Annotated in this window: 47 protein-coding genes and 1 tRNA gene (1 of these 48 running past the window's edge); 30 read left to right on the top strand and 18 right to left on the bottom strand. The window is 68.7% G+C overall.

Going from position 1 to position 57,671, the window contains the following annotated elements; all coding sequences use genetic code 11:
• Both K2R93_12025 and K2R93_12020 read left to right on the top strand, forming a co-directional pair.
• Positions 1-1,697 carry the final stretch of a carboxypeptidase-like regulatory domain-containing protein gene (locus K2R93_12025; GenBank protein MBY0490560.1) on the top strand. It extends 2,047 nt beyond the left edge of the window, so the window shows 1,697 of its 3,744 coding nt (coding positions 2,048-3,744); its start codon lies off the left edge, out of view; it ends in the stop codon at positions 1,695-1,697.
• Between the two features lie 53 nt (positions 1,698-1,750).
• Positions 1,751-3,427, top strand: coding sequence for a hypothetical protein (locus K2R93_12020; GenBank protein MBY0490559.1), 1,677 nt, complete (start codon positions 1,751-1,753; stop codon positions 3,425-3,427).
• A 72-nt stretch (positions 3,428-3,499) separates the two neighbouring features.
• Here the strand turns inward: K2R93_12020 and pckA are convergent, their stop codons facing one another.
• A complete protein-coding gene (pckA, locus tag K2R93_12015) occupies positions 3,500-5,113 on the bottom strand; it encodes a phosphoenolpyruvate carboxykinase (ATP) (GenBank protein ID MBY0490558.1) in 1,614 nt (537 codons plus the stop codon).
• Between the two features lie 268 nt (positions 5,114-5,381).
• Between pckA and K2R93_12010 the strand changes: the two genes are divergently transcribed.
• Together K2R93_12010 and K2R93_12005 are read left to right on the top strand one after the other, a co-directional pair.
• The gene (locus K2R93_12010) at positions 5,382-5,750 is read left to right on the top strand and encodes a hypothetical protein (GenBank protein MBY0490557.1); all 369 of its coding nucleotides are present in this window, start codon (positions 5,382-5,384) and stop codon (positions 5,748-5,750) included.
• Positions 5,751-5,817: 67 nt separating this feature from the next.
• Entirely contained in the window at positions 5,818-8,094 is a 2,277-nt protein-coding gene (locus K2R93_12005) for a TonB-dependent receptor (GenBank protein ID MBY0490556.1), read from the top strand.
• 21 nt (positions 8,095-8,115) lie between these two features.
• Here K2R93_12005 and K2R93_12000 read toward each other — a convergent pair whose 3' ends face one another.
• The 10 genes from K2R93_12000 to K2R93_11955 are packed head-to-tail and all read right to left on the bottom strand — an operon-like array spanning position 8,116 to position 16,795.
• Entirely contained in the window at positions 8,116-9,090 is a 975-nt protein-coding gene (locus tag K2R93_12000; GenBank protein ID MBY0490555.1) for a deoxyribonuclease IV, read from the bottom strand.
• Between the two features lie 49 nt (positions 9,091-9,139).
• Positions 9,140-10,357 (bottom strand): peptidoglycan DD-metalloendopeptidase family protein, encoded by a 1,218-nt coding sequence (locus K2R93_11995; protein MBY0490554.1) that lies wholly within the window; start codon positions 10,355-10,357, stop codon positions 9,140-9,142.
• Complete coding sequence (locus tag K2R93_11990) at positions 10,354-11,214, bottom strand: ABC transporter permease (protein ID MBY0490553.1); 861 nt, start codon at positions 11,212-11,214, stop codon at positions 10,354-10,356. Before K2R93_11990 ends, K2R93_11995 begins: the two co-directional genes overlap by 4 nt.
• A gap of 16 nt (positions 11,215-11,230) precedes the next feature.
• Complete coding sequence (gene ftsE / locus K2R93_11985) at positions 11,231-11,941, bottom strand: cell division ATP-binding protein FtsE (GenBank protein ID MBY0490552.1); 711 nt, start codon at positions 11,939-11,941, stop codon at positions 11,231-11,233.
• Between the two features lie 19 nt (positions 11,942-11,960).
• On the bottom strand, positions 11,961-12,881 hold the full coding sequence (locus K2R93_11980) for a PLP-dependent aspartate aminotransferase family protein (GenBank protein ID MBY0490551.1): 921 nt from the start codon (positions 12,879-12,881) through the stop codon (positions 11,961-11,963).
• Entirely contained in the window at positions 12,874-13,218 is a 345-nt protein-coding gene (locus K2R93_11975; GenBank protein ID MBY0490550.1) for a hypothetical protein, read from the bottom strand. The genes K2R93_11980 and K2R93_11975 overlap by 8 nt, the downstream gene beginning before the upstream one ends.
• Positions 13,215-13,772, bottom strand: coding sequence for a hypothetical protein (locus tag K2R93_11970; protein ID MBY0490549.1), 558 nt, complete (start codon positions 13,770-13,772; stop codon positions 13,215-13,217). Before K2R93_11970 ends, K2R93_11975 begins: the two co-directional genes overlap by 4 nt.
• Positions 13,773-13,782: 10 nt before the next feature.
• Positions 13,783-14,730 (bottom strand): ATP-binding protein, encoded by a 948-nt coding sequence (locus K2R93_11965; GenBank protein MBY0490548.1) that lies wholly within the window; start codon positions 14,728-14,730, stop codon positions 13,783-13,785.
• Entirely contained in the window at positions 14,727-15,776 is a 1,050-nt protein-coding gene (locus K2R93_11960; GenBank protein ID MBY0490547.1) for a hypothetical protein, read from the bottom strand. The genes K2R93_11965 and K2R93_11960 overlap by 4 nt, the downstream gene beginning before the upstream one ends.
• 11 nt (positions 15,777-15,787) lie before the next feature.
• On the bottom strand, positions 15,788-16,795 hold the full coding sequence (locus K2R93_11955; protein MBY0490546.1) for an ROK family protein: 1,008 nt from the start codon (positions 16,793-16,795) through the stop codon (positions 15,788-15,790).
• 61 nt (positions 16,796-16,856) lie between these two features.
• Between K2R93_11955 and K2R93_11950 the strand changes: the two genes are divergently transcribed.
• Positions 16,857-17,984 (top strand): beta-lactamase family protein, encoded by a 1,128-nt coding sequence (locus tag K2R93_11950; GenBank protein ID MBY0490545.1) that lies wholly within the window; start codon positions 16,857-16,859, stop codon positions 17,982-17,984.
• On the opposite strand, the gene K2R93_11945 is transcribed toward K2R93_11950, so the two are convergent.
• On the bottom strand, positions 17,978-18,973 hold the full coding sequence (locus K2R93_11945; GenBank protein MBY0490544.1) for a glycosyltransferase family 9 protein: 996 nt from the start codon (positions 18,971-18,973) through the stop codon (positions 17,978-17,980). The two genes, K2R93_11950 and K2R93_11945, sit on opposite strands and share 7 nt — an antisense overlap.
• 45 nt (positions 18,974-19,018) lie before the next feature.
• Entirely contained in the window at positions 19,019-20,815 is a 1,797-nt protein-coding gene (gene lepA / locus K2R93_11940; protein MBY0490543.1) for a translation elongation factor 4, read from the bottom strand.
• A gap of 288 nt (positions 20,816-21,103) precedes the next feature.
• Between lepA and K2R93_11935 the strand changes: the two genes are divergently transcribed.
• The 6 genes from K2R93_11935 to pdxA all read left to right on the top strand — a co-directional run bounded on the left by K2R93_11935 (position 21,104) and on the right by pdxA (position 31,242).
• On the top strand, positions 21,104-22,012 hold the full coding sequence (locus tag K2R93_11935) for a DUF58 domain-containing protein (protein ID MBY0490542.1): 909 nt from the start codon (positions 21,104-21,106) through the stop codon (positions 22,010-22,012).
• Positions 22,013-22,022: 10 nt separating this feature from the next.
• Positions 22,023-23,924, top strand: a complete 1,902-nt coding sequence (locus tag K2R93_11930) for a BatA and WFA domain-containing protein (protein ID MBY0490541.1) — start codon at positions 22,023-22,025, stop codon at positions 23,922-23,924.
• 7 nt (positions 23,925-23,931) lie between these two features.
• Complete coding sequence (mfd, locus tag K2R93_11925) at positions 23,932-27,246, top strand: transcription-repair coupling factor (GenBank protein ID MBY0490540.1); 3,315 nt, start codon at positions 23,932-23,934, stop codon at positions 27,244-27,246.
• Between the two features lie 66 nt (positions 27,247-27,312).
• Complete coding sequence (locus K2R93_11920) at positions 27,313-28,779, top strand: peptidyl-prolyl cis-trans isomerase (GenBank protein ID MBY0490539.1); 1,467 nt, start codon at positions 27,313-27,315, stop codon at positions 28,777-28,779.
• A 49-nt stretch (positions 28,780-28,828) separates the two neighbouring features.
• A complete protein-coding gene (locus tag K2R93_11915; protein ID MBY0490538.1) occupies positions 28,829-30,319 on the top strand; it encodes a peptidylprolyl isomerase in 1,491 nt (496 codons plus the stop codon).
• 2 nt (positions 30,320-30,321) lie between these two features.
• Positions 30,322-31,242 (top strand): 4-hydroxythreonine-4-phosphate dehydrogenase PdxA, encoded by a 921-nt coding sequence (pdxA, locus tag K2R93_11910; protein MBY0490537.1) that lies wholly within the window; start codon positions 30,322-30,324, stop codon positions 31,240-31,242.
• 121 nt (positions 31,243-31,363) lie between these two features.
• Here the strand turns inward: pdxA and K2R93_11905 are convergent, their stop codons facing one another.
• Entirely contained in the window at positions 31,364-31,567 is a 204-nt protein-coding gene (locus K2R93_11905; GenBank protein MBY0490536.1) for a hypothetical protein, read from the bottom strand.
• A gap of 276 nt (positions 31,568-31,843) precedes the next feature.
• Here K2R93_11905 and typA point away from each other — a divergent pair, with 276 nt between their 5' ends.
• The 5 genes from typA (at position 31,844) to K2R93_11880 (ending at position 36,316) form a co-directional block, all read left to right on the top strand.
• Positions 31,844-33,685 (top strand): translational GTPase TypA, encoded by a 1,842-nt coding sequence (typA, locus tag K2R93_11900; protein MBY0490535.1) that lies wholly within the window; start codon positions 31,844-31,846, stop codon positions 33,683-33,685.
• Between the two features lie 215 nt (positions 33,686-33,900).
• Entirely contained in the window at positions 33,901-34,230 is a 330-nt protein-coding gene (locus tag K2R93_11895) for a hypothetical protein (protein MBY0490534.1), read from the top strand.
• Between the two features lie 143 nt (positions 34,231-34,373).
• Positions 34,374-34,447 (top strand) — tRNA-Ile (locus tag K2R93_11890).
• Positions 34,448-34,595: 148 nt separating this feature from the next.
• A complete protein-coding gene (locus K2R93_11885; protein ID MBY0490533.1) occupies positions 34,596-35,729 on the top strand; it encodes a methyltransferase in 1,134 nt (377 codons plus the stop codon).
• Positions 35,726-36,316, top strand: coding sequence for a TlpA family protein disulfide reductase (locus K2R93_11880; protein ID MBY0490532.1), 591 nt, complete (start codon positions 35,726-35,728; stop codon positions 36,314-36,316). The genes K2R93_11885 and K2R93_11880 overlap by 4 nt, the downstream gene beginning before the upstream one ends.
• Here K2R93_11880 and K2R93_11875 read toward each other — a convergent pair.
• From K2R93_11875 to K2R93_11865, 3 genes are read right to left on the bottom strand one after another with little or no spacing between them, the layout of a single operon-like run.
• Positions 36,252-37,019 carry an rRNA pseudouridine synthase gene (locus K2R93_11875; protein MBY0490531.1) on the bottom strand — a complete coding sequence of 256 codons (768 nt, stop codon included), beginning with the start codon at positions 37,017-37,019 and terminating at the stop codon, positions 36,252-36,254. The two genes, K2R93_11880 and K2R93_11875, sit on opposite strands and share 65 nt — an antisense overlap.
• A 34-nt stretch (positions 37,020-37,053) precedes the next feature.
• Positions 37,054-37,791, bottom strand: coding sequence for an SIMPL domain-containing protein (locus K2R93_11870; protein MBY0490530.1), 738 nt, complete (start codon positions 37,789-37,791; stop codon positions 37,054-37,056).
• Positions 37,792-37,833: 42 nt separating this feature from the next.
• Entirely contained in the window at positions 37,834-38,982 is a 1,149-nt protein-coding gene (locus K2R93_11865) for a histidine kinase (GenBank protein MBY0490529.1), read from the bottom strand.
• Between the two features lie 218 nt (positions 38,983-39,200).
• Between K2R93_11865 and K2R93_11860 the strand changes: the two genes are divergently transcribed.
• The 5 genes from K2R93_11860 to K2R93_11840 all read left to right on the top strand — a co-directional run bounded on the left by K2R93_11860 (position 39,201) and on the right by K2R93_11840 (position 44,753).
• Complete coding sequence (locus K2R93_11860; protein MBY0490528.1) at positions 39,201-40,022, top strand: LytTR family DNA-binding domain-containing protein; 822 nt, start codon at positions 39,201-39,203, stop codon at positions 40,020-40,022.
• 67 nt (positions 40,023-40,089) lie between these two features.
• Positions 40,090-41,058, top strand: a complete 969-nt coding sequence (locus tag K2R93_11855; protein MBY0490527.1) for an alpha/beta hydrolase — start codon at positions 40,090-40,092, stop codon at positions 41,056-41,058.
• Positions 41,059-41,155: 97 nt separating this feature from the next.
• Entirely contained in the window at positions 41,156-41,440 is a 285-nt protein-coding gene (locus K2R93_11850) for a hypothetical protein (protein MBY0490526.1), read from the top strand.
• Positions 41,441-41,471: 31 nt separating this feature from the next.
• Entirely contained in the window at positions 41,472-43,688 is a 2,217-nt protein-coding gene (locus K2R93_11845) for a hypothetical protein (GenBank protein MBY0490525.1), read from the top strand.
• Between the two features lie 78 nt (positions 43,689-43,766).
• Complete coding sequence (locus K2R93_11840) at positions 43,767-44,753, top strand: deoxyhypusine synthase family protein (protein ID MBY0490524.1); 987 nt, start codon at positions 43,767-43,769, stop codon at positions 44,751-44,753.
• 22 nt (positions 44,754-44,775) lie between these two features.
• Here K2R93_11840 and K2R93_11835 read toward each other — a convergent pair whose 3' ends face one another.
• The gene (locus K2R93_11835) at positions 44,776-45,630 is read right to left on the bottom strand and encodes a LysM peptidoglycan-binding domain-containing protein (GenBank protein ID MBY0490523.1); all 855 of its coding nucleotides are present in this window, start codon (positions 45,628-45,630) and stop codon (positions 44,776-44,778) included.
• A gap of 71 nt (positions 45,631-45,701) precedes the next feature.
• Here K2R93_11835 and K2R93_11830 point away from each other — a divergent pair, with 71 nt between their 5' ends.
• The 9 genes from K2R93_11830 to K2R93_11790 all read left to right on the top strand — a co-directional run bounded on the left by K2R93_11830 (position 45,702) and on the right by K2R93_11790 (position 57,508).
• Positions 45,702-46,748: a LacI family transcriptional regulator gene (locus tag K2R93_11830; GenBank protein MBY0490522.1), complete on the top strand. Its 1,047-nt coding sequence runs from the start codon at positions 45,702-45,704 to the stop codon at positions 46,746-46,748.
• Positions 46,745-47,788 carry a ketoacyl-ACP synthase III gene (locus K2R93_11825; protein ID MBY0490521.1) on the top strand — a complete coding sequence of 348 codons (1,044 nt, stop codon included), beginning with the start codon at positions 46,745-46,747 and terminating at the stop codon, positions 47,786-47,788. Before K2R93_11830 ends, K2R93_11825 begins: the two co-directional genes overlap by 4 nt.
• A gap of 2 nt (positions 47,789-47,790) precedes the next feature.
• On the top strand, positions 47,791-49,542 hold the full coding sequence (locus tag K2R93_11820) for an AMP-dependent synthetase/ligase (GenBank protein MBY0490520.1): 1,752 nt from the start codon (positions 47,791-47,793) through the stop codon (positions 49,540-49,542).
• Between the two features lie 91 nt (positions 49,543-49,633).
• On the top strand, positions 49,634-52,138 hold the full coding sequence (locus tag K2R93_11815) for a TonB-dependent receptor (GenBank protein ID MBY0490519.1): 2,505 nt from the start codon (positions 49,634-49,636) through the stop codon (positions 52,136-52,138).
• Positions 52,128-53,036, top strand: coding sequence for a PHB depolymerase family esterase (locus K2R93_11810; GenBank protein MBY0490518.1), 909 nt, complete (start codon positions 52,128-52,130; stop codon positions 53,034-53,036). The genes K2R93_11815 and K2R93_11810 overlap by 11 nt, the downstream gene beginning before the upstream one ends.
• Positions 53,037-53,043: 7 nt before the next feature.
• Positions 53,044-54,585, top strand: coding sequence for an acyl--CoA ligase (locus K2R93_11805; GenBank protein ID MBY0490517.1), 1,542 nt, complete (start codon positions 53,044-53,046; stop codon positions 54,583-54,585).
• Between the two features lies 1 nt (position 54,586).
• Complete coding sequence (locus K2R93_11800; protein MBY0490516.1) at positions 54,587-55,201, top strand: hypothetical protein; 615 nt, start codon at positions 54,587-54,589, stop codon at positions 55,199-55,201.
• A 13-nt stretch (positions 55,202-55,214) separates the two neighbouring features.
• Positions 55,215-55,487 (top strand): hypothetical protein, encoded by a 273-nt coding sequence (locus K2R93_11795; GenBank protein ID MBY0490515.1) that lies wholly within the window; start codon positions 55,215-55,217, stop codon positions 55,485-55,487.
• Entirely contained in the window at positions 55,484-57,508 is a 2,025-nt protein-coding gene (locus K2R93_11790; protein MBY0490514.1) for an acetoacetate--CoA ligase, read from the top strand. The genes K2R93_11795 and K2R93_11790 overlap by 4 nt, the downstream gene beginning before the upstream one ends.
• Positions 57,509-57,671: the final 163 nt, after the last annotated feature.

Here is a 57,671-nt window from a genome sequence, read left to right as displayed (position 1 = left end):
ACTGCATCGGTGCGGCGACGCCGATCCCGAACTGGACGCAGTACGCGGCCAACACGACCAACATCCCGAGCGCCTGCGCCGACGGCACGAACGGCACCATCTTCTCGGCCTCCACGCCGAACGTCACGCTCTTCTCGCAGGACTATCTCGCGCAGCGGGCCCTGCGCTCGAACCTGTCGTGGTCGGGCGCCATTCTGAAGAACCGCCTCACGGCGACGATCGACGCGACCTATTCGCGCAATCAGTTCCAGCAGGGCTTCGTGGACATGAACTTCCCGGGCATCCAGGGGTTCACGCTGGCGAATGAAGGCAACCGCCCGGTCTACGTGACGCCGACCGCCATCGTGCCCACGACGGGCCAGATCGCCTGGCGCCAGGCCCGCAAGGTGGACGCCTACGGCCGCGTGACGCAGCAGACGTCGAATCTCGAGTCGGAGAGTCGGCAGCTGACCTTCAGCCTGCGCCCGCTCCAGTTCAATTCGCAGTGGAGCTGGAACGTGTCCTACGTGCTGGCCGACGTGCGCGAAGAGTACCTCGGCTTCAACAGCACCGTGGGGCTGCCGTTGGGCACCGAGTGGTCGCGAGGGACGAACTTCGCCCGGCATCAGATCCAGTACTCGCTCAGCTACAACTTCTTCGACGCGGTGCGCGTGCAGTGGGGCGGCAACTTCCGCTCGGGGATCAACTACACGCCGACGGTCAATCAGGACATCAACGGCGACAGCTACGGCAACGACCGGGCGTTCGTCTTCGATCCGACCAAGGTCAGCGATCCGACCCTGCAGGCCGGTCTGAACAACCTGCTGGCGACGGGTACCAAGGAAGCGGTGAGCTGCCTCCGCAGCCAGATGGGCGGCTTTGCGGCGCGCAACTCGTGTCAGGGGCCCTGGACGATGTCCGGCAACCTGAACATCAACTTCAACTCGCTCAAGATCGGGCTCCCGCAGCGCGCGAATCTCTCGCTGCAGATCGCGAATCCGCTCAACGGGCTCGATCGCCTGATCAACGGCGACGACAACCTCAAGGGCTGGGGCTCGAACCCGGCGCCGGACGGCCGCCTGCTGTACGTGCGTGGCTTTGACCCGGTCACCAACAGCTTCAAGTACGAAGTGAACGAGCGCTTCGGCTCGACGCGCCCGCAGCAGACGACGATCCGCGCCAACCCCACCGCGATCACGGCGCAGCTGCGGTGGGACGTGGGGCCGACGCGCGAGCAGCAGCAGCTCCTGCAGCAGCTCGATCGTGGGCGCACCCGGTCCGGCAACAAGCCGAGCCTGCAGCAACTGCGTGGGACGGCGAACGTGGGGCTGATCAACCCGATGCAGCAGCTGCTGCAGCAGGCGGATACGCTCAAGCTGACCCGCAAGCAGGCCGACAGCCTGGCGACGCTCAATCGCCTGTACATCCTCAAGAGCGACAGCATCTGGACGCCGGTGGCGAAGTTCCTCTCCGAGCTGCCCGATCGCTACAACCACGACGACGCGTATCACCGCTACAAGAAGGCGCGTGAGCAGTCGATCGATATCCTCATCGCGATCGCGCCGGGGATCCGCCAGATGCTGACGCCGGCCCAGATCCGGATCCTGCCGACGACGGTGGTGAACTTCCTCGACAAGCGCTCGCTGACCGGTCTGCGCTCGGGAACGGCCGGCAACAACCGCTTCGCCGGTGGTGGCTTCGGCGGCGGGATGCGCTGACCATGACGCTTCCTTCTGATTTTTCGACTCTTCGACCGACGAGGTCTTCCCGCATGAACTCGCGAGTCTTCTCCGCTGGCGCGCTGCTTCTGGCTGCGCCGGCGGTACTCGAGGCGCAGAACGCGGCGCCCAAGCCGGCGGCGCCGGCCATTCCCCTGCGCGAGACCACCCCGGTCCTCGCGCGGAGCGACAAGCCACTCGGTGGCGTGAGCATGCTGCGCACGCTCTCTGACGGCTCGGTCTTCGTGAACGACGCCGGCAAGCGCCAGCTGCTCAAGCTCGACGCGAACCTCAAGCGCGTGGCCGTGGTGGCCGATACCGCGCCCGGCGCGCTCATGCCGTACGGGCAGCGGCCGATCGGCCTGATGCCTTTCCTGGGCGACACCACCCTGGTCGTGGATCCGTCCACGATGTCGCTGGTGGTGCTCAACAAGGACGGCAAGACGGTGCGCGTGATGGCCTCGCCGCGAACCAACGACATCAACACGCTCTCCACGATCAACCTCGGCACCAACGCGTTCGACGCGAAGGGGCGCATGTACTATCGCCAAGGCAATTCCGGTGGCGGTGGCGGCATGGGGATGCTCTTCGGCGGCGGCGACAACAATCGTGGCGGCCGCGGTGGCAATCCGGGTGGTCAGGGAGGCCAGCAGGGCGGTCAGAATCGCGGCGGCCAGCAGCAGGGGCGCGGCGGTGACGGCGGTTTTGGCGGCGGTTTCGGCGGCGGTGGCTTTGGCGGTGGCCAGGGCGGGCAGGGCGGCTTTGGTGGTGGCCCGGGTGGTCCCGGCGGCCGCGGCTTCAATCCTGGCAATCAGCCGGATTCGGTCCCGATCGTTCGCGTGGACTTCGATACGCGCAAGGCGGACACGATCACGTTCGTGAAGGTCCCGAAGAACGAAACGCAGATGACGCGTGGTGAAGACGGGCAGATGCGCTTCACGATGAAGATCAATCCGCTGCCGCAGGCCGACGACTGGGCGCTGCTGTCGGATGGCACGGTGGCGGTCATGCGCGTGCTCGACTATCACGTCGACTACTACACGCCCGAGGGCAAGCACATCGCCTCGGAGAAGCTGCCGTACGACTGGAAGCAGATCACCGACGAGGACAAGTCCAAGCTGGTGGACTCGCTCAAGTCGATGGCCAACGCGTTCATGAACCGCGGTAACAACAACAACGGCGCGCCGCGCATGATCGTCGAGCCGATCGCGGCCGAGAAGTTGCCCGACTTCTATCCGCCGGTGCGGCAGGGGTCGAGCATCGCCGACCGCAACGGGAATCTCTGGGTACTGCCGACGACGTCGAGCCTCTCGGCGCAGCTGGCCGCGCAGATGAATCCGATGATGGGCGGGGGCATGGGTCGCGGTGGCTTCGGCGGCCCGCCGGGGGGTGGTCCTCCGGGTGGTGGTCCGCCGGCGGGTGGGCCGCCGGCTGGTGGTGACCGTGGCAACCGCGGCGGCCCGCCGGCCACTGGCGGGGCGCCGGCGGGGGCACCCGCCGCGCCGCGCGACACCACCGGTGGGCGTGGCGGCGTGCCGTTGGCCATGATGGCCGCACTCATGAACCAGCCGCCGCAGGTGTACGACGTGGTGAACCGCGAGGGCAAGCTGATCGAGCGCGTGAAGCTCCCGGGTGGTCGCCAGATTGCGGGCTTCGGCCCCGATGGCCTGATCTATCTCGTGGCGCGCGAAGGGCGCGACATCTACCTCGAGACGGTGCGCCTCAAGTAACGGCGGAACGAAATGCGAAGGCCGCGATGAACAGCGTGTTCATCGCGGCCTTCGTGCGTTTGGGGCTGGCGCTTAGCGCGGACCGGCGCCCAGAATCTCGTTCGAGACGGCGCTGCCGAACTTCTTGATGTTCTCCCGGAACATCTCGGCGAGCTTCGACGCCTGCGTGTCGTACGCCGCCCCGTCGCTCCAGGTGCGGCGCGGGTCGAGCACTTCGCTCGGCACGCCCGCCACGCTCCCTGGGATGTGCAGCCCGAAGATCGGATCGGTGCTGTACTGCGCCCCTGCCAGCGAGCCATTGAGGGCGGCGCGCACCATGGCGCGCGTGTACGACAGCTTCATGCGGTTGCCCACCCCGTACGGGCCGCCACTCCAGCCGGTGTTCACCAGCCAGACCTGCGAGCCATGCTGCTTGAGCAGCTGGCCGAGCATCTCGGCGTACTTGGTCGGGTGCCACACCAGGAACACGGCGCCGAAGCAGGCCGAGAAGGTGGCCTGCGGCTCGGTCACGCCACGCTCGGTGCCGGCGACCTTGGCGGTGTAGCCCGAGAGGAAATAGTACATCGCCTGCTCGGGGGTGAGCTTGGCGATCGGGGGCAGCACGCCGAACGCGTCGGCGGTCAGGAACACCACGTTCTTGGGATGCCCGCCACGGCCGTTCGGCACGTGGTTCTTGATGTAGTGCAGCGGGTACGACGCGCGGGTGTTCTCCGTGATGCTCTGGTTCGCAAAGTCGACCGTGCGGGCCGGCTCATGCAGCACCACGTTCTCGAGGATGGTGCCGAACATCTGCGTCGTCTGGAAGATGTCGGGCTCGTTCTCCGCCGAGAGGTTGATCACCTTGGCGTAGCAGCCGCCTTCAAAGTTGAAGGTGCCGTCGGGGCTCCAGCCATGCTCGTCATCGCCGATCAGGTTGCGCTCCGGATCGGCCGAGAGCGTCGTCTTGCCGGTGCCCGAGAGGCCGAAGAAGAGTGCCGTGTCGCCGCCCTTGCCGATGTTTGCCGAGCAGTGCATCGAGAGGATCCCCTGCTTGGGCAGGAGGTAGTTCATGACGGTGAACATCGCCTTCTTGAGCTCACCGGCGTAACGCGTCCCGCCGATCAGGATGGCGCGCTCGGCGAGGTTGAGCACGATGAACGTGCCGGTGCGCGTGCCGTGCTTCGCCGGTTCGGCCTGGAACTCAGGGGCGTGATACACCGTGAAGTTGGGCGCAAACGACGCGAGCTCTTCCAGCGCCGGCCGGATGAACATGTTCCGCACGAACGCCGCATGCCATGCGTTGGGCAGGATGTAGCGCACCGACAGGCGCGTGCCCGGATCGGCGCCGCAGTACAGGTCCTGCACGAACAGTTCGGGGCGGTTGTTCAGGTACGCCTGCACATCGGCCTTGAGCGCGGCCCAGTGCTCGGGCGCGATCGGCTGGTTGACCTTGCCCCAATCCACATCGGCTTCGCTGTTCGGCTCCTTCACCACGAACTTGTCGTTCGGCGAACGGCCCGTGTGCGGCGAGGTGACGGCCACGAAGGGGCCCATGTCGGCGAGCACCCCCTCCTGACGGCGCGCGGCATTCTCGATCAGTTCGGGCGCGACGAGGTTCCAGTGCACCTGGCCCTGCGGGTGAATGCCCTGCGGGGCGAGTCCGTCGGCGCTCGAGCGCGCGGGCGTCGGGGAGATCTGTGTCGCCATGCGTGCGACCCTCATGGAAAGCGGAGAGCGGCTCCCGACCCCCGATCGGGGCGGGACCGCGTGACTGGCGGGAGCGAAGGAATACGTTTTCCGGCTTCGGCAGCCGTTCGGGCGCCGTTCCACCGAAACCTGAAATGTGTCTGAGCAAGACGTCGCGCTCAAGCGCCGGGCAACACCAAGGCCACTGTGGGGTTACCACCGAAATCGCATCGCCTGCTGCGCAACCGTTGCGTTTCATTCCCGGAATGGAGAGTTTCCCGCCGATCCGATGACCGTTCTCGCACGCACCCTGAGCCGCCACGGGCGGGACTGGGCGCGCCAGCTGCTCTTTGCGCTGGCGTGCCTGCAGGTGTTTGCGCCCGCTGCGGCCGCCGTGGCGGATGCGTGGCGCGCGGATCAGCGCACGCCGTACGCCCATGTGGAAGCGCAGGGGGCCACCGGCTGCGCCATGGTGCACGGCGACGATTGCCTGCTGTGCGCGATTGCCACGAACGTGCAGGCGCGTCCGGCCAGCGTCATGCCGCTGCCGTCGGCGCTGGCGGCGCAGTCCGCGCCGGTCGCGGCCACCTGTGCGCCCGCCGCGGCACCGCGCCTCCCCCACGCCTCCTCGCGCGCCCCGCCGTCGCGCCTCGGCTGATCCTGTGGTCTGCTCCGCCGTCATCGGACGGCGTTGAGCTGTTCGTCAACATCTCCCGAGGAATTCCATGCGTGTTTATCAGCACGCGGTCCTGCTGCTCGGCGTCAGCCTGAGCGCGACCGCTGTTTCGGCACAGACCCGCCCCCTGTCGGCCGTCGCATCAACGCCGCGCCCCGCCGTGCCGTTTGAAGCCACCGTCATCGGTGTCGTGAAGGACACCGCCGGCGCCCCGCTCGCCAACGTGCAGGTCGTCGTGAGCGGCGCCAACCGCAGCGCCCTCACCGACGAGCGCGGCGAGTTCGTTTTCAAGGGGTTGCCGGCCGGGACCTATCACCTCGACCTCATTCGCATCGGCTACTCGAGTGCGCACCAGGTGATCACGGTGCCGTCGAATGGCCCCGACGTGCGCGTGTCGATCGTCATGCGCGTCACCACGGTCCGCTTGTCCAGCGTGAACGTTACGGCCACGCCCACCGGCACCGACCCGCTCGATGTCACGCAGGCCACGGTGCAGCTCTCGGGCAAGGAATTGCAGCGCTCCCTCAGCACCTCCATCGGCACCACGCTCGCCAAGGAGCCGGGCATGGCGACGCGCTTCAACGGTCCGATGGCCGCCACGCCGGTCATTCGCGGCCTCACCGGCGAGCGCGTGCTCGTGCTGCAGGATGGCGACCGCGCCGGTGATCTCTCGAGCGCGGCGGCCGACCACATGAACGCCGTCGATCCGAGCAGCGCCGAGCGTATCGAAGTGATTCGCGGACCGGCGTCGCTGCTCTACGGCAACAACGCGCTGGGTGGTGTGGTGAACGTGATCTCGTCGGATATCCCGACCACCATTCCGTCGCGGTTCAGCGGCTACGTGCTGGGCCAGGGTGAGACGGCCACCCCGGGCGGCGTCGTGAACGCCGGCGTCACGGTGCCGGTGAACGAGCGCTTCGCCTTCACGATGCGTGGCGGTGCGCGTGACTTCTCCAACATGCGGGTCGGTGGTGGCGCGACGCAGGACAACACCAACGGCAACACGCAGAACGGTACCGTGGGGGCGGGCTACGTCGGGCCGCACGCGCAGGTCGGCGTGGTCTATCGCCAGATGGACTTCAACTATGGGCTGCCGTACGCCGCCGGCGACGAAGCGGTGCGCATCGATGGCGTGCGTCGCTCCACGGCGCTGCAGGGCACCTTCCACACCGGCCTCGCCGCACTGCCGAGCGTACGGGTGGATCAGACGGTGCAGTGGTATAACCATGCGGAAATCGAGGAAGACGGCGCCATCGGCACGCGCTTCCGCCTGAATACGCAGACCACGAACATCACGGCGCGCACGCAGGTGGGGCGCGCCACCGGTGCCATCGGCCTGCAGGGGCTCTTCCGGCAGTATCAGCCTACGGGCGATGAGGCGTTCACGCCGGCTGCCAACAACGACAACGTCGCCGCCTTTGTCTACCAGGAGCTCGCGCTCACGAGCGGCCAGCGCAGCCCCAAACTGCAGCTGGGCGCGCGCCTCGATCGCTTCTCCATCGATACCAAGCCGGGCGACGAGGCGGCCCGCTTTGGCGGCCCCGTCTCGCGTTCGTTCAATAACCTGGCCAGCTCCATCGGTCTGAGCCTGCCCGTCGCCGACGGCGTCTCGTTCACCGCCAATGCGTCCCGCGGTTTCCGCGCGCCGGCAGTCGAGGAGCTCTACGCCAATGGCTACCACGCCGCGGTCGGCACCTTCGACGTCGGCAACGACGACCTCAAGGCCGAGAAGGCCACCGGCCTCGAGTCGGCCATTCGCGTGCAGAACGCCAAGTCGTTCGGTAGCCTCGGCGTCTATCTCAATCGGATCGACAACTACATCACGCCGGTCGCGAACGGCACCGAGAATGTGGACGGCAACCAGGTGCCCAAGGTGACCTTCACCGGCCGCAATGCGCAGCTGGCCGGCATCGAGGGGCAGTTCGAAACGAAGCTCGTGGGCAAGCTGGTGGGTGGCGCGATGGGCGACTACACGCGCGCCAGCATCCGGGGCTCCAACGACGTCCTGCCGTTCATTCCGGCCGGCCGTCTCGGCGGCTCGCTCCGCTACGACGACGGCAAGCTGAGCTTCGGTGGTGATGTGCGTCGGGTCTTCAAGCAGGACCGCGTGACCAACGACGAGCTCGATGTCGCTACCGCCGCCTATACGCTGGTGGATCTGAGCGCGTCGTACCTGCTCACCGTGATGGGGCGCCAAGTGCACTCGCTCACGCTGCGCGTGGACAATGCGCTCGATGAGGCGTATCGCGACGCGACCAGCCGCATCAAGCGCTTTGCGTACAACCCGGGGCGCAACATTGCCCTCGTGTACAAGGTGCTGTACTAAGCCGCGTCGCGCCGCGGCGGGTCAGCCCGCCGCGTAGCGTCGCAGGAGCGCCAGCATGCGCCCGTCGGTTTCGGCGGGCGCATCGCCTTTGGGGGTCTCGATGACCTTGGGGATGTGTGCCAGGCGCTCGTCGGTCATGATGCGACGGAACGCCTCGCCACCAATCGTCCCTTCGGCGATCAGCTCATGGCGATCGAGGTGCGAGCCCAGTTTGGCCTTCGAGTCGTTGAGGTGCAGGCAGCCAAGGGTCTCGAAGCCCAGCCTGTCGCCGAACTGCGCCCAGACGCCGTCGTAGTCGGTTACGAGGTCGTAGCCTGCCGCCCAGATGTGCGCGGTGTCGAGGCAGACGCCCACACGCCCGCGGAGATGCGCCGGGATGCGTGCGAGCAGGTCGGCCATCTCCTCGAACGTGGAGCCAAGCACGGTGCCCTGCCCAGCGGTGAGCTCCATGAGGAGCCGCGTTGGCCCCGGCTCGGCTTCGAGTGCCTGCGTGATGCCGTCCGCGTTGCGCGCGAGCCCACTCGCGCGGTCGTCCATGTAGTTGCCGGGGTGCGACACGAGTGCGTCGAGACCCAGCGCATGGCAGCGCCGCAACTCGGCGCGGAAGCTTTCGATGGAGCGCTCACGCAGCGCCGCATCGGGCGAGGCGAGATTGATCAGATATGAATCGTGCGCGCAGGTCCACCGCACGGTGGTCGCTGTCATCGCGGTCGTGTAGCGGTCCGCTTCGTCCGCCTCGATATCGCGCTCGAGCCAGCGGTTGGCCTGCTTGGTGAAGATCTGCGAACCGGTCGCACTGATTTCGCGCGCCCGCGCCGCGGCTTCCCATGTCCCACCGGCGATGGAGACGTGCGCCCCCAGCGGGGCACGGTCCTTCGTATGGTCACCCGCATCCACCACAATCGGCGCATCAATCGGCGGCGCCTTGGGGCTGGGGGCTTTGCGGGTGGACGGCTTCTTGGCGGCGGGCTTGGGTGCGGCTTTCTTGGCAGGCATGCGCGAAAACTACTGAACGACCGGCAAAGGGCCACGAAGGGCCTGAAGGCTACCGCTGCGCCCGCAGCCACTCGAGCGGATCGACGGCGCGCCCCTTGGGGCGGATCTCGAAGTGGAGATGCGGCGGCAAGTCGGGGTCGGTCGCGCCCACGGTGCCCACCACCGCGCCCTTGGCGATCTGCTGCCCCTTCTTCACGTCGATCCGGGCGAGCGAGCCGTACACCGAGTAGTCGCCGCCGCCGTGTTGCACGATCACGGTGGGGCCGTAGGTGCCCACGTTGTCGGCCAGCACCACCTCACCGGCGGCGATGGAGCGCACCGGCGTGCCCGTGTTGGCGCTGATCCCCATGCCGTTCCAGCGCGTCGTGGTGTTGTTCGGGTTGATCACGCGCCCGAAGCGATAGAGCACGCCCCCGTCCACCGGCCAATCGAGCTTGCCCAGGTCACTGGTCCGAATCGTACTGGGCGCGGCCGGGCGCGCATTGGGCGTCATCTCGGCGCGGCGACGGGCCGTTTCGAGATTCGCCAGCACGCTCGCAATGCGGGATTCGTCGCGCGCCAGCTGCTGCAGCCGCTCGCGTGTTTGGGCGGCGCTCCGCTGCACCTGCGTGAGGCTCGCCTGCCGCCGGTTCTCGAGGTTGGCCAGCCGACTCGCTTCGCGCGCCTTCTCCTGGCGGTTGCGCTCGACTTCGTCCTGCAGCTGCACGAGCAGCAGGCGCTGCTTGATGATCTTGTCGCGCAGCCCCTCCACGCGCCGCACCATGCCGCGGTCGTGGAGCGCCAACTCGTGCAGGTACTTGTAGCGCGCCACCAGGTTGGCAAAGCTCTGCGCGGAGAGCATGGCTTCCACATCGTACAGGCTGCCGCGCTTGTAGATCTCCACCATGCGCCGCTGGAGCCCCGAGCGCTTGTCGGTGAGCTCCTGCTCAGCCTGGACCAGCCCCTTGCCGGCGCGCGCCACTTCGTCATTGATCGTTTCGAGCTGCTGATCGAGGGCCTGCACGAGCCGGCGCGTCGTCTGGCGCTGCGCCTCGAGGTTGTTCACCTCATCGGCCAGGGTGCGCGCGCTCCGCTGGAGCTCGTTCATCTTTTCTTCAAGATCGCTGCGCTCGCGGCGAAGACGCGCCAGTTCATCCTGCTGCGCCCGCAGGCGCTGCTCGGCGGTCTGCGCGGGGGGCTGGGCACCACCGGCCTGGGCGCGGGCCGTCACCGGCAGCGCACAGAGCAGGGCACGGCAGCACAACCGCCAGTACCGCCGCCCCATCATGCGTCGCGCCAGACCTGACGCAGGTGGCGTCCGACCGACAGCCAGCTGCCGATGAAGCCCAGCACGCCGCCGGCCAAGATCCCCAGCGCGATCTGGTTCGCGTGGAAGAACTCGGCCTTCATGAGCAGGCGGGTCACGAGCTGGCTGGTCACGTAGGTCAGACCCACCGCCAGTATGCCACCGGCGATCCCCTTGAAGAGCCCGTCGAGCAGATACGGCAGCCGCACGAACCAGTTGGTGGCCCCGACCAGCCGCATGATCTCGATCTCGCGCGTGCGCGCCAGGATCGACATGCGAATGGTGGAGCCAATGATGATCACCGCCACGAACGCGAACACACTCCCCAGCACGGTCGCGGCAATGCCGGCCACGGTGCGGATCTTGTACAGCTTTTCCACCCACTCGCGGCCGTAGCGTACTTCTTCCACGATCGGATACGTCTGCAGCCGGCGCGACACCGCCTGCACGGTGGCCGGGTCACGCTTTCCCTCGCGCAGCCGGATCTCCACCGAGGCCGGGAGCATGGCGCCGTCCATCACGTCGCGGAACTCTTCGAGTTCGGATTTGGCGCGAATCAGCGCCGAGTCGGGGGTGACATAGCCGATGTCGGCGACTTCGGGCACCTTGGCCACGCCGCGCATCAACTCGTCGACCTGGGCATCCTTGGTGCCATCCATCAGGAAGGCGCGAATCTCGACGCGATCTTCCACGCTGCGGAGCGCGCTCTGAATGTTGAGCGCCACCAGCCCGAACAGCCCGAAGGCGAACAGCGAAAAGCCGATGGTGACGACGCCCAGCAGCGACAACAGCGGCGCGCGCTTGAAGGCGAGCAGCAGCTCGCGGAAGGCAAGTCTCATGACCGGGGCTCCCGCTTCATCGCTTGGCCCGCATGTCGGCCTTCAGGCGCGCCACGTCGGTCCCGTCGAAGACCAGCTCGCCCTTGTCGAGTTCGATGAACCGCTGCCCCGAGCGCTCAATCATGCTGATGTCGTGCGACGCCATCAGCACGGCCGTGCCGCGCGCATTGATTTCGCGGAGCAGGAGGTAGATGGCGTGTGTCGCCCGGTCATCGAGATTGCCGGTGGGTTCGTCGGCGAGGAGCAGGAAGGGGTCGTTGGCGAGCGCCCGGGCGATTGCCACCCGCTGCTGCTCACCGCCAGAGAGTTCGTGCGGATACGCGGTGGCCTTGGAGGCCAGCCCCACCTGCGTGAGGAGTCGCGCCACCTTGTTGCCGATCTGTCCGTGCGACGCGCCGGTGACTTCGAGCGCGAACGCAACGTTCTGTTCGGCGGTGCGATCGGGGAGCAGCCGGAAGTCCTGGAATACGATTCCCAGCCGGCGGCGCAGGTGGGGGATCTCGCGCTTCTTGATGGAGGCGCTGGAGTAGCCGGAGACGCGCACTTCGCCGCTCGACGGGCGCTCCTCCATGGAGAGCATGCGGAGCAGCGTCGTCTTCCCCGCGCCGCTGTGGCCCACGAGAAAGACAAACTCCCCCTTGTTCATCTCGAAGGACACGTTGCGCAGGGCATGGCCCGAGCGCGGGTAGTCCTTGGAAACGTTGGAGACGCGAAGAATGCCAGACATGCCGTGATCTGAAAGGCGATCAGGGGAGGCGCGTGGCGAGCCACGCCAGCGCCGCATCGGCCGATTCCACACCGACGACCACGCGGATCTGCGTCGGCGTCTCGCCGGCCACGATGTGCGTTGTGAGTGCGCCATCGCCGTTGCTCTCGGGCGCCCCGACGGCGCGCCGCGCGAGATCGGCATCGGTGAGGGTCAGCACCACCGTGGAGCCGAAGCCGTGCAGTTGCTCGGCGGCGAGCGCGTGATCGGGGTGGGTGGCCGATCCCGGCCACAGGACCGACGACACGGCGGGGGAGTGCGTCGCCCATTCCGCCACCGCCTGCGCATTCGCATTCTGACGACGGATGCGGACATCGAGGGTGCTCACGCCTTGCGCGAGGGTCGCCACGGCCGACGGGTGTGGCACCGCCCCCCACAGCTGCATCTGCGCCCGGACCTCGTCGATGAGCGACTCCGTCCCGCAGGCCACGCCGATCTCGGCACGATCATCACCGGCCAGCAGGTGGCGCGCATCGTGAATCACGACGTCGGCGCCCAGCGCGATCGGCGTGCAGTTGATGGGCGTGGCCGCCGTGGCGTCCACGATGAGCGCGAGCCCGAGCTCCTGCGCCAGCATACGGGGAGCGCGAAGGTCCACCACCCGCGTGGTGGCCAGGACCGGCGTCTCCACAAAGAGCGCCCGGGTGGTTTTCGTGAGCCCCCGGCGCCACGCGCGCCCCTCGAGCGGATCGACAAAGGTGACCTGTACCCCCAGCGCCGGCAGGGCCTGTTCGCAGAAACGCCGCGTGTCGGGGCGCAGCCAGGTTCCGGCCACGAGATGATCCCCCGAACGCAGCAGCGCCAGCATGGTGCACGCGGTGGCAGCCATGCCGCTCGCGAGCACGAGAGCCGACTCGGCGCCCTCCAGGGCGGCGAGTCGGCGTGACAGCGTCTCAGGCACGGGGACGGGTGCGGGAATCGGTATCGACCTTGACGATGCGAACGATCTCGGAGAGCGACGCCCCCACCACATCGCGCAGGACGCAGCCGCCGCGGGGGACCGTGTCGTCGACCTCGAGCACCGCGATCTCGGACCGGCGCTCGGTTACCACACGCACCAAATCGCCGGGAGTCACGAGACGAATGAGGGCGTCATCGGCCCGCATGCGCACGAGCGGCCCCCGTTCCGGGTCACCGGGGCGCGTGCTGATGAAGCCCACCACCTGCATGGCCGGGGAGAGCCCGGTGAAGACGCCGAGTTTGCCCCCCGGGCGCCCCGGCTTGCCGGGCCCGGTCATGTGACACCCCGGACCGAGCCCGGAATGGCGTATCCATCGTCCCGCGCCATCACGAGCCGGCGACGGGTGAGCCGATCGAGACAGGCGTGGCTCTCGGCGACATCCCGGGCCAGCACGCGGGCCACGTCCTCGAGGCGCACCGGGCCATGCTCGCGCACGGCGAGCCAGTGATCGCGTTCGTCGTCGTCCACATAGCCGAACAGCTCGGCCTCCCCTTCATGCCAACTCACCAACGCGAGCCCGTGCCGCTCGAGCACCGTCTCGATCGGGTCGATGTGGCCCTCGTGGATGCCGCGGAAGGTGAGATATCCCGGCGGCGCATCATCGCTGGTGTAGCGGAGCAGGAGCTTCGCCACGATCTCGTCGGCGCAGGAGAAATCGAGCAGGTTCACCTGCGAGAAGTCGATCGTGGTGACGACCGGCGAGCCGATCTCCACCACCTGACGCTCGATGGCGGTGCGCACGGCGGCGCCGGTCGGTCGCGTCACCAGGTTCGAATAGAGATCGCACACCGTGCCCTTGAGGACGGTGCCCACATCGATCAGCACGCTCATGGCTCGTGCCTCATCGCACGCTCCACGACCGCGGCGAGGCCGCGAGCGCGCCCCGCGCCTTCACCGGCGAATCGCCGATGCGTTCGGGGATGATGATCTGCATCTGCGACCCCGGGAAGAACGGCAGGTTCTCCTGGAGTGGCACGTCTTCATCCCACTCGGGTGTGACGGCGATGCGCGCGGTGCCACTGCGCACGCTTAGCTTGCCGCTCCAACGCCCGATGAACCGGCGAATCCCGGCGAGACCCTGGCCGCGCCCCTTGTCGCCGTGTCGGAAACGCGAGACGGCGCGCAGCACCGCATCCTCGAGCGCCATGCCGTCATCCCATCGATCGCTGTGGCGATGGCTCGGTGAGCTTTCGAGCGATTTCCGGAAGCCCATACCGGCATCGCAGACCGCGATCACGACCACCCGGCGGCCCAGGCGGCGCGTGTACTTGTACGTCTGCACGGCGACCCAGCCACCCAAGCCGGCGTGCTCCACGATGTTCTGGCACGACTCACTGAGCGTCATGCCGAACGATCCGGTCACGGCGGTATCGAGATTGAGCTGGCCGTGCAGGATGTCAGCGGCCTTCTGCTGAATGCGCCCCACCACGCCGTGCACGTCGTCGCTCTTCACGATCGGCGTGATCTCGAGGAGCACGTCACTCTCGTGCGCCTCGCGCGCCCGCGGCACATGCCCGTGCATTTCGTACAGCTCGGCGGCGTAGCGGAAAAACCCCGTGCGCGACCAGTACGACACGGTGTCGGGGTTCTCCGGCACCGCAAAGCCCATCAGCTGCTGACGCGATTGCGCGACGCACAGCAGGGCGGTGAGGCCATATGGCGAGGCCCAGCGTGCATGGCGCGCGTCCACGAGGATCTTTTCATCCTCGGGCAACGGGGCCAGCTGCTCGATCACCTGCTCGAACGACTGCTCGTCGAGCGAGGGCGGCACGCTGATGACGGTCGTCACGTGGTGCTGAGCTCTCCGCGGAGGTGATTCGCAAGGCCGGTGGCCCCGCGATGTTCGACATTGCGTGAGGCGGCCCGATTCGCGGCCGCCATGGCATCCGTCAACTTATCACCCGCAAGCAGTCGCGAGAAATGGGTGGCGCCCCACACATCACCACACCCGGTCGGATCGCCGGGCCCATCGATGCGCGGCGCGACACCGGGAATGAGCGCCGTGCGAATCGCCCCGAACGCACTGGTCCCGCCCCGCGGTGATGTGGACAGCGCAGCGTTGTGATGTTTGTGGGGCGCGCGGTCGTGCAGCGTCTCCACACCGGGCGCGGCGAAGTAGGCGGCGCCGCGCTTGCCGAGCGTCACGCACAGGATCGAGACCCCCGCGGCCATGGCCGTGGCGGCCAGTGCCATGGCGTCGGGCGCCATCAGGTGCATCTCGTCTTCGTTGACCTGCAGCACGTCAAAACAGCCGCACCAGGCCGCGACATCCGGCAGCGGGCGCGGCGTCCGGAGCCCGTCGGCCTGTACGGCCATCACCAGCATGTGCAGGTCGCAGTAGATCGGCCCCGTGAAGTGCTGGCGAATGAGCTGCGCCGTTTCGAGGTCCAGCTCCCAGCCGCTCAGCAGGTTGATGTAGAGCGCGTCGAGATGGGCCGCATCGAGCACTGGCTTGAGCCCCAGCCACGTCCAGCCGGGCACTCCACCCGTGAGATGCTCGCTGCGCCGTTCGTCGTCGAGGTAGCGCAGTTCGACGCGATTGTTGGGGTAGGGCACACCGATCAGCGCCGCATCCGGGGCCATGCGGCGCAGGCCCCGGCAATAGAGCTGCGCCTTGTCCACGAGGTCGTTGCCGACCATGGCCAGCGGCACGATCTCCCACGCGTCGGTCAGCGCCGCGTCGAGCGCCGAAAGCGAATAGGTGATACCGCCCCACTCTTCGATGGGCACACTGCGCTTGTCGCGCCCGTGGAGCACATCCCACACGAACGATCCGATGACGCCGAGGCGCTTCTTGCGCGCCGGCGTGGCGGTGGGGCTGACGCCAACGCTCACGGGGACCTCGCTCAGGCCGGCGGTTGGCCGGTGGTCTGGGCGATGAAGCTCGCCACGGCGCCCACCACGCCGGCCGTCCCCGGCAACGTGCCGGGCACGATCCGACAGGCATCGGACACGCTCTTGAACGCGCGGCGCCGCACTTCCGTCCGCAGCGGGCCAAAGAGCGCTTCACCGGCCTGCGTCACGCCACCGGCGAGCACCACGACATCGGGATTGAAGATGTTCAGCAGATTCGCGATGCCGGTGCCCAGGAACTTGGCCGTGTCGCGCACGAGTTCGAGCGCGATCGCGTCGCCCTGCGCCGCGGCCTTGTATACGATGGCGGCGGTGATGAGCGACAGATCGCCGTTCACCATGCCCGGCAGGATCGACGACTCGCCGCGGGCCAACGCCTCGCGCGCGCGCCCGGCGATCGCGCTGCCGCTGGCGTAGGCTTCGAGGCAGCCGTAGTTGCCGCAGCCGCACTGCCGGCCGTTGAGGTCCACGGTGATGTGTCCGATCTCGCCCGCCGCATCGGTGGAACCGTGATACAGGCGGCGATCTACGATCACGCCACCGCCGACGCCGGTGCCGATCGTGATGCCGATCATGTTGCGCCCCCCGCGCCCGGCACCGAGCCACCACTCGCCATAGGTGGCGCAGTTGGCGTCGTTGTCGATCTTGACCGGCAGCCCGGTGAGCGCCGTCATCTTGGACACGAGCGGGAAGTCGTGCCACTGGAGATTGGGCGCCACGAGTACGAGCCCGCGCTCGCGATCCACGGTGCCCGGCGCGCCGAGGCCGATGCCCAGGATGTTCTCGCGCGGCACGCCGCCTTCGCGCACCGTGGTCTCGATGCACGTCTCGACCATGCGCGCCATGCGGGCCACGACGGCGTCGGCGCCTTCGCGGGCGAGCGTGGGTTCGGACGCCTCGCCATACAGGCGCGAGCCGTCGAGGGACATCGCCGAGACGACGATGTTGGTGCCACCGAGATCGATCCCGATGACGAACTGGGAGGAGGGAGAGTTCGGCATGTGGATCACAAAACTAATGGAACGGCGTTAACGGTGCCGCGCCCCGCTCGTCCTCCGGGGTATGACGCCCTCTGCTGAATGGCACCGAATGCCCGGCCGGCTGCTGGCTGGCGCCCTGCTGCTCGCGACGCTGGCGGCGTGCGGCGGTACGGCCGAGACCACCACCGCCCCGGGGTCGTCCACGCCGCCGATCGATGCGCGGACGTTACCGATGTACTTCCCGACCGCCACCGAATCGTGGCCGACGGTCTCCCCCACGGCGTTGGGGTGGGATTCGGTGGCCCTGACTGCCGCCCTCGACTGGGCGGGGACACAGAACTCCACCGCGGTCCTCGTCACGTGGCGCGGCCGCGTCGTGGCGGAGCGCTACTGGAACGGGTGGACGGCCACCACCGACAGCATCATCGCCTCGGCCAGCAAGAGCGTGCTCGCCACGCTGATCGGACAACTGCAGGCCGAAGGGCGCGTGACGCTCGACGCCCCGGTCAGCCAGTACCTCGGGGCGGGCTGGTCGCGCGCACCGTCCACCGAGTCGCGCATCACGGTGCGGCACCTCATGCAGATGGCGTCGGGGCTCAACGACTCCCTGCAAGCGGTCGTCGCTCCGGGCAGTCGCTTCTACTACAACAACCCGGCGTACTACCAGCTGTTCAAGGTCGTGGTTCGCGCCACGGGGCAGGACATCAACACGGCGACCCGCACCCGCCTGCTCGCGCCAATCGGCAGTGCCTGCAGCTGGCGTCCCAACATCGATACCGGCGAGTTGGGGTACATCCTGAGCTGCAATACACGCGACATGGCGCGGTTCGGATTGCTCGCACTCAACCGTGGGCGCTGGAGTGGCACGCGGGTCGTGAGTGACTCGACGTGGATCGACCAGCTCTGGCGCCCGGGCCCCACCGACAACGTGTCGTATGGTATGCTCTGGTGGCTCAACGGGGGGAGCAGCTATCGGCTGCCGGGGCCGTATCTCCTGCCGACATACGCCGGTATGCTAATTCCGTCGGCGCCGCGTGATCTGGTCGCGGCGCTCGGCAAGGGCGACAAGAAGATCTACGTCGTGCCCAGCCTCGAGCTCGTGGTGGTCCGCCACGGAGCGGAAGCTGATGTCTCCGGAGGCAATCCGCTCGCCTCGTCGGCGTTCGACGAACAGCTCTGGCAGCGGTTGAAGGTGGCGCTGCGCTACTGAGTCGGCCGTTCGAGTTCGGTGATGGCGCGCATCATCCGGCCAACCGGCAGATCCCGCATGCACCGCCAGTGCTTTAACGGGCACTGTTGCGGCCCGTGCGCGTTGCACGGGCGGCAGCCCAGCGTGTAGCGCTCGACGACGGTCTGGCGTTCAGCGAGCGGACCAAAGCCGAGCGCCGGCACGGTGGGGCCGAAGACGGCGACCGTGGGGGTATTCATGGCGCTGGCCAGATGGAGCGGCGCGGAATCGTTGGTGACGAGCAGGCGGGCACGCGCGAGCAGCGCGGCGGATCCGAGCAGCGACAGCCGACCCGTGGCATCCACGACGGGCGGGCCTCCGGCCTGCGCCACCGCCGCAGCAATCGCGGCCGCCAGCGGGGTATCGCCACCCGCCCCCAGCACCACGAGACGTGCCCCCGTGGTCGAGCGCGCCAACTCGGCCGCGAGTGCGTCGTAGCTGGGCCAGCGCTTGGTGGCCCACACGCTCCCCGGCGCCAGGGCGATCAGCGGTTCGCCATCGGCGACACCGGCGGCGCGGAGCAGGGCATCGACCGCATCCTGATCCACCGCGCCCGGATACAGCGAGGGGCGGGCGCTCGTCGGCACACTGGTGTCGCCCGCTGGCGACGCCAGCTGCCAGAGTCGCACCGCATGATGCTGGTCCTTCGCGTACGGCACCCGCCGCGTGTACAGCACGCGCCCGCTACTGGTGGCGAAGCCGATGCGTTCCGGAATGCCGGCGAGCCACGCCAGACTCGCCGTGCGCAGCGATCCCTGCGCCATGAAGGCGCGCGTCGCGCCCGTGGCCTTGAGCGCATCGGCCACCCGTCGTACGCCGCGCCACCCACGATCGGCGCCGCGCTTGTCGAAGGCAATGACGCTGGCCACGGCGGGGTGATTCGCGAGCACCGCCGCATTCGCCGGCGTGGCCACCACATGCACAAGGCCCTCACGCGCCAGCCGCTCGAGGAGCGGGGTCGTGAGGACCATGTCACCCAGGAAGCTGGTTTGGAGGACGGCGGAGATCACCCCGCGTCAATCCACCTGAAGCACGGCCAGGAACGCCTCCTGCGGAATTTCCACGCTGCCAACCTGCTTCATGCGCTTCTTGCCTTCCTTCTGCTTCTCCAGAAGCTTGCGCTTGCGCGAGATGTCGCCGCCGTAGCACTTCGCGAGCACGTCCTTGCGGAGCGGCTTCACGGTTTCGCGCGCGATGACCTTCTGGCCGATCGTGGCCTGAATGGCCACTTCGAACAGCTGCCGCGGGATGAGCTCCTTGAGCTTTTCCGCCACCTTGCGGCCCCATTCGTACGCCTTGTCCTTGTGCACGATCACCGAGAACGCGTCGATCGCGTCGCCGTTGATGAGCATGTCGAGGCGCACGAGGTCGCTCGAGCGGTACTCGAGCATTTCGTAGTCGAGCGAGGCGTACCCGCGGCTCACCGTCTTCATCTTGTCGAAGAAGTCCAGGATGATTTCGCCGAGCGGGAACTCCCAGTCGAGCTCCACGCGCACCGTGTCCAGAAAGCGCGTGTTCTTGTAGATGCCGCGACGCTCCATGCCCAGCGTCATGATCGGCCCGATGTAGTCGGACGGACACATGATGCGGGCGCGCACGTACGGCTCCTGCACATCGTCGATCACCACCGCCGGCGGCATCAGCGCCGGGTTCTCGACCAGCATCTCGGTGCCGTCGGTTTTGGTGACGTGGTACTCCACGCTCGGCACCGTGGTGACGAGGTCGAGATCGTACTCGCGCTCCAGGCGCTCCTGCACGATTTCCATGTGCAGCAGCCCCAGGAAGCCGCATCGGAAGCCGAAGCCGAGGGCCGTGGACGTTTCCGGCTCGTACTGCAGCGACGCGTCGTTGAGCTTCATCTTCTCGAGCGCGTCGCGCAGCGTTTCGTACTGCGTCGTGTCGGTGGGGTAGATGCCCGCGAACACGAACGACTTCACTTCCTGATAGCCGGGCAGCGCCTCGGCGGCGCGGTTGTCCTTGTCGAAGATCGTGTCGCCGGCGCGCGTTTCGCGCACCGAACGCACGGCCGCCAGTACGTAACCCACCTCACCGGCGCGCAGCACGTCGGTGGGCACCTGCCGCAGCTGCAGGTACCCGACTTCGGCCACTTCGTAGACGTTGTCGGAGACGCCGAAGGTGATCTTCATCCCCTTCCGGATCTCACCGTCCACGACGCGAATGCTCGGAATGGCGCCCCGGTACTTGTCGTAGTACGAATCGAAGATGAGCGCGCGCAGCGGGCCGTTCAGGTCGCCCTTCGGCGGCGGCACGCGCTTCACGATCTCTTCGAGGAGTTCGGGGACGCCCGTGCCTTCCTTGCCACTCACACAGAGGACGTCTTCCGGCATGCAGCCGATCAGGTCCACCACTTCCTGCCGCCGCCGCTCGGGCTCGGCGCCCGGGAGGTCGATCTTGTTGAGCACCGGGATGATCTCGAGCCCGGCGTCCATGGCGAGGAACAGGTTGGACAGCGTCTGCGCCTGAATGCCCTGCGACGCATCGACCACCAGGATGGCGCCTTCACAGGCAGCCAGCGACCGCGACACCTCGTACGTGAAGTCTACGTGCCCCGGGGTGTCGATCAGGTTGAGCTCATAGCCCTGCCCGTCGCGCGCGGTGTAGCTCATGCGCACGGCGTTCAGCTTGATCGTGATGCCGCGCTCGCGCTCGAGGTCCAGCGTATCGAGCACCTGCGACTTCATTTCGCGCTTCTGCAGCGTGCCCGTGACTTCGATCAGCCGGTCCGCGAGCGTGGACTTGCCGTGATCGATGTGGGCAACGATGCAGAAGTTGCGGATGTGGCTGAGGTTCAAACGGCCTTCCTATAGTGTGGCGGTGCTGTACAGCCTTCAATGATAGTGGGTTAGGGGAGGGTTCCTGTAGTCTGCGGCCGTCGGGCGTCCGATATCCGAGGTGAGTAACCCCCGAGAGCTCAGGGGGAAGGACGTCAGGGGGAAGGAGTCAGGACTGCGCAAACCGCGGTCCTGACCCCCACCCCCTGACGTTCTTCCCCCTGAGTTCTCGGGGGTTCCCCCAACAAAACGCCGCGAAGCGGCGACACCCCCCGAGCAATTCCCTCCCTCCCCGCGTAAACTCCCCAGATGTCCAGCCTCCGCGCCGACGAACTCGACCCCGCCGTCCTCGCCGCCCTGGGCCACCTCGAACTGGTGGCCCGGTGGACCGTCGACGGGTTCATCAATGGGCTCCACCGGTCGCCGCGGAAGGGCTTCAGCGTGGAGTTCGCCGAGCACCGGCAGTACCAGCCCGGGGACGACCTGCGCTACCTCGACTGGCGCATCGCCGCCCGCGCCGACCGGTGGGTGGTGAAGCTCTTCGAGGAGGAGACCAACGCCCGCGCCATGTTGGTGCTGGACGTCAGCGCCTCCATGCAGTGGTCGGGCGATCCGGCGCGTCTCACCAAGCTGGCCTACGCCGAGCGGCTGGCGAGCGCGATGGCGCTGCTGCTGCTCCGGCAGCGCGATGCGGTGGGGCTCATTCGCTTCGACGCCCAGCTCCGCGATGTGGTGCCGCCGCGGTCGGCGCGGACCCAGTGGCGGCGGTTGGTCGCGGCCTTCTCCGAGCCCGGCGGCGGTCGCGCCTCCAACGTGAAGGACGCCCTCATGGCCGCCGGCAAGCTGGTGCGCCGGCCGGGGTTCGTGGTGCTGTTGTCCGATCTGCTGACCGATCCCACGCCCGTGGCCGACGCCGCCAAGACGCTGCGTGCGCGCGGGCATGAGGTGCTGGTCCTCCACATCATGGACCCCGCCGAGCGGGATTTCCCGGAGGCCGGGGAAGCACGCTACCGCGACCCCGAGTCGCAGGCGGAAGTGCCGGCCACGCCCGGCGAAGTGCGGCAGAGCTATCGTCAGACCGTGCAGGAGGCGCTCGCCGACTGGAAGGGCGCCATGACCCGCTCCGGCGCGCGCTATGCGCTGGCGTATACCGATGAACCGTTTGGCCGTCCGCTCCGCTATCTGGTGGGTGTGAATGGCCGCGGCGCGATGATCTGAGCGCGCACTGATGGCGTTTCTTGCCCCCGCGTTTCTGGCGCTCGGCCTGCTGGCCGGCGTCCCCGTCCTCGTCCACTTCCTGCGGCGCCGCATCGGCCGCACGGTGGCCTTTCCGGCCGTGCGCTATCTCGCGCGGATGGAGCAGGAGCACAGCAAGGATCTCAAGCTCAAGAATCGGTTGCTGCTGTTGCTGCGCATCATCGCCTGTCTCGCGCTCGCGCTGGCGGCGGCGCGCCCGATCGCGCGGCTCTTTGGCGTGGGGCACGCGCCGGTCGCGCTCGCGCTGGTCATCGACAACTCCATGAGCAGCGGCGTCGTGGCCGATGGTCGCGCGCGCTTTGACAGCGTGCGCGCCGAGGCGCGTCGCGTGCTGAACGATCTCTCGGGCGATGATCGCGCGTGGCTGGTCACCGCCGATGGACGCGTGATTGGTGGCGCGCCGGCGGCGCTGACCGAGGCGCTCACCGCCATGACGCCGCTCGGCGGGCGCGGCAATCTCACGCTGGCCACGCAGCGGGCCCTCGGGCTCGCGCGGAGCGGCGCCCCGCGGACGCCGGTCGTCGCGCTGGTGAGCGATGGGCAGCGGAGTGAATTCGTGAGCGACAGTGTGGTGGACGCCGGCCCGATCCCCATCGTGGCGCTCACCGTGGGCGGCAGTGCCGTCGCCAATCGCGCGGTGCTCGACGCGCGCCCCGATCCGGTCCGCTGGACGCCCAGTGGCAGTGTGTCGCTGGCCGTCGCCGCGAACACCACCACACCGTGGCGCCTCACGCTCGATGGTCGGACGGTGGCCCGTGGCGATGCGCCGGCCGCCACCATGGCGGCGCCGGCCCGCATCACGCAGAAGCTTGCGAGCACCGGCTCGGGGTGGATGCGCGGCAGTGTGGAACTCGATGCCGATGCGCTCCGCGCCGACGACACCCGCTGGTTCGCCATTCGCGTCGCGCCGCCGCCCATGGTGGTCGTGCGCAATGAAGGGGGGCCGTTCCTGAGCGCGGCCCTGGGCACGCTGGTCGACGAAGGCCGTCTGGCCCGCGGCACGCCGGCCGACGCGCGCGCCGTCATGGTGGGCGGGGCGGACGCCGACGGCACGCGGCTCCCCGTGCTGCTCACCGCGCCGGCCGATCCGCTGCGCGTGGGCGACGCGAACCGTCAGCTCGCGCGCCTCAATATTCCGTGGCGCTTTGGCGCCATCGCGCGCGGGCAGGTGCTCGCCCGCGTGCCCTCCGCCAACGCCGACACCACGTCACCGGCGGTGCGCGCCTTTGAAGGGACCCCGGTGCGCCTGCGCTATCCGCTCGTGTACTCGCCGGGAGGCGGGGCGGCCACCGGTGCCCCCGCGCCCGATACGCTCGCCACGGCAGGCGGGACGCCGTGGGTCGTCGCTGGCGCGGGATATGTGCTGATTGGCTCGCCGCTCGAACCGGAGTCGACCGATCTCCCGCTCCGCGCCTCGTTCGTGCCGTGGGTCCTCGAATCGCTGGCGCGGCGCCTCGGCGACGATGGCCGGCTCATCGAAACCGTGCCCGGGGCGACCATTACCGGCCTGCGCGAGGCCACCGGCCTCGAGCAGCCCGATGGCAAGGTCGTCCCGTTGTCCGGGGACCGGCTCACCGTACCGGCTTCGGCGGGTGTTTACTTTCTCCGTCGCCAGGCAGCTCGCATCGGAGCACTGGTGGTGAATGCGGAGCCTGAGGAGTCGGACGTGGCAGGAATGGCGCAGGACAACGGAAACGCGGCGGCCGGTATGCTGGCCCGCCTGGTGCGCGGCGAGGACGTGGCGGTGATGCGCGCGGCACCCGCCTGGCGGTCGGCGATCTTTGCGCACGCCGCGGGGCAGGCCCTGTTGCTGCCGCTGGTGGCGCTGGCCCTCGCGGCGCTCCTCGCCGAAGCGTACCTCAGCGGTCGCTGAGGCCACCATGGGTCTTCCGCGTCTGCTCGACGCGATCGCCGGCCTCCCGGCGTTCGCCCGTACCCTGCAGGCCCTCCCCGGGCCGGGGAAGTCGCTCCGCCTGGGTGGTCTGGCGGGGTCGTCGGATGCCGTGCTGGTGGGCGCCCTCGCCCGCGCGATGCCGCAGCAGCTGGTGGTCATCGTCACCGACCAGCTGGGCGATGCCGAACGGTGGCTCGCCGATCTGCAGGCGCTCACCGACGACATCCCCATCGCGCTCTATCCTCCGCGCGAAGGTTTTGGCGAAGTCGAGGCCCACGCCGAAGTCGCCGGCGAGCGCGTCGAAACGCTCGAGAAGCTCGCGCGCAGCGGCGTGCGCATTCTGCTCACCACCGCGCGCGCCGTCCTCGAAAAGACGGCGCTCCCCCGCGTGCTCGGCGCCGCCCGCCTCGAGATCCGCAAAGGCGACGAGCGCCGCCCGGAGGAGCTCGCGGCGCATCTCGAGAAGATCGGCTTCGAACGCGTGGACATGGTCGAAGACGTCGCCCAGTTCTCGGTCCGCGGCGGCATCTTCGACATCTACTCGTTCGGCATGGCCGAACCCGTGCGCCTCGAGTTTTGGGGCGACGAGATCATCGAACTCCGACACTTCGATCTCAACACGCAGCGGAGCACGCGCGACGCCGAACTCGCCCTCATCCTGCCCGTGGACATCCAGAGTGATCTGGAAGAGACGACGGATGAGCGCGTGGCGCTCCCCGCGCTGTGGCCAAGCGATACGCTGGTGGTGATGCCGGCGGGGAGCAGTGTGCTCCCCGAGTTCGTGCGCACCTGGGACGAAGCCCAGCACCATATCGAGCTGGCCCGGCGGCGCGGCGAGGAGTTCGTGCATCGCGAGCGGCTCTTCGTGGCGCCACCCGAGATGGCGAGCACGATGGCGCGCTTCGGTACGCTGCGGCTCAACCCGCCACCGCAGCGCGCCACGAGCGCGAACAGCGCCGATGATGCCCCGGTGGGCCCCGAGCCGGACATTGCGTTCCCGACGCGCGCGCCGGAAACCATTTCGCGTGACCTGCGCGTGCTGCGCAAGCTGCAGCGCGATGGGCTCTCCACGCTCATCCTTTGCGACAACAGCGGGCAGGCCGAGCGCCTCGAGGAACTGCTCGGCGAAGATGGCCCGGTGTCGGCGTCGATCGCCATTGGCGTGCTCGGCGGCGGTTTCGTGGTGCCCAATGTGGTGCGTGTCCTCACCGACCACGAGATCTTCCGCCGCGAACGCCGCCTGCGCCGCGCGCGCCGCTACACCACGGGCGCGAGCCTCGATACGCTGGGTGCGCTGAAGCCGGGCGACTATGTCGTGCACCTCGAGCATGGCATCGGCATCTATCGCGGTATCGAGAAGGTCTTCGTTCGCGAAAGCACGATCGAAAGCGCAGTCATCGAGTACGAGGGTGGTGATCGGCTGAACGTGCCGCTGTACCGCATCGATCAGATCGAGCGGTATCGCAGTGCCAGCGATGTCTCCGATGACATGCCGCCGCCGCGGCTGCACAAGCTGGGCGGCAACAAGTGGAAGGCGCAGCGCGAGAAGACGCGCATGGCCATCCTCGAGATGACGCAGGAACTCCTCGATCTGTACGCGCGCCGCAAGGTCACCACACGCGAGCCGCACGGGGCCGACGGCCCGTGGCAGCGGCAGCTCGAGAGCAGCTTCCTGTTCGAGGATACGCCCGACCAGCGCAAGGCCACCGAGGATGTGAAGCGCGACCTCGAGGGCGAGCGCCCAATGGACCGCCTGCTCGTGGGCGACGTGGGCTACGGCAAGACCGAAATTGCCATTCGTGCGGCCTTCAAGGCCGTGCAGAGCGGGCGACAGGTGGCCGTGCTGGTGCCGACCACCATTCTGGCCGAGCAGCACGCGCGGAGCTTTGGCGACCGGTTGGCCGACTTCCCGGTGACCATCGAGGTCATGAGCCGCTTCCAGACCGCCAAGGAGCAGTCGGCGGTCGTGGAGAAGCTCAAGAAGAAGCAGATCGATATCGTGATCGGCACGCATCGCCTGCTGAGCCCCGATGTGGAGTTCGCCGAGCTGGGGCTCATCATCGTGGACGAAGAGCATCGGTTTGGCGTGAAGCACAAGGAGCGCCTCAAGCAGCTCAAGCTCTCCACCGACGTGCTCACGCTCACGGCGACCCCGATTCCGCGCACGCTGCATCAGTCGCTGGCCGGGCTCCGCGACCTGACGCTGATGCAGACCCCGCCGCGCGACCGCTCGCCGGTGCTCACGTTTGTGGAGCCGTTCGACGACGGGCTCATTGAAGAGGCCATCTCCCGCGAGCTCGATCGTGGCGGACAGGTGTTCTTCGTGCACAATCGCATCGAAACGATCGAGGCGATTGCCGATCATCTGCGCCGCCTCGTACCGCGCGCCCGCATCGCGGTGGGGCATGGCCAGATGAAGGAGCGGGAGCTCGAGAAGGTCATGCGGCAGTTCGTCGAGGGCGAGGTCGATATCCTCGTTTCCACGCTCATCGTGGAAAGTGGCCTCGACGTGCCGAATGCGAACACCATGTTCGTGAACCGCGCCGACTACTTCGGCCTCGCCCAGCTGTATCAGCTGCGCGGTCGGGTGGGACGGTCGCACCGCCGCGCCTACTGCTTCCTGCTCGTGCCGGAGCGGGTGGATGAAGACGCCGAGCGCCGCCTGGCGGTGCTGGAGCACCACACCGAACTCGGCGCCGGCTACCGGGTGGCCCTGAAGGACATGGAGCTGCGAGGCGCCGGCAATCTGCTGGGCCCCGAGCAGTCGGGGTTCGTGCATGCCGTGGGCTTCGACCTGTATCTGCGGCTGCTCGACGAGACCGTTCGGCAGTTGGCCGACGGGGGCGGGAAGAAGCCGTGGATCCCCCCCGACGTCAGCATGGACTTCCCGAGCTTCCTCCCCGACGACTACATCGAGTCGCAGGAGGCCAAGCTGGATGTCTACCGGCGGCTCACCGCGCTCCGGGAGCCGGCGGCGATCGAGGCCCTCCAGAACGAGGTGCGCGACCGGTTCGGCGCGCTCCCGGAACCGGCCAAGGCGCTCTTCGGTGGGGCCCTGTTGCGCGTCCTCGGGGCCGCCCTTGGGGTGGACGGGGTGCTTGTGCGCGCCTCTGAAGCCCGTGTTAGTTTCAGGGCTAACGCAGTTCCGCGCCTCAAGGGGCTGTCGGCGGCATTCCACGATGTGCAATTCCAGGTGGATGTCCGCCGCACGCAGCCCTTGGCGCTCAAGCTCACCCGATTGGGTGGCGCGGAGATGCTCGAGGGGCTGGTGCGCGCGCTGCGCGCCCTCGCTCCCACCTAACGGCAACCTTCTGGTTGCCGTCAGGGTCCCACCACCACCAACCACTCCGTGGCCGGAGTCTGCCTGATGAAATTCACCCGTGTGTCCGTCCTCGCCGCCGTGGCGTTTGCCGTTGCTTGCGGCGCGGCGTCCAATCCTGACGTCGCTGCAACCGCTGGCAGCCAGAAGCTCTCGGTCGACCGACTGGCGGGCATCCTGGGCAACTCCCAGGCGCCGCTCGAGAAGGACGTGGCGCGTTCGATCGCCGAGCTCTGGATCAACTACCAGCTCGCCAGCCAGGCCGCGGCCAAGGGCGATTCGCTCAACGATCCCAAGCTGATGCGTGATGCGCTGTGGTCGAACATCGACAACATCCGCGTCAAGAAGTTCTACGAGACCGTCTCCAAGGGCTGGGATACGCTCGCCCCGGGCACGGACGAAGATCGCTACAACAAGGGCGAAGCCTTTGCGGCGCGCCATATCCTCGTGAAGGTCGACGAGAAGGCCACGCCGGAGCAGAAGGCGGCGGCCAAGGCCAAGGCGGAAGGCATCCTCAAGGAAGCCACGCCGGCCAACTTTGCCTCGCTGGCCGCCAAGAGCGACGAGCCGGGTGCCAAGGAGCGCGGCGGTGACCTCGGCCTGTTCGGCAAGGGCATGATGGTGCCGGCGTTCGAGAAGTGCGTGACCGACCTCAAGCCGGGCGAGATCTCGAAGGCTGTCTGCGAGACGAACTTCGGTTACCACATCATCTACCGCTCGCCGTTCGCCGACGTGAAGGACAAGTTCGCGCCGATCGCCAAGCAGCGGAACGTGGCCATCGCCGAGAGCACGTACCTCGCCAAGCTCGAGACGGCGAACAACGTGAAGCTCGAGAGCGGCATCGAGGTGAAGGCCAAGGCGATCGCCAAGAACACGATCGGCTACGCCAAGGACAACTCGACGATTGCCAGTTACAAGGGTGGGGAACTGACGGCCTCGCGCTTCGCCGAGTGGCTGAACGCGTATCCGCCTTCGTCGCAGATCCGTCCGCAGCTGGTGCAGGCGCCGGATTCGATGGTCTCCAAGTTCGTCAAGCAGATCGTCCGCAACGAGCTCGTGCTCAAGCAGGCCGACAGCGCGAAGTTCGTGGCCGACTCGGGCGAGCTCTCGAACCTGTTCCTGAACTACAAGAACGCCCTGACGCAGACGTGGACGTCGCTCGGCGTGGAGCCGGGCAAGCTGGCCGACAGTGCGAAGGCGGGTGGCAGCAAGGACGCGATCGCGTCGGAGCGCGTCGAGAAGTTCTTCGACAAGCTCGTCAAGAACGAAGTGCCGTTCGTGGACGTGCCGTATCCGGTCGTGCGCGCGCTGCACATCAAGTACGACTTCGCGCTCAACGAGGCCGGCCTCGATCGCGTGATCGAGAAGGCCAAGACGGTGCGTGCGTCGGCGGACAGCTCGAAGGCGGGCAAGGCGCCGGCTGGCGCGCCGCCGGCGGGTGCGGCTCCGGGTGGTGCAGCGCCGGCTCCGGCGCCGGCGGCTCCGCCGGCCGCTGACACCGGCAAGAAGAAGTAAGGACGAGGCGGGCCGGAAACCCCGGCCCGTCATACGGGTACCCTGGGGAATGATGCCTCGACTGCTCTCCCTGCTCACCGGCGCCGCGATTGTCGCGGCGCCGGTGTCGCTTTCCCGCGCGCAGGGCGCGGGCTCGCAGCCACCGGCCAAGCCGCCGGTCAAGGCGCCTGCCAAGACGCCGGAAAAGGCCCCCGCGAAGGCGCCCGCGAAGGCACCCGCTGCGGCGCCGACGGCGGTGGCGAAGCCGACGCTGACGGCGGCCGACACGGCCAATCTGCTGCCGCTCGACGGCGTGGCGGCGATCGTCGGCGATCAGGTCATCCTGATCTCCGAGGTCATGGCGGCGGTCAACACCGAGCGCGCCAGCGGGCGCGTGAAGGTGGAGTCGGCCAAGGATCTCGCGAAGGTGGAGACGGACGTCCTCAACCAGCTCGTCGACGCCGAACTGCTCGTGCAGAAGGCCAAGACGGAGAAGGTGGAGGTCAACGACGTCGATATTCAGCTGGATGTCGACAACCTCGAGAAGCGCGCCCGTGCCAGCTTCAAGACCGAGGCCGAGTTCCGGGGCGCCCTCAAGGAGAGCGGCTTCGGCACGCTCGAAGAGTGGCGCAAGATGCAGTTCGATCAGGCCAAGCGCGGCAAGCTGCAGCAGGGGATCATGTCCAAGCTGCAGCGCGACGGCAAAGTCACGGCGGTGAATGTCACCGATGCCGAAATCGCCGACGCCTTCAACAACGTCAAGGATCGCCTGCCGCCCAAGCCGGCGCGCGTTGGCATCCGGCAGATCGTCATCGCCACCAAGGCGAGCGATGCGGCGAAGAAGCGGGCGAAGGACAAGGCGGACTCGCTGCGGGCGGAGCTCGAGAAGCACCCGGAAGATTTCGAGAGCGTGGCCAAGCGCTTTTCGATGGACCCCGGCTCGGCGGAGCTTGGCGGTGATCTCGGCTGGAATCGCCGCGGGCGCATGGTGGCCGAGTTCGACCGCGTCATGTTCGGGATGAACCCGGGCGTGCTGAGCCCCGTGTTCGAAACGCAGTACGGGTATCACATCGTGCGCGTGGACCGGGTGCAGCCGGCGGAAGTGAAGGCGCGCCACATCCTGATTCGCCCCACGACCGACAGCACCGACGAAACGCGGACGCGGCTGCTGGCCGACTCGGTGGCGGCGGCGTGGCGCAAGGGCGGGAGCTTCGACTCGCTCAGCGTGAAGTTCCACGATGAGTCGTCGGGCGAAGAGAAGACCATTCCGGAGTTCCCGCGCGACTCATTGCCGGTGGACTACAAGAATGCGCTCGAAGGGAAGAAGCTGAACGAGATCACGGCGCCGTTCCCGATTCCCGACCCGCAGTCGAACGTGCACAAGTTCGTGGTGGCGCAGGTCACCTTCCTGGATGAAGCCGGCGAGTACACGCAGGCGGAGTACCGGGATCGGATCCGCGATCAGCTGGCCGAAGAGCGGAAGATGCGGCGCCTCATCGACACGCTGAAGAAGCAGACCTACGTGTCGATCCGGTACACGCCCGACCCGAACGCGAAGTGACTGTGCGGCTCGCCCTCACGCTGGGCGACCCGCGCGGCATCGGCCCGGAGATTGTGGCCAAGGCGCTCAACGACCCACGTATCGGGGCGTTGGGCGCCGCGTGGTTTGTGCTGGGCGGCGACGAGGATTTTGCGCCCACCGCCGAGATCGCGGAGCGGGTGAGCGGCTGGCTGCGGCGCGACGAGGGCGCGGAGGGGCGCCTCGCGGCGGCGGGACGCTTTGCCGGTCGCGCGGTAGAGCGCGCGGCGCGGATGGCGCTGGCGGGGCAGGTGGACGGCATGGTCACGGCGCCCCTCGACAAGGCGGCGCTGCTGGCCGGTGGCTACGACTACCCGGGGCACACGGAGATGCTCGCCGCCATCGCGGATGTGCCGACCACGATGATGCTGGCCAGCGACCGCCTGCGCGTGGTGCTCGCCACGACGCACATCGCGCTGCGCGACGTGCCGCGCGCGCTCACCTTTGATGCGCTGCATATCGCGGCGCACGGGACCCGCGAGGGGCTCAAGCGCGACTTCGGCATTCCGGCGCCCCGCATTGCGCTGTGCGCCATGAATCCGCACGCCGGCGACCACGGCCGCTTCGGCACCGAAGACGACGACCTCCTCACGCCGGCCGCGCGCGCCCTGGGGCTCGCCGGTCCACTCCCCGCCGACACGGTGTTCGTGCGGGCCATGCGCGGCGAATTCGACGCCGTCATCGCGCCGTACCACGACGTGGGGATGACCGCCATTAAGGTGGCCAGCTTCGGGAGTGCCGTGAACGTCACGCTCGGCCTCCCCTTCGTTCGCACCAGCCCCGATCACGGCACCGCGCTCGATATCGCCGGGCAGGGGATCGCCAGCGCGGAGAGCATGATCCGCGCGATGGAAGTGGCGGTGGAGATGATCCACCGCCGGAAGAACCCACCACCCGCGACCTAGAGCCCGAGACCCGGAACCGATCAGTTGAGGGTATCGGGTTTTTGGTATTGGGTTGTGGGTGGGAACGGAAACAGGCGGACGCGTCCGCGTCCGCCTGTCATGGAAGGGGAATCTGGTTGGCTCAGGAGCCCGGCGACGACGTGTTTTCCCCGCGGGTCTGCTCGTACTCCGGTCGATCGCTGTAGCCGTATCCACCGAACACTTCACCGCCGCGCATGTAATCGTGGCCGTAGCCACGGCCCAGGGGATATCCGGCGGAGGCGCGGGCGGTGGACGTGGTGCTGCCTCGGGATTCGCTGGGCGTGCCCTGCTGCTCGTTGTGCATCGGTCCCTCCAACGTGGGTGGTCCGAACGGGTGTGTCATGACGGTACGGCGCGGGGACGGCCGGAGCAAGCTGATCCACGGGGCTCGCCGCGCGTCACACCGGCAGGATTCCATCGGGCGCGCCGCCGCACCATCAGGCGAGCCCTGACGCCCGCCCCGCGCCGCGCCAACCGCCCCCGAAAGGTCCGAAAATCGCGCAGGTTGTGGCCAGATCGTGACTTCCGGCCCCTCGCGCCCGTTGAATACGGCCCCCGGACTCCGCTAGCTTTGAAGGCTATGCACATTCGTAACGTCGCCATCATCGCGCACGTCGACCACGGGAAGACGACCCTCGTCGACAAGATGCTCCGCCAGGCTGGGGCTTTCCGCGAAAATCAGGTCGTCGAAGAACGCGTGATGGACTCCAATCCGCTCGAAAAGGAGCGGGGGATCACCATTCTCGCGAAGAACACGTCGATCCGGTGGAAGGACACGAAGATCAACATCGTGGACACCCCGGGGCACGCGGACTTCGGCGGCGAAGTGGAGCGCATCCTGCGCATGGTGGACGGCGTGCTGCTGGTGGTCGACGCGTTCGACGGCCCGATGCCGCAGACCCGGTTCGTGCTCCGCAAGGCGCTCGAACTCGGGCGCACCCCGATCATCGTCATCAACAAGATCGACCGCCCGGGCGCCGACCCGCTGCGCGTGCACGATGAGGTGTTGAGCCTCTTCATCGAGCTCGAAGCCAGCGAAGAGCAGCTCGACAGCCCGGTCGTCTACTGCAGCGCCAAGAACGGGATCTCCACGCTCGACATGGACGTCGAGCCGGTGGACTTCACGCCGCTCTTCGACACGATCGTCAAGACCGTGCCGGCGCCGCCGAATGATTCGGAAGGTCCGTTCCAGATGCTGGTCTCCACGATCGACTACTCGGCCTACCTCGGCCGTCTGGCCATCGGGCGTATCGAGCGTGGCACGGTGCACATGGGCGACTCGATCACCCTCGTCACCACCGACAGCAGCGTGGCCCCGGTGCGCGGCCGCGTGACCAAGCTGTACGGCTACGAAGGGCTCGAGCGCGTCGAAATCGAGCAGGCGTCGGCCGGTGAGATCGTGCAGCTGGCGGGCTTTGAGGACGTCGATATCGGCAATACCCTCACCGATCCGTCGGCCCCCGAGGCGCTCGAAGGCATCAGCGTGGAAGAACCCACCATCAGCGTGGACTTCCTGGTCAACAATTCGCCGTTCGCGGGCAAGGACGGCAAGTTCGTGACGTCGCGGCAGATCCGTGAGCGCCTGTACAAGGAGCTCGAGCGCAATGTGGCGCTCAAGGTCGAGGACACCGACACGACCGACGCCTGGAGCGTCTCCGGTCGCGGCGAACTGCACCTCTCCATTCTCATGGAGACGATGCGCCGCGAGGGCTTCGAATTCCAGGTGTCGCGCCCGCGCGTGATCACGCGCACCGGCGACAATGGCGAGAAGCTCGAGCCGTTCGAGGAGCTCGCCATCGACGTGCCGGAAGACTACCTCGGCGTCGTCATCGAGAAGCTCGGTCCCCGCAAGGCCGAGATGATCGAGATGAAGAACCCGGGGCAGGGGCTTGTGCGCCTGCTGTACCGCGTGCCGGCGCGAGGGCTCTTTGGCTTCCGCAGTGAATTCCTGACCGATACCCGCGGCACCGGCATCATGCACCACCGCTTCCTGGAGTACGGGCCGTGGGCGGGGCCGCTCTCGGGTCGCTCGCGCGGCGTGCTGGTGTCCATGGAAAACGGCACCATCGTGGCCTTCGCCCTCTTCAGCCTGCAGGAGCGCTCGACGCTCTTCGTGACACCCGGTGACGCGGTGTACGAGGGGATGCTGATCGGCGAGAACTCGCGTCCGGGGGACATGGACGTGAACCCCTGCAAGGAAAAGAAGCTCACGAACATGCGCTCGAAGGGCGCGGACGAAGCGATCACGCTCGAGCCGCCCCGCCAGCTCACGCTCGAAAGCGCACTCGAGTACATCGAGGACGACGAGCTGATCGAGGTCACGCCCACGAGCATCCGGCTGCGCAAGCGCATGCTCTCGGCGAGCGATCGCAAGCGCGTCACGCGCGAGGTCAAGCGGGAGCGGGACCGCGCCTCGGCCTGAGCCGGCCGGTCGGGTACGGTAGGGTATGCGGGCGCCTCGGCTGTTCTGCCGATGGCGCCCGCATCATTTTGCGCCGTCGTGCGTAGTTTCGGGTTGCGCCCCGGCGCGGTCCTGCCGATACTCCCGACAGCGCCACCCGGTTCGGTACGGAACCCGGCGTGGCATCACGGTGTCGCACCGACATTCATCTTCCACACTCGCAGGAGAATCGTCTCATGTTGGAGCTGTTCGGGTCGTCGTCGCTGGACGCGCTCGAAGAGAAGGGTCAGTCCTCGGTCTTCGCGGGCGCGTTTGCGCTGGCGGCCGACGACGACGAGGATTTCGACGACGAGGGTTTTGACGACGAAGATCTCGACGAAGACGACGACGAGGAGGATGACGTCGACTTCGAAGACGATGATCTCGACGACGACCTCGATGATGACCTCGACGACGACGATGATGACTTCGACGACGACGAGGACGATGATGACGACGAAGACGACGAGGATTACGACTACGATGATCTCGACGGCTTTGGCGACGAGGATGATCCGGACGCCTGATCCGCGACCGGTACTGGCCTAGGGCCAGCGCGCAGGCCCCGAGCAAGGCCTCGGCAGGGCGCCCTTGTCGGGGCCGCATCATTCAGATACATTATGCGGCTCTGGTAGATTGGCGCACGGCGAAAGCCGACGGGCCTGGTACCGGGCCTGTAGCTCAGGTGGTTAGAGCGCACGCCTGATAAGCGTGAGGTCAGAGGTTCAACTCCTCTCAGGCCCACTGCAGTGTTCACGACAGCGGCGATCCTCAGGGGTCGCCGTTTGTCGTTTGGGGCGCTCCGGCCCCTCCAGCCACCCTTTTCGCCCCCAGCCCGATGGCCGACTCCCGCCCCTGGTTCGTCGCCCCCCGACGGGTTGCCGACTGTACCGTGCGCGTAGCCAGTCGGGCTGGGGTCATCGCCCACGGCAGCACCGACGCCCCCACCGAGATGCTCGCGGAAGCCGTCGCGGCCCTTGAGGGGGACGGGAAGGCCTCGCTGCATCTGGCCTCCGGGAATGGCATCGTGGCCGCCGTGGCCGCGGCTCGTGGCTTCGATGTCACCGCGCTTGATCGGTATGCGCCCCACGCCGAGGCGACCGCGCGCACGCTAGAGGCCAATGACGTGCCGGACGCGCGCACGCGGGCGCGCCACGCTGTGCTGCCGGCCAACGAGCCCGATCCGATTCGCGACCGTTCGCAGTACCTCGTGACGCTGCGCATTCCCACCGATCGCGTGGGGGTGCAGCAGGCCGTCGAAGAGGCGTTTCGCGTGCTGCGCACCGGCGGCACCCTGCTCATGGCCGGCGCGAACGATGAGGGCGCGCGCACGGCGGCCAAGTCGCTCGAGGCGTACTTCGGCAATGCGAGCCTCGAAGCACAGCACAGCGGCTGCCGGCTCCTGCGCGCCACCCGCACGAGCGCGCAACCACTCGGGAACTTCGGGCACGCCTGGACCGATCCGCTGCGCGCCCACGAACTCGTCATCCCGATCGCCGGGATTCCCACGGCCGTCTACACGCGCCCGGGGGTCTTCTCGTGGGAGCACCTCGACGATGCCACCGCCATTCTGCTCGATCTGATGCAGGTCCCCAACGGCGCCTCGGTGCTGGATCTGGGGTGCGGCGCCGGGATCCTGGCCATCGCCGCCGCGCGTCTGAGCGGATCCGGGCGCGTACTGGGCGTGGACGCCGACGCCGATGCCGTGCGCTGCGCGCGGCTCACGCTGCGCGAGGCGGGCGTCTCGAACGTGGAGATTCGCGCCAGTGATGTCGATGACGCGGTGGGCGACGAGCGCTTCGATGTGATCATCACCAATCCGCCCTTTCACCTCGGCAAGGCCACCGAGCTCACGATTCCGCGGGCGTTCATCGATGCCGCCGACGCGCATCTCGCGCCGGGGGGCTCGCTGTTTCTCGTGGCCAATCGCCAACTCCCCTACGAACGCCTCGTCGCCGAGCGCTTTGGCGCCGTGCAGACGTTGCACGACGGCCGTCGCTTCAAGGTGCTCGGCGCCCGGCGATGAGTACGACTGGAGCGCCGGTGCCGAGCCGTTCACGCTGGCGGCGCTGGCTCACGCTCCCCAATCTGTTCACCGCCGGTGTGCTGCTCTGGGCGGCGCCGCGCTGCTGGCCGCATGTGGAAGCGCTGGCCGGCATGCGGCACCGCACCCGCGAGCGCGTGGCGCAGTTCACGGTGACCACGCGTGATGGGCGAACCCTGAACGCCGAATCGCTGCGCGGCCGCGTCGTGCTCATCAACGTCTGGGCCACGTGGTGCCCGCCCTGTCGCGCCGAGATGCCGGCGCTCCGCCAGCTGGCCGACGCGTATGCGGCCGACAGTGTGGTCGTGCTGGGCTTCAGCGTCGATCGTGGCCCCGCGGCCGCCGTCGATGCGTTTCTGCGCGACCGGCACATCACCTATCCCGTCGCGATCGTCAGTGATGGCGTGATCGCCGCGCTGGGGGGCGTGCAGGGCTATCCGACGAGCTTTCTGCTCGATCGGCAGGGCGTCATTCGGCACACGGTGATCGGACCGGTCGGGCCGCTCACCCTGCGTCCGGCGATCCGTCGGCTGGTGGCCGAGTCGAAGGGGTCGCGCCCTTCGTCTTGACGGCGCTCGCCGCAAGCGCGGCGACCTCGTCACCCGTCAGGAGGCGCCATGCCCCCGGCGCGAGATCGCCCAGCGTGACGGAGCCGAACGCGGTGCGGTGCAGCGCCTGCACGTGATTGCCCACCGCCGCGAACATGCGGCGGACCTGGTGATATCGCCCTTCGTGTACGGTTACTGCCACGCGCGTCGCGTCGAGCACGGTGAGCGTGGCCGGAAGCAGCGGGCTGGATTCACCCGCGAGCCGCAACGTGCCGCTCGCAAACTGCTCGGCTTCATCGCCCCGCAACGGCTCGGCGAGCGTGGCCTCGTAGGTCTTGGCGACGTGCGACCGCGGTGACGTCAGCCGATGGTTGAGCGCCCCATCGTCGGTCAGGAGCAACAGCCCGCTCGTGTCGGCATCGAGGCGGCCCACGGTGGCCATCACCGGATCGCGATGCGGGAAGCGTGCCGGCAGCAACTCATACACGAGCGGGGGGCGGTCACTGGTGGAGCAGACGTACCCCACGGGTTTGTGCAGCAGGACGACGCTGCCGGCGGGAGGATCGAGCGGCTCGCCATCCACCAGGATGTCGTGCGGTGGCGGCTGATCGCTGGCGCGCCATGGACGTCCGTTCGCGCTCGTCACGCGCCGCGCGGCAATCAGCGCTTCCGCTTCACGGCGGGTGCCATAGCCGAGTCGGGACAGCGCCCGGGCGAGCGACATCAGCAGCGCCTCACGGCAGCCGGAGCGCGCGCGGTCAGCGGAGCCCGTAGCTCACGGTGGTCACCACGCGAACGCGCTTGACCACCTGCATCTCCTCCGAAATACCCTGCGCCTGATCGCGCGGCAGGATCTCGAAGTATCCCTGCGTGGCGTTGCGGATACCGGAGAGCTCGCTCTGCGAATCCTTCGCGAACTGCTCGGCGGCCTGCCGCGCGCGCGCCGTGGCCTCGGCGATCATCACCGGCTTCAGGTCGTTGAGCTTCGTGAAGACAAAGGTGGGGCCGCCGCTGCCATACTCCTGACCCGACGACAGGACCACGCCTTCGCGCACGAGGTCCGGCACCCGCTGGCTGGCCGCCTGCACCTGGTCAACGAGCGTGGAGCGTACCACGATCGTCTGCCGGATCACGTAGCGCGACGCATTGTCGCCCCCGCCCATGGTGCGGGAGTCCTGCACTGAGAATTCCTGCACCGTCAGCTCGGAGCCGGTGCTGTCGAGCCCCTGCGCATGCAGAAAGGCGCGGACCGCCTTCACGTTCTGCTCGAGTACGGCGTTGGCGCGCGCGAGATCGTTGTCGGTCGCCACGAGACGGAGCGGCCAGATCGCGAGATCGGCCTTGGCCTCCTTCTCCGAAACGCCCTTCACTTCGACGGTGCGATCGGCGGTGCGCATGCGCGCGAAGCCGCCGCCGATGAGCGCGCCGGCGCCGGCCGCACCAAGGGCAAGGACAACAGCGGGGACCAGCAAGGCGGTGCGCGAAGAGTCCGTCATAGCACGTCGGAGGCAGAAGTCGGATGCAAAGTATGCTGGCGGTTACGCCTCGTCCAACGGCAGCCTGATCTCCACGCGACAGCCCCCCGTGGGGAGGTTGCTCATGCGAAACGCGTAGCGATCCCCGTAGAGCATCGCGAGGCGCGACCGGGTATTCGTGAGCCCGATGCCGAGGCCGTCGACGCTCGGGACGGCGGCGAGGAAGCGCCCGCTGGTCGTGAGCAGGCCGTCGAGCCCCTTGCCGTTGTCCTCGACGACGATCTCCATGCTGTTTCCCTGACGGGAGAGGCGCACTTCGATGCACTGGTCGCGGTGGCCCGGCGCGAGGCCGTGCTTGAGGGCGTTCTCCACCAGCGGCTGCAGCAGGAAGCTGGGGATCATCGCATCGACCACCGACGGATCCACCGAAATGTCGGCTTCGAGCCCCTCGCCGTACCGGACGCGGGCAATCTGGAGATACAGCTCGACCAGCTCGATCTCCTGCCAGACCGGAATGACCGACTGGGCCGCACTCCGCAGCGACAGCCGCAGGAGATCGCTGACCCGCACCAGGGTACGCTGCGCGGTGCGCACGTCCATCTCCATCAGCTCGTTGACCGAGTTGAGCGCGTTGAAGAGAAAGTGCGGATTGAGTTGCATGCGCAGCGCTTCGAGGGTGGTGCGGGCGAGCTTCTGCTCGAGCTCCGCCGCCGCGCGATCCCGCTCGCGGTAGCGGCGCACGAACTCGACCATGTACGCGGCGCCGAGCACGGCCCAGTAGAGCACCACCTGAAAGTCGAGGTGGTTGACGAGCACCATGCGCACCGCGAAGGTGTAGCTCGTCACCTGCCCGACGGCGCCGAAGACGTGGTCGAGCCAGGCGATCGCGAGGACGTCTGCGGTGCAAACGATTGCGGTGGCAACCATGTGCGTCGCCAGCCACGGAAGGATTCGCGCCGTGTCGAGCTTGACCCGATCGACCAGGGTGAGGATCAGCTGCGACCAGAGGCTCCAGAGCATCCAGGCGGAGCCCTGCCACAGGAGCGCCGTGCCCAGGCTGTAATGCGTCCCGGAGGCGTCTCCCACGAGGCGCATCTGCACGCCAGCGAGCGTGGCCGGCAGGATCCACACGAGTGCGAACAGCAGACGCGTGAGCCGACGCAGGCGACGGCCCTCGTCGGCGATGGTCAATGGCAGTGCGGGAGCACTCATGCGGGCGCGAGGAGAATCGGGCGATCGGTGGAACTACGAGCCGGCGGATCCGTAGTAATGCTGGGGAGCACGTGCAGCCTGCTGGCTGCACTTTCGCTCGACGGGAAATTGTGCAACCATCCCCTCGTTCTGTGATGTGCGCCAGCGTGACTGTGCCATGATGCATGGGAACGCGCGCACGTGCCATGGTGGATCCTGCCCTTGGAGGGAGAAATCGCGTGCGAGTCCTGATCGTGGATGACGAGGCGCTGGCTCGCCAGCGTGTGCGGCGGCTGCTGCAGAATGAGTCCGACGTCGAAATCGTCGGCGAAGCCGAGTCCGGTCACGATGCGGTGGCGATGATTCGCGAGCTGCAGCCGGATCTGGTCTGCCTCGACGTGCAGATGCCGGGACTGGACGGCTTCGGCGTGCTCCGGGAGCTCGACGGCAGCACGGTGCCCATGGTGCTGTTCATCACCGCCTACGATGAACATGCCCAGCGGGCGTTTGATGTACATGCGGTGGACTACGTCCTCAAGCCGGTCGACGACGAGCGCTTCCGTGCCGCCTTCGACAAGGCGCGCAAGCAGCGGGCGAATGCGCAGGCGGCCGAGCGGCTGGGCGAACTGCTGGAGACGGTGCGCCGGCTCGCGGACGGCGGCAGCGCCGAGCCGAAGGCGGACACCGGGAACGGCGGGGCAGCGGCGCCGGCGGGCGGCGGCGGCCGCTATGCGAGCCGCATCCTGGTCAAGCAGGACGGGCGCATGTTCTTCGTGAAAACCACGGAGATCGACTGGATCGAGGCCGATCGCAACTACGTGCGCCTGCATGTCGGCAAGACCGCGCACACCATTCGCGAGCGGATCAGCCATCTCGAGGAAACGCTCGACCCGCGCCTGTTCGCGCGGATCCACCGCTCGACGATCGTGAACCTCAACCGCGTGCGCGAAATGCAGCAGTGGTTCTCGGGCGATTACGTGGTCATCCTCGAGGATGGCACGCGACTCCGGCTGAGCCGGCACTACCGCGATCGCGTCGAGAAGCAGGTGGGCGTGGGCTGAGTCCCGCCCGGTCCACACCACCTCCATGGGGACCTCGCTATCTTGCGAGGTCCCCATTTTCGTCTCCGTGGCCTTTCCTGACCTCACTCCGGTGCCGCCAGCCAGCTGGCAGTCGCTCGTCGTGTCGCTGCTCGTGCGGGCGCGCATGCGGCCGCACGCCCATCGGCCCATCGATCCGCTCTGGGTGCGGAGCCAGATGGGCCGTCCGCGTGCGGCGCGGCGGTTGATGGCGCGTGCCACCGGGGCGCACTATCGGGAGCTGCCGCCGAGTGCCGGCTGGCCGGGGGGCGAACTGCTTACCCCCCCGCAGGCGAGCGATACGTCGCCGGTCCTGCTGTACCTCCACGGGGGCGGCTACATCGCCTGCTCGCCGGAAACGCACCGCTCGCTCGTGGGCTCGCTGGTGCAGCGCCTCGGCGCGCACGGGTATGTCCCGCGCTATCGCCTGGCACCCGAGCATCCATATCCGGCGGCACTCGACGATGCGAAGGCAGCGTATCGCCATCTGCTGGATGTCGTGGGAGTCGCGCCCGAGCGGCTGGTGGTCGCCGGCGACTCCGCGGGGGGCGGGCTCGCACTCGCGCTTGTGATGGCCGCGCGTGATGCCGGCTGGCCCCTCCCGGCGGCGGTGGTCACATACAGCCCGTGGACCGATCTCGCCGGCACGGGCGCGTCGCTCGACGAAAACACTGAGCGGTGCGCGATGTTTGCCGGTGACACCATTCGCCGGGCGGCGCAGTTCTACGCCGGCGCGGCGGATCCCCGGACGCCCTATCTCTCCCCGCTGTATGGGAGTTATCACGGCTTTCCGCCGCTGCTGCTGCATGCGAGCACCGACGAAGTGCTGCGCGACGATACGCTCCGGGTCGCGGCGCGTGCCCGAGAGGCCGGCGTCGCGGTGGAGCTGGCCCTCTGGGCGCGCGTGCCACACGTCTGGCAGTTCTTCGCGGCCGTGCTCCCGGAGGCGCGGGCGTCGTTGGCCGCCACCGAGGCGTTTGTCCGTCGGCAGCTCGAGGCGGTACGCGCCCGGGTGTGACCGGGGTCGCCGTTACGTTCGAACATCGGCGCCCCCGGGCGTGACGATTCGTGACGGGGCACGGGCGCACGCCGTCCTGCGCTCAGTAGCCCCCGCCATGACCGACATCTTCCCCGTCTATCGCCCACCCGACTGGTATCCGCTGCAGCGTGCGCTGTCTGCGGTGTTCGGGATCGCCGCGACCGATGCCAGCAAGAGCTTCTGGTTCATCGGCTACGTCGAGGGGCCGGTGGACGTCGGGGAGTTGCGCCTCTACGAGCACAGCACCACCCGCCGACGGATCGCCCTCGACGCGCACGGCAGTGCCTTTCGCTTCGTGGAGTCCATCGGACACTACGTGCGGGTCGATGATGAAGCGGCGTTGATCGAGGCGCTGGTGTGAACCGGCGCGACGCGACCGATACTTCTCCCTGATGGCGAATGAGTTGAGCGGCGTCCCCGGCATGCGCAGCGTGCCGCTCCCGCCGGGCGCCGCCGTGCGCCCGGTGGAGCCGTCGCGCGCCCTGGTGCCGCCGCTCGAGGCCATTGAGACCACCTCGGCCGGGCAGGATGTTCCGCTCGGGCGGAGTGGCGTCTCGGCGCTCGATGTCCTCCTGACCAGCGATTTGGTGGTGGAGCGCGAGGCCGTCGCCCCCACCGCGCTCGAGATGGGGCTGGAGCAGGCCCGCGGGGCGCTCCTCCGGCAGCAGCCGGGCGAGGCGCTCGAGGCGCTGGACGCCGTGTGGTCGCGCGCCGCGCAGAGCGAAGAAGGGTGGTATCTGCGCGCCGGCGCTCTGGTGCTCCTTGGGCAGCCAGCGGAGAGCGATCGCGTGGCGGGAGAGGGACTCGAACGTGCGCCCCAGAGTGTGGCGCTGCGCTTTCTGCAGTCGGTTGCGCGTGCGCTCGGCGGCGATCTGACGGGCGCCCGCGCGGCGTTGCTCGGCACGCTTGATACCGCGCCCGGACACCCGGTGCTGGTGGCGCAGCAGGTCATTCTGCAGGCGCGACAGGGGCGGAGCGGGGAAACGGGGCCGTTGCTCGAACGGCTCTCGCTCGCGTTCCCGGATCATCCGGCCACGGCGTGGGCGCAGCGCGAGGTCCGGACGAGTCGCGCCGATCTCACCCGAGCCGCCAGTCGCGCCTCGAGCTTCCGCGACTGGCCCACGGCGGGCGGTCCGAGCGCTCGCCCGACGGCGTCGCTGGAGGTGGCCGAGGTGGTCGTGCCCGAGGAAGCGCCGGTGTCGCGCGTGGCCACGCCCGCGACCGGAGCGCCGCGCACCACGCCACCGAACGGGGGGAGCGTGCGTGACACCACCGCGGCCGCCGGGCCCCGATCCGCGACGCCATCGGGCCCATCGTCCACCGCGCCCGCGCCCGCGCCCGCGCCCGCGCCGGCGCCGGCGACGACGGGGACTGACGCGTCGGCGACGGAAGCGCCCACCAAACCGCATTGGTTCGAACCCGCGCCCCCGCCGGTCCGGCCGCGCACGGTGGCGACCGACGACGGGCGCGACCGCACCGCCCACGCGTCGGCGAGTGCCACGTCGAGCGCGTCGGCGGGTGCGACGTCGAGCGCGTCATCGAACGCCGCGTCCAGTGCGTCGCCGAACGCCGCGTCGGCGGGCGCACCGCACGCGGCGCGAGACGGAGCGGCCGACGTGCGCGCGGCGACGGCGGGTACGCCTGATGGCGACGCGCTCGGCGATGCGACGGGCGAGGCCGCGTTCAGCCGACTCGGCGTGCGTCTCAGTGTGGCCGGGACGAGCGACGCCTTGGAGGCCACGCGAGGGGTGTTGCGCAACTTCTCGAGCGGCGGCACGCTGGCCGGTGGCGTGCTCCCGGATCAGGCGCATGCGGCCCGCACGGTGCTGGCGGCCGTGGTAAGCGCGTTGCGCAATGAGCCGACCACGGCAGGCGCCTCGCCCGTCGCACTGCTCATGCGGCAGATCGTGTCGGCGTTGCGCGATGGGCGCGTGAGCGAGCTGCCGCGGATGGTGGCGCGCGATGCCCGCATGGCGCCCTGGCCGCAGCGGCGGTGGATCGAGGCGATGCTGCGTGAGGTGGCGCCCGTCGCCATCGGCGTCGGCGACGGGCCACGCAGTGCGCGTGTGGCCACGCCGACGTCGGGCGCGTCCGCGTCCTCGATGGATCCGTCATCGGTCGCCGGTGCCTCGCGCCGGACGCCGGCCGATACGCCGACGGTCGCGCACTTCGACACCCTGCTGCACGATCTTCCTCCGGATGGGCCCGAAGTGCCCGTCCGACTCGGGCTCGGACTCCTTGCCGACTCCGCGGCGGCCCGACAGGCCGCGCTGGTGGATGCCGCGGCGCTCGAGACGGCCGGCGCGGTCGTGACTCCGCCCGATGGGCGCGTCATCGCGGCGATGACCGGGGTGCAGTACACCCCGGGGCCGACGGCGCCGTTGGACCTGGGTACGGTGCTCCCGCCCATCCTGGCGCTCACCGTGGCGTTGGCCGCGGGCCTCAATGGCGCGACGACCGTTGCCCTGGTTGCGTTGGGCGTGACGGTGTGGCTGGCCGTCCGGCGCCGAACGATCAGTGTCACGCCGGCGCCCACGCGGCGCGCGGCGGTGCCGCCCGGCGCGACCGTCGAGGTGGCCGAGCCCGATGGAGCGACCGGGATCGATTAAATTGCACGGCTGCTCCCGTCTGGCGCGCCCGCTCACCCGCGGGGGCGACGCGGCGAGGCACCTCAACCGATCCCGAACATGTCCAAGAGTGCGTCTGCGCCGGTCTCGGCGTTTTTGCGTCATCACTATCGCCACTTCAACGCCGCGGCCCTGATCGACGCGGCCGATGCGTACAACGCGCATCTGGCGAACGGTGGCAAGATGATGATCACGCTGGCCGGTGCGATGAGCACCGCCGAGCTCGGACTGTCGCTCGCCGAGATGATCCGGCAGGACAAGGTCCATGCGATCACCTGCACGGGCGCGAATCTCGAGGAGGACATCTACAACCTCGTCGCGCATGACCACTACGAGCGGGTGCCGAACTATCGCGACCTCACGCCGCAGGATGAACAGGCGCTGCTCGACAAGCACTTCAATCGCGTGACCGACACCTGCATTCCCGAAGCGGAAGCGATTCGCCGCATCGAAAAGGCGGTGCTCGACGAGTGGATGGCGGCCGATCAGGCGGGGGAGCGCTATTTCCCGCACGAGTTCATGTACCGCATCCTGTTGAGCGGCAAGCTGGAGCAGTACTACCAGATCGACCCGAAGGATTCGTGGATGCTCGCCGCGGCGCAGAAGAACCTGCCGATCATCGTGCCGGGCTGGGAAGACTCCACGACGGGCAACATCTTCGCGTCGCATGTGATCGACGGCAATATCAAGAACGTGCACACGGTGCGCAGCGGCATCGAGTACATGATCTACCTCGCCGATCACTACACGAACGTCACCAAGGACGCCTCGCTCGGCTTCTTCCAGATCGGCGGCGGCATCGCCGGCGACTTCCCGATCTGCGTGGTGCCCATGCTGCATCAGGACCTGCAGCGCACCGAGGTGCCGCTCTGGGGGTACTTCTGCCAGATCAGCGACTCGACGACGAGCTATGGGTCGTACTCGGGCGCGGTGCCGAACGAGAAGATCACGTGGGGCAAGCTGGGCATCGACACGCCCAAGTTCATCATCGAGAGTGACGCGTCGATCGTGGCGCCGCTCGTCTTCGCGCTGGTGCTCGGGCAGTAACCCCGCCCAACACCACGCGCGGCTAGAGGGAATCGTCGGGCAGCATCTGCGGCACGCGCAGGCGCTGCCCGACTTTTATGTCGTCGGTCGTGAGCTGATTGAGCTGCCGCAGGACATCGGGTGACGTGCGGAAGCGCCGCGCCAGGCCGGTGAGTGTTTCGCCGCGCTGCACGACGTAGGGCACATACACGGCGGCGGTCGGCGCCGGCGCGCGCAGCTCTTCATCGAGCCGTTCGAGTTCACGCGTGGCGCTGCGACGCGCCAGCGCACTCGCCTCGGCGACCTGCTCGGCGTCGCGCCACTCGGCGTCGTTCACGATGAAATCCACCTGCGCCGTGGGCGTGCGCAGCACCAGGCCGCGCAGACGCCCGCGCCAGATCGTGCGCGGATCGAGCGTGAACGCCGCATCGTAGGGATAGCTCTCGACGAGCAGTTCGAGGGGGCCATCGTCGCGCGGGCGGAGCAGGGGCGTGGGTGGCGCGCCCACGTACAGCAGCCGCCGGTCGGTCGCGACCACCACGCCGAACGATTCTCGCCACATGTCCGTCCAGCGGCGCTGGGAGGCGAACGCCCGCGCGACCACGTGTTCGCCGCCCGACAGCTGGGCCGCGACCTCGCGCAGGGCGGCGTCCCGCGCCACGCGTCGCGCGCCAACCGGGGGCACGATGGCCGCCGCCGCGACCAGCGCGACGGTGGCGAGCAGCGCCGTGGAACTGGTGAGCGCCACCAGCACCCGTACGGCCAGGCTGCGGCTCGGTCGTGGCGGCGCGGCCGCCCCCGCCCGGAACCACCCCGGCGCCGGACGCGTCAGCGGCGTTCCGGCGGCGGTGGCGTCGGGGAGCGGCGTCAGGTCGGGGGCGGGCGGCGGGGTCGTCACCTACGAAAGATAGAAAGATCGCCGGTCGGAATGCTTGCCAATACGCATTGGCAGCGGAATATTGTCCGGCGATGGTCCTCCCTCCCTCGGGGCGCCGCGTCACCGTCCATGACGTCGCCGCCCGCGCCGGTGTCTCCCAACCCACCGCGTCGCTCGTCCTCTCGAATCATCCGCGGGCCCGCGTGGCCGTCGCGACACGGCAGCGCGTGCTCGACGCGGCGGCCGAGCTTGGCTATCGCCCGAACGTCGTCGCCCGCTCGCTGGCGCGGCGCCGCTCCTTCGCGCTCGGGCTCATCGTGCCCGACCTGCGCAATCCGTTCGTGGCCGATGTGATCACGGGCGCCGAACGGGTCGCGGCGGATGCCGGGTACGCGGTGCTGCTCTGCGATCAATCGAGCCGCGACATCAAGCAGCATCTCGATGTGCTGCTCGCGCGGCAGGTCGATGGCATTCTGCTCGATGCCGTCGGGGCGGCCGCCCTGCCGGCCGAAGCACTGGCGGGGATGCACGTCGTGCTGATCGATGAACCCAGCGAGCGCTGGCCCGGCGTGGCGACGGATGCGGCCGAGGCGGGGCGGCTCGCCGCCCGGCATCTGCTGGAGCTCGGCCATCGTCGGATCGGCTTCGTCGGACCGGCGTCCGACGTCTACGCGTTCCGCATGCGGGAGCGCGGCTTTGTGCGTGCGCTGCGCGAGGCGGGCGTGAGCATCGATTCGGCGCTCTGGCGCCGCGCACCAGCCACCGTGTCGGGCGGCCGGGATTCCATGCGCGCGTTGCTCGCGGCGACCTCGCGACCCACGGCGGTCTTCTGCGCGAACGACCTGATGGCGATCGGCGCGGTGAAGCAATGTCTCACGGCGGGCGTGCAGCTCCCGCGGGACCTGTCCCTGGTGGGGTGTGATGACATCGAACTCGCTCGATACGTGACTCCTGAACTGACCACCGTGGCGATGCCGGCGCGCGAACTTGGCGCCCGCGCTGCGCGTCTGCTGCTGCAACAGATCGACCGCGCGGCGCGCCGCGTGACCGGGCCCTCCACACCATCCACCAGCCGACCGCTGCGGGTGCGACTGGTGGCCCGCGGCACGAGCGGTGCCGCGCCCGAGGCGGTCGTATGAGTGCGCCGCAGATTCCGATCGGCGATCGCGAGGCCGTCATCATCGGCACCGGCAGCGCTGTCCCGCGGCGCATCGTCACGAACGCCGAGCTGTCGGCGATGCTGGGTGAAGACATCGCCCCCTTCGTGAGCGGGACGCTGGGGATTGAACAGCGCCACTGGTGCGGCCCCGACGAAAGCACCGCGGATCTGGCCGAGGAAGCCGGACGCCTCGCGCTTGAGATGGCCGGCGCGACGCCGGAGTCGGTGGATCTGCTGATCATCGCCACCGACACGCCGGAGTTCGTCTCACCGGCGACGTCCAGCGTGGTGCAGGGGCGCCTCGGGTTGGTCAACGCCGGGACGTTCGACCTCAATGCCGGCTGCGCCGGCTTCGTCACGGCGCTCGACGTGGCCTGGAAGTATCTCTGCGCCGACGAGCGCTATCGCCGGGTCCTCGTGATCGGCGCGTACGCGATGAGCAAGTACCTCGACCAGCACGACAAGAAGACGGTGACGATCTTCGCCGACGGGGCGGGGGCGGCGCTCGTGGAGGTGCAGCCCCGCACGGGCTCGCCGCGTGGCATACTCGCGTCGGAGCTGTTTGCCGACGGGCGCTACTGCCACGGCATGGGCATCTTTGCCGGCGGGACGCGCACCCCCATTACCCCGATCGTGCTCGAGCAGGGCATTCAGAACAAACTCCGCTTCGTGCAGAAGTATCCGGCGAGCGTCAACGAGGAGGGGTGGCCGCGCATCGTGCGCTCGGTCCTCGGCCGAATCGGCGCCACGCCGGCCGACGTCGATCTGTGGTTGTGGACGCAGGTCAATCGCAGCACGATCGTGCAGGTAATGCGGACGCTCGAACAGCCGCTCGCGCGTGCCCACACCATCATGCAAAAGTGGGGGTACACGGGCTCGGCCTGTCTGCCGATGGCGCTCGATGATGCCGTGCGCACCGGCGTGGTGCGGGACGGGCAGCTGCTGGTCTTCACCGGGTCAGGCGCGGGGCTCGCGATGGGATCGGTGGCGATGCGCTGGGCCAGCACGGGGCCGGGCTGACCATGGCCTCGGCGGTGATCCCGGTGGATGTCGAGACGCGCGTGCCGCGCGGCGATGCGCCGCTCGTGCACCGCTTCTTTGCGCGCGCCGAGGCGACCCCGCACGAGGAGGCCTTTGCGGTGTATCCCGCGGGAGCCGCTTCGCCATCCGCGCGGCTCACCTGGGGTTCCTGGTGCCAGCAGGTGCAGGCGCTCGCGATCGTGCTGCTCGACGCCGGCGTCGCACCCGGGGATCGGGTCGCCGTGCTCGCGGGCAATCGCCCCGTGTGGCCCATTGCCGATCTGGCCATTCAGGCGCTCGGGGCGGTGGGAGTGGGCCTGTACCCCTCCAGCGCCCCCGCGCAGATCGATGCGCTGCTGGCGGATAGTGGCGCCTGTTGGCTGATCACCGATGACGCCACGCAGGCGCGGCGACTGGCGGCCGCGCCGAACGGCGGCGACCTGCGCGGCGTGGTGCTCGATACGCACGAGCCGGTGTCGAGCACGGCGCGCCTGCAGACGCTCGCGTCGGTCCTCGACGCGGGGGCTGCGCAGCTCGCGCAGGATCCCACGGCGCGCGATCGACTGACTGCACGCCGCGAGTCCGTAACGCCCGATCACCTCGCGGCACTGATCTACACCTCCGGCTCCACGGGCATCCCCAAGGGCGCGTGCATCACGCACCGCTATCTGGCGGCGTCGGCGGAGTCGATTGCCGCCGTGCTGGATCTGACGGCGGCGGACCGGGGGCTCAGCTTCCTGCCGTACTCGCACGCGGCCGAGCGGATCTTCGGCCAGTGCACGCGCATTCTCGTGGGGATGCCGGCGGCGCTCATTGAGGACCCGAGCGACCTCTTTCCGGTGGCCGCGCACTACGAGCCCACGCTGTTCGGCGCGCTGCCGCGCATCTTCGAACGGCTCTACGAAGCGGCCGAAGTGGCCGAGGGGCGTGGTGAGGACCCTCGCGCCGCCATGGCGCAGCGCATCGGGACTCGGGTGCGCCTGGCCACCTCGGGCGGGGCGGCGCTCCCGATTGCCGTGGCCGAACGACTGGACGCCCTGGGGCTGCGGATTCTCGGGGCCTACGGCCAGACGGAGCATCTGTGCGTGGCGATGAATCGACCGGCCGCCCCGCGCTTCGATACCGTCGGGCCACCGATGCCCGGCACACAGCTGCGCGTGGACGAGCAGGGCGAACTGCTGATCGCCCGGAGCGCGCTGACCTTCTCCGGCTATTGGCGTCGCGCCGAGGAGACGGCGGCGGCCTTTACGGCCGATGGCGCGTGGCTGCGTACGGGCGATCAGGCCGCGCTGCTGCCGGATGGCGCGGTGCGCATTACCGGTCGCGTCAAGGAGCTCATCGCCCTCTCCACCGGGCGCAAGGTGGCGCCCCTGCCGATCGAGGCGGCCCTCACCGCGACCCCGTTGATCGCCCACGCCGTGGTCCATGGCGAGGGGCGCAAGTATCTCGTGGCGCTGGTGTCGCTCCGACGGGAGATGGTGGAGCAGTGGGCCGCGTCGCGCGGGCTGGCGCTGGGCTGGCCGGACCTGGCCACCCATCCCGCCGTGGAGGCCGAGGTGCAGGCCGCGGTGGCGACGGTCAACACCGACCTGGCCCGGACCGACCGGGTGCAGGCGGTGGCCATGGTGTCCGACGTCTTCACTCCCGAAAATGGGCTGCTCACGCCCACATTGAAGGTCATCCGGCGCGCCGTCGAGGCGCGCTACGTCGAACAGTTCGACGCGCTGTATCGGCGCGGTGGAGGTGGCCCATGAGCATGGGCATTCCCCGCCCGCCGACGCGGCGCGGCGCATTGCTCCTTCCTGCCTGCTCTCCCCCCGTGGTTCCCCTCCTGGAGGATTTCGCATGAGTTTCTTTGTTCACTCGCTCGCCCTGCCGCGCGCCGTGCGCGTGGCCGTGGCGGTGGCCGTCACCCCGGTGGTGGCCATGGCGCAGACCGGCAGTCTGTCGGGGCTCGTGACCGACAGCGCCAAGTCGCCGCTTCCCGGCGCGCAGGTCACCGTCGTGGGCACGCGCTTCGCCGCGACGTCCGGGCTCGACGGCCGGTATCGCGTGGTCGGCATTCCGGCCGGTTCATACACCATTCGCGTGCAGCGTATCGGCGCGACCGCGCGGTCGTTCGACAACGTGGCCATTGCCGCCAACGGTGAGGCCAAGCTCGACGTGACGATGCAGGCGACGGCGCTGCAGCTTGGCGGCTATGTCGTGTCGGCGTCGCGTCGCGTGGAGAAGATCACCGACGCGCCGGCCACGGTCACGCGCATCACGGCCGATCAGCTCAGCACCACGCCGGGCGCCACCTTCGCCTCGGTGCTCAAGGACGTGAAGGGTGTGGACTTCGTGCAGACGGGCATTGTGGCCGCCGGGATCAACGCGCGCGGCTTCAACAGTGCATTCAACAACCGCATGCTGCAGCTCGAAGACAACCGCATCGCCACGCTGCCGGAAAATGGGCTGCCGGCCGGCCTCTTCACCACGATCCCCAAGGTGGACGTGGCCGGTGTTGAAGTGCTCGTGGGCCCGGGCGCCGCGCTCTACGGCCCCGATGCCTCGAACGGCGTCGTGACGCTGCTCTCCAAGGATCCCAAGCAGTATCGTGGCCTCACCATCGAGACCTCGATGGGGTCGAACGGTGGCCCGATCGGCTCGACGTTCCAGGATCGTGCGGGGCGTGCCTCCTCGCTCGACGCGCAGTTCCGCTACGCCAACGTGTGGAAGCAGTTCGGCTACAAGGTGACCGGTGAGCGCCTCTGGGGCCGCGACTGGCAGAACACGAACAACTACCTCCTCGGCACCGCGGTCGTGCCGGAGCGCAGCACCGATTGGGGCACGTCGTACAACCGCCTCGGCGGTGCGCTCGTGTACTACGCCAAGAACGGCGGCCGCCTGGAAGTGCAGGGTGGCGCGAGCAAGAGCAACGGCGTGGGCGTGACGAGCGCCGGCCGCAACCAGCTCAAGGACTGGCAGTATGCGAATGCGCAGATCCGCTACACGTCGGATCACTGGTTCGCGCAGGTGTACCAGACGCACTCGCAGTCGGGAAGCACCTACGCCCTGAACGGGTTCTCGACCAACCGCGCCAACCCCGCGAACGCCGCGCTCTCCGACGACTCGGTCAAGGCGCTCTCGGCGTTCCCGGCCGACGGCAAGCTGCAGGCGGCGGAAATCCAGAACAACGTCACGCTGCCGAAGCTCTACAACACGCGCATCGTGTCGGGCGTGCAGGTGCGCCAGGATATCGTGAGCTCCAAGCGCATCTGGCTGACCGACGCGCTCACGGGCGAAGATCTCAAGATCAAGCAGGCGGGCGTGTACGTGCAGACCGAGACGCCGATCACCGAGCAGACGAAGCTCGTGTTCGGTGGCCGCTACGACAAGCCGGACTTCTACGAGGCGCAGTTCAGCCCGAAGGCGGCGCTGCTCATCTCCCCCGATGAGAACTCGACGTTCCGCCTGACGTTCAATCGCGCCTACAAGTCGCCGACGGTGCTCCAGACGAGCTTCTTCTATCGCGACTTCGCGCCGGGCAGCGGCGTGTTCGGCAACCGCGACGGCATCATCGTGAAGAATGCGGCCGGCACCGTGACGCGGACGCTGGCGGCGGTGGTCCCGGAAGTGAACAACACCATCGAAGTCGGCTATAAGGGCGTCATCAAGGACAAGCTGTACCTCGACGTCGCGGCCTACGTGGCGAAGTACAACAGCTTCCTGTCGCCGCTGCAGCTGGTGGCGATCCCGGCGCTTGGCACGTTCGGGTACAACGCCAAGACCGGGCAGAAGTTCGTCAACGCGCGGGGCGCCGACCAGAACGTCCTCACGTACTTCAACCTCGGCAAGGCGCGGCTCTCCGGTATCGACGCCGGCGCGCGCTATGTCGTGAACCCGAAGGTGACGCTCAGCGCCACGGCGTCGGTGCTCAAGCTCGACTCGATCATCCCGAAGGCGGGCGATCCGGCCGAAGCGACGGCGCTCAACAGCCCGACGATCAAGTCCACGATGGGTGTGGATGGCCGCAACCTCTGGTACGATCTCTTCGCGGGGCTCAACATGCGCTTCGTGAAGGACTACCAGTTCCTCTCCGGCGCGCACAACGGCCGCATCCCGGGCTTCCTGACGTCGGATATCAACATCGGCCGTCGCCTGAACGAGAACTTCACGCTCAACGTCTCGGCGCAGAATCTCTTCACCTGCACGAGCGGCACGGTGATTCCGCCCACGGCGGTGACCGCCTCGCGCCCGTCGACGTACGTGCGCGGCTGGGGTTGCGGGCTGGGCCGTCGCCACATGGAGCTCCTGAACATGCCGTCGGTAGGCTCGATGATGTTTGTCGGGTTGCGTGTTGACCGCTGATTCCGTGCCGGTGCAGGTGATGACCGGTGAGTACGCTGGCGCCGAGGGAACTCGGCGCTGGCGGCTCGCCATGCCGGCGGGGCATCGCGCCACCACGCCGCGGCCAATGCTCGTCATGCTGCATGGCTGCTTGCAGGACGCGTCGGACATCGCCCGCGGCAGCCGGCTCGATGCCCTCGCCGAGCAGGAGGGGGTGCTGGTGCTGTATCCGGAGCAGCCGGAGACGGCGAATCCCCGGAAGTGCTGGAACTGGTTTGACCCCGCCAATCAGGGGCGCGGCGGCGGAGAGCCTGCGCTGCTCGCGGCGCTCATCGATCGCGTGGCAATGGATCACGGCGCCGATCCGGCGCGCATTCATCTCGCCGGTGTCTCGGCGGGCGCGGCCATGGCGACGCTTGTCGCGGTGGCCTATCCCGAACGCTATCAGTCGCTCACGTCGGCGTCAGGCATCGGCTGGCGTGCCGCGCCGTCGGTGGCCGAAGCACTGTCGGTGATGCAGCGGGGCGCGGGCGAACAGCTCCCGTCCCCGGTGCAGATGGTGGAGGCGATGGGCACCCGTGCGCGCGCGTTTCCCGTGCTCGTGGTACACGGTGTGGCCGATCACGTGGTGAGCATTCGGAATGCCACCGAGATCGCCCAGCAGTTCGCGGGACTGCACGATCTGTTGCGCACGCGCGCCGGCCAGCCGGCGTTGCAGCGCGCGGAGCTGGAGCCCGTGACCGACGGGGGCTACACCGTGCGTGAGCAGCAGTGGCGGGATCCCGACGGCCGACCGCTCGTCACGCTGCTGCGCATCGACGAACTCGGGCATGCCTGGTCGGCCGGCGATGCCAGTGGTTCGTTCACCGATCCGCAGGGGCCGGTGATTGGTCGCCGCATCGCGGCCCTGCTGCGGTAAGTCGGCGGTGTACCCGCATCTGCCCGAGCTGTTCGATCCGATCGCGTGGTGGGCCACCGTCGATGGGGCCCGCACGGCCGTCATCGATCCGGTACATGAGCGGCGCTACAGCTATCGCGAGCTCGATGCGCACGCCTCGGCGTGGCACGTGATGCTGGCGCAGTTGGAGGTCGCGCCGGGCGACCGCGTGGCGATTCTGGCGCAGAATCGCTACGCGTTTCTGCCGCTCTTCTTTGCCTGTGTGCGTCGGGGCGCCGTGTTGGTCCCGCTCAACTGGCGGTTGTCGGCTCCGGAGCTCGCGCGCGTGCTGGCGGATGCGCAGCCCGCGCTCTGCTTCGGGGAAGACGCCTATCGTGGCGTGGCCGAGGAGGCGGTGCGGCTCGCCGATGTGGCGACGCCGCGCTGGATCGACCTCGATCGCGAGCTGGCGCCGCTGCTCCGCGCTGCCGCCGGCGCGCCGGTGCCCGTCAGTCCGCCGCGCCATTACGACGATGCCACGATGCTCCTCTACACGTCGGGGAGCACCGGCACGCCCAAGGGGGTGGTGCTGCCGCATCGGCAACTGCTGTGGAACGCGATCGCCACCACGACGGGCTGGAGCCTCGGCGCCGACGACGTGGGCCCGGTGGCCACGCCCTTCTTCCACACCGGCGGCTGGCACGTCTTCACCACGCCGCTGCTCTATCGGGGCGGCGCGCTCGTCATGATGGGCGCCTTTGATCCGGCGACCTATCTCGAGACGATCGATCGCCACGGCATCACGGTGACGTTCGGCGTGCCGACGCAGCTGGACCTTGTCCAGCGCGCCGCCGACTGGGGGCGGCCGCTGCCGCGCCTGCGCTCGTTCTTCTCCGGCGGCGCGCCGTGTCCGCAGCGCACCAAGGACGCCGTGCGCGCGGCGGGTTATGGCTTTCGCGAAGGGTACGGGCTCACCGAGTGCGGCCCGAATTGCTTCGCCACCAATGCGGCGACCGCGCTTGAAGAGGACGGCAGCGTGGGCTGGCCGATCCCGTTTCTGCAGATGCGGCTGCGTCGCGATGATGGGGCGCTCGCGCTGGCCGACGAAGTGGGCGAGCTCGAGCTGCGGGGGCCGCAGATGTTCGGCGGCTACTTCCGCGCCCCCGACAAGACGGCCGAGGTGATGACGCCGGATGGCTGGCTGCGGACGGGCGACCTGGCGAGTCGCACGGAGCAGGGCGTGCACCGCATTCGCGGCCGTCGCAAGGAGATGTTCATCTCCGGTGGAGAGAACGTCTTCCCCGGCGAGGTCGAGGCCGCCATGCTGAATTGTCGGGGCGTCCTCGAAGCCACCGTGGTCGGCATTCCCGACGCCCGGTGGGGCGAGGTCGGCTGCGCGTTGATCGTGCGCGGCGCCGAGCCGGTGGATGCCGCCGCGCTGCTCGCCGAGGCCCGGCAGCGTCTCGCGGGGTACAAGGTCCCCAAGCAGCTGCTGTTCGTGGACGCGATCCCCAAACTCGGATCAGGGAAGATCGACCGACGTGCTGCGGCGCAGCTGGTGAGTGAACGGCTGGCCGCCGAGGCCACCTGACATGTCGCCGCTCACGGCGCAGGCCCGCGCGAAGGGCTCGGCGGTGCATGCCACGCTGGCCTTCATCGGCGAGCGTTTCGGCGCGCGGACGCGCGGCGATGTCCTGGCGGCGCTGACGGCCGACGATCGCGCCGCGGTGCAGGCGATTGCGCCCACGGCGGAGATTCCCTACGACTTGCTCGTTCGCCTCTGGCAAACAGTCGATGTTTCGGTGCCGCCAGGCCCCGAATCCGCCAACTGGGCCGACGCCGCGGGCGAAGCCTCGATCGGCTCGTTCGGCGTACAGCTCTATGGCGGGATTCTCCGGAAGCCCTCGCCGCGCGAGTTCCTGACGCAGAGCATCTCGCTCTTCCAGCTGTTCTATCAGCCGGGGGACATGGAAGTCGTGGAGGACACGTCGGGGCGCGCGGTCCTGCGGCTCGTGGGCTTCGACCCGATGACCCGGCTGTTCTGTGATCGCCTGACTGGCGGACTTCGGCGCGCCATCGCCCTCGCGCGGGGGGAGCAGCCCCGGGTCCGGCATGTGCGCTGCGCCATTGAGGGCGACGCGTTCTGCGAATGGGAGCTGCAGTGGGGCGACGATGCGCCCCCCGCTGGCGCGCGCGCCTCGTCGTAGCGAGCATTGGGGGATGCCGCCGCGCCGCCCCGCCAAACGCGCTTCCGACGAACAGGAATTTCTCGCGCCGACGCAGCTCGACCTGTTCCCGATGCGTCCGGTCATCGAGCCGCTCGACGCGCGGGCCGTGGTCGGGCCGCGCACGGCGGTCGAGCACCTGGTGCGGGTGCGACTGCGACCGAATGATGCGCCGCATCTGGTCTTTCATGACCGGCACGGATGGTACTGTGAGGCGCACGGCCCCTCGTGCCATGCGGTGGCGCTCGCCCGTGAGGAAGTCACGTGACGGCGGCCGGGCCAGACGCGCCCATCTGGGTCCCCTCGCCCGCGGCGTGTGAGTCCACGCGCCTGCACGCCTTTCTCACGTCGCTGCGTGCGCGCGGCGTGGTCGGCCCGGATGTCACCGGCGCGCACGCGCTGCAGCGCTGGTCCGTCGCCAACCCGGAAACGTTCTGGGCGGAAGTCTGGCGTGCCGCCGATATCCTCGCGGATGGCCCAGGACCGACGGACGCCCCCTGGGCGCAGGTGCTGCTGGGGGGCGATCGCATGGCGCCCCCGGACGCGGTGCACGGCCCCCGGTGGTTCACCGGCACGCGGCTCAATTTTTCCGAGCATCTGTTGCGCCGCCGCGATGACGCGCCGGCGCTGGTCGCGTGGAACGAGCACGGCGCTGGCCAGCGACTGACGTTCGCCGAGCTCGCGGTGCAGGTGGCGCAGTGCGCGGCCGCGTTGCGCGCCCTCGGGGTCTCGAGCGGTGACCGTGTGGTGGGGTGGATGCCTAATCTTCCCGCGACCGTGGTCGTGATGCTCGCGGCGGCATCGATTGGCGCCACCTGGTCGAGTTGCTCTCCGGACTTCGGCACCAAGGGCGTGCTCGATCGCTTTGGGCAGATCGCGCCGACGGTGCTGCTCGCCGCGGATGGGTACTGGTACGCCGGCAAGACGATCGACTGCCGCCCGCGCCTGGCGGAGATCGTGGCCGCGCTCCCGTCGCTGCGGGCCACCTGGGTCGTGCCCTACGTGGACGCGGCTCCCGACCTGACGTCGGTGCCCGGCGCCCGTCTGTTCACGGACGTCCTGGCGGCGTATGCGAGCGAACGCGAGCCGCACTTCACACGCCTGCCGTTCGATCATCCGCTTTACATCCTGTACTCCTCCGGCACGACCGGCCTGCCCAAGTGCATGGTGCATGGGGCCGGGGGTACGCTGCTGCAGCACTGGAAGGAGCTGGCGTTGCACACCGATCTGCACGCCGGCGATGCGCTGTTCTACTTCACCACCTGCGGATGGATGATGTGGAACTGGCTGGTGTCGGGGCTCGCGGTGGGGGCCACGGTGGTGCTGTACGACGGCGCGCCGCTGGCGCCCGATCCGGCGATCCTGTGGCGCATGGCGAGCGCCGAGCGCGTCGCGGTGTTCGGCACGAGCGCCAAGTATCTCGCCATGCTCGAGAAGGAGGGTGTCCGTCCGCGCGAGCTCGTGGACGTGACGGCGCTGCGCGCGATCTGTTCGACGGGGAGTCCACTCGCCGCGCACAGCTACGACTTCGTCTATCGCGAGATCAAGGCCGACGTCCGCCTGTCGAGCATCAGCGGCGGGACCGACATCGTGAGCTGCTTTGCGCTGGGCGATCCCACGGGGGCGGTGTATCGCGGCGAACTGCAGATGCGCGGGCTCGGCATGGCCGTGGATGTGCTGGACGACCATGGCCGCCCCGTGCGTGGGGAGCCGGGCGAGCTCGTGTGCACGAAGCCGTTCCCCAGTATGCCGGTGGCGTTCTGGAACGATCCGACCGGTGCACTCTATCGCGCCGCCTATTTCGAGCACACGCCCGGGGTCTGGCGCCATGGGGACTGGGCCGAGCTCACCGCACACGACGGGCTGATCATTCATGGGCGGAGCGATGCCACGCTCAACCCCGGCGGCGTGCGCATCGGCACCGCCGAGATCTATCGCCAGGTCGAGCAGATCCCCGAGGTGGTCGAGTCCCTGGTGGTGGAGCAGACCATCGGCGAGGCCGCCGGCACCGATTCCCGGGTGGTCCTGTTCGTTCGGCTCCGCCCCGACGTCGCGCTCGACGACGCGCTGCAGCGGACAATCCGCACGCGTATCCGCGAGCACACGAGCCCGCATCACGTGCCCAAGGTCATTGTGGCGGTGCCGGACATTCCGCGTACGATCAGCGGCAAGATCACCGAACTGGCGGTGCGCGAGGTAATCCACGGCCGGCCGGTGAAGAACGTCGATGCCCTGGCCAATCCCGAGGCGCTGGCGTACTTCCGGAACCGGCCCGAGCTTTCCGGGTAGTCCCACCACGGCTCCCGCCCCGATCTCTCTCCGGAGACCCGGTATGCGCTACTCCCCCGTCCGCTCGCTGGCCACCGCCCTGCTGCTGGCCGCCTCCACCCTTGGTGCGCAGCCCAAGCCCGCCGCCAAGCCAGCCGCCAAGCCGGCCGCGGCGCCCGCAGCC

It is taken from the genome of Gemmatimonadaceae bacterium (assembly GCA_019752115.1).
GTDB lineage: Bacteria > Gemmatimonadota > Gemmatimonadetes > Gemmatimonadales > Gemmatimonadaceae > Gemmatimonas.
Note: the sequence above shows the minus strand (reverse complement) of the source record. Positions and strands in the feature narration are given on the sequence as shown.

Bases quoted from the DNA above. Each gene is read 5' to 3' on its own strand.
- K2R93_11990 (MBY0490553.1), bottom strand. From the start codon at position 11,214: ATGAGACTTGCCTTCCGCGAGCTGCTGCTCGCCTTCAAGCGCGCGCCG.
- K2R93_11995 (MBY0490554.1), bottom strand. From the start codon at position 10,357: ATGATGGGGCGGCGGTACTGGCGGTTGTGCTGCCGTGCCCTGCTCTGT.
- K2R93_11920 (MBY0490539.1), top strand. From the start codon at position 27,313: ATGAAATTCACCCGTGTGTCCGTCCTCGCCGCCGTGGCGTTTGCCGTT.
- K2R93_11865 (MBY0490529.1), bottom strand. From the start codon at position 38,982: ATGAGTGCTCCCGCACTGCCATTGACCATCGCCGACGAGGGCCGTCGC.
- K2R93_11970 (MBY0490549.1), bottom strand. From the start codon at position 13,772: ATGAGCGTGCTGATCGATGTGGGCACCGTCCTCAAGGGCACGGTGTGC.
- K2R93_11795 (MBY0490515.1), top strand. From the start codon at position 55,215: ATGCCGCCGCGCCGCCCCGCCAAACGCGCTTCCGACGAACAGGAATTT.
- pckA (MBY0490558.1), bottom strand. From the start codon at position 5,113: ATGGCGACACAGATCTCCCCGACGCCCGCGCGCTCGAGCGCCGACGGA.
- K2R93_11815 (MBY0490519.1), top strand. From the start codon at position 49,634: ATGAGTTTCTTTGTTCACTCGCTCGCCCTGCCGCGCGCCGTGCGCGTG.
- K2R93_11840 (MBY0490524.1), top strand. From the start codon at position 43,767: ATGTCCAAGAGTGCGTCTGCGCCGGTCTCGGCGTTTTTGCGTCATCAC.
- K2R93_11870 (MBY0490530.1), bottom strand. From the start codon at position 37,791: ATGACGGACTCTTCGCGCACCGCCTTGCTGGTCCCCGCTGTTGTCCTT.
- K2R93_11915 (MBY0490538.1), top strand. From the start codon at position 28,829: ATGATGCCTCGACTGCTCTCCCTGCTCACCGGCGCCGCGATTGTCGCG.
- K2R93_11800 (MBY0490516.1), top strand. From the start codon at position 54,587: ATGTCGCCGCTCACGGCGCAGGCCCGCGCGAAGGGCTCGGCGGTGCAT.
- K2R93_11930 (MBY0490541.1), top strand. From the start codon at position 22,023: ATGGCGTTTCTTGCCCCCGCGTTTCTGGCGCTCGGCCTGCTGGCCGGC.
- K2R93_11880 (MBY0490532.1), top strand. From the start codon at position 35,726: ATGAGTACGACTGGAGCGCCGGTGCCGAGCCGTTCACGCTGGCGGCGC.
- K2R93_12005 (MBY0490556.1), top strand. From the start codon at position 5,818: ATGCGTGTTTATCAGCACGCGGTCCTGCTGCTCGGCGTCAGCCTGAGC.
- mfd (MBY0490540.1), top strand. From the start codon at position 23,932: ATGGGTCTTCCGCGTCTGCTCGACGCGATCGCCGGCCTCCCGGCGTTC.
- K2R93_11820 (MBY0490520.1), top strand. From the start codon at position 47,791: ATGGCCTCGGCGGTGATCCCGGTGGATGTCGAGACGCGCGTGCCGCGC.
- K2R93_11950 (MBY0490545.1), top strand. From the start codon at position 16,857: ATGACGCCCTCTGCTGAATGGCACCGAATGCCCGGCCGGCTGCTGGCT.
- K2R93_12020 (MBY0490559.1), top strand. From the start codon at position 1,751: ATGAACTCGCGAGTCTTCTCCGCTGGCGCGCTGCTTCTGGCTGCGCCG.
- typA (MBY0490535.1), top strand. From the start codon at position 31,844: ATGCACATTCGTAACGTCGCCATCATCGCGCACGTCGACCACGGGAAG.
- K2R93_11935 (MBY0490542.1), top strand. From the start codon at position 21,104: ATGTCCAGCCTCCGCGCCGACGAACTCGACCCCGCCGTCCTCGCCGCC.
- K2R93_11825 (MBY0490521.1), top strand. From the start codon at position 46,745: ATGAGTGCGCCGCAGATTCCGATCGGCGATCGCGAGGCCGTCATCATC.
- K2R93_11875 (MBY0490531.1), bottom strand. From the start codon at position 37,019: ATGTCGCTCGCCCGGGCGCTGTCCCGACTCGGCTATGGCACCCGCCGT.
- K2R93_11955 (MBY0490546.1), bottom strand. From the start codon at position 16,795: ATGCCGAACTCTCCCTCCTCCCAGTTCGTCATCGGGATCGATCTCGGT.
- K2R93_11850 (MBY0490526.1), top strand. From the start codon at position 41,156: ATGACCGACATCTTCCCCGTCTATCGCCCACCCGACTGGTATCCGCTG.
- K2R93_11845 (MBY0490525.1), top strand. From the start codon at position 41,472: ATGGCGAATGAGTTGAGCGGCGTCCCCGGCATGCGCAGCGTGCCGCTC.
- K2R93_12000 (MBY0490555.1), bottom strand. From the start codon at position 9,090: ATGCCTGCCAAGAAAGCCGCACCCAAGCCCGCCGCCAAGAAGCCGTCC.
- K2R93_11945 (MBY0490544.1), bottom strand. From the start codon at position 18,973: ATGGTCCTCACGACCCCGCTCCTCGAGCGGCTGGCGCGTGAGGGCCTT.
- K2R93_11905 (MBY0490536.1), bottom strand. From the start codon at position 31,567: ATGCACAACGAGCAGCAGGGCACGCCCAGCGAATCCCGAGGCAGCACC.
- K2R93_11975 (MBY0490550.1), bottom strand. From the start codon at position 13,218: ATGACCGGGCCCGGCAAGCCGGGGCGCCCGGGGGGCAAACTCGGCGTC.
- K2R93_11895 (MBY0490534.1), top strand. From the start codon at position 33,901: ATGTTGGAGCTGTTCGGGTCGTCGTCGCTGGACGCGCTCGAAGAGAAG.
- K2R93_12010 (MBY0490557.1), top strand. From the start codon at position 5,382: ATGACCGTTCTCGCACGCACCCTGAGCCGCCACGGGCGGGACTGGGCG.
- ftsE (MBY0490552.1), bottom strand. From the start codon at position 11,941: ATGTCTGGCATTCTTCGCGTCTCCAACGTTTCCAAGGACTACCCGCGC.
- K2R93_11830 (MBY0490522.1), top strand. From the start codon at position 45,702: ATGGTCCTCCCTCCCTCGGGGCGCCGCGTCACCGTCCATGACGTCGCC.